Below are 57671 nucleotides of genomic sequence, written 5' to 3'. Positions count from 1 at the left end.
CCGCTCCTGCTCCCCGCGGTCGTGGGCGGCGCGGTGATGGCCTTCGCCATCTCCCTCGACGACTTCGTCATCAGCTTCTTCGTCGCGGGGCCCGAATCCACGACCCTGCCCGTGCAGATCTACTCGATGCTCAAGTTCTCCATCAGCCCGGAGGTCGGCGCGCTCTCGGCCCTCCTCTTCCTCGCGTCGATGCTGCTCGTCGCGCTCGCCTGGCTGCTTCAAGACAAGGAGGCCACCTATGCGTAGGTCCGTCCTGCTGTCCTGCGTCCTCGCCGCCGCCTGCTCCGCGAGGGGCCCCCGCGTGCACCTGCTGACCTGGGACAACTACGACGACCCCAGGGTCTTCGAGGAATTCCAGAAGCAGACCGGCATCCGCGTCGTCGTCGACCGCTTCGCCTCCAACGAGGAGCTGCTCGCCAAGCTCATGGGCGGAGGGGGCGGCTACGACCTCGTCGTGCCCTCCGACTACATGGTCCCGGTCATGGCGCGCCAGGACCTGCTGCGCCCGCTCGAGCGCGGGTCGGTGCCGAACCTCGCGCAGATCGACCGGCGCTTCCTCGATCTCTACTACGACCGCGGCAACCGCCACTGCGTTCCCTACCTCTGGGGCGTGACCGGCATCGCCTACGACTCCTCGCGCCTGAAGACCCCGCCGACCGGCTGGGCCGACTTCTGGAAGCCGGAGAACGCCGGGCTCGTGAGCCTTCTCAACGACCAGCGCGAGGTCTTCGCGATGGGACTGCAGTCGCTGGGCTATAAGGCGGACTCTCCTGCGGCGCGGGACCCGGCGGCGCTGCGGAAGGTCCAGGCGCGTCTGGTCGAGGGCAAGCCGCTGGTGAAGACCTATGTCAGCGAGAACGTCGAGTCCGTGCTCCTCTCGGGGGAAGTCGCGCTCTCGCACGTCTGGAGCGGCGACCTCAACCGCGCGGCGCTCGAGAACACCGCGCTCAAGTTCGTCTTCCCGAAGGAGGGCGGCTTCATCTTCCAGGACAACCTCTGCATCCCTCGGAGCGCGCCTTCCCCCGAGGCCGCGCTGAAGCTCATGGACTTCATGCTCTCGGCGCGCAACATCTCGCGGGTCGTCGAGAAGACCCGCTTCGGCTGCCCCAATCGCGAGGCCTGGAAGCTCCTGCCCGAGGAGCTGCGTCGGGACCCCACCATCGTCCCGCAGGACGCCTACCTCCGGCGCCTGGAGTGGATCCCGGACGCCGGCGAGGCCGGTCCGCTCTATGACCGTATGTGGACCGAATTGAAGGCGTTATAACCTTAACCTGGAATCTTCAGTTGGACGCGGGATTCGACGGAGGATGCCGGGACATTCCTAGCCGGAATTCCGCGACCATACCTACAGGTATGCTCGCGGAATTCCACCGTCGGACTGCCCTCGGCCTCCTCCATCTCGGTCCTCCGCGCCAACTGAAGATTCCAGGTTAACTCCCCTTTCCGCGGGAGGGGGTGCAGGGGGAGGGGGAACTTGATATGCCTTTCAGGTGTCCTCATTCCTCTGCGGACCTCAACATCCTAGGCCTCAGGACCCGTTTTTAAGTGGGTACTAGGCCCATCGCCCTCTAATAAGGAAGACCCTACACTCCGGGAAGGAGGTGGTGTCATCCGCTCATTCCTCATTGCCGTATTCCTGCTCCTGCCCCTGTCCGGCGCCTCCCTGCGCGCCGTCGAGAAGACCGCCTACCTCCAGCTCCTCGAATCCGCCGGTGCGACGCCGTCCGCCCCTCCCGCTTCAGCCGCCGCCCCTCTCTCGTTGTACGGGAGAGGGGGCGGGGGTGAGGGGGGGCGGGCGGCCTCCGCCCCCGACGGCTTCGTCATGCTGCAGGGCTTCCACTGGGAGTCGCATCAGACCTACCCCTGGTGGGGCGTCATCGCCTCGAAGGCGGGCGAGATCGCCGACGCGGGCATCGACCTGGTCTGGCTGCCGCCCTCCTCGGAGGCGCAGAGCGACGAGGGGTATCTGCCCAGCCGCCTCTATGTGCAGTCCTCGAGCTACGGGACCCAGGACCAGCTCAAGAGGGCGGTCTCCGCTCTTCATTCGCGGGGCGTGAAGGTCCTGGCGGACATCGTCATCAATCATCGGGTCGGGACCAGGAGCTGGGCCGATTTCGAGGAGCCGGCCTGGGGGCCGGAGGCGGTCTGTCGCGACGACGAGTGGTCCGGCGCTCTCGGCGGGGCGGACTCCGGCAAGGGCTTCCACGCGGGACGCGACATCGACCACTCCAACGGCGCCGTGCGCAAGAGCCTCACCGACTGGCTGCTCTGGCTGCGCCGCGACATCGGCTACGACGGGTGGCGCTACGACTTCGTGCGCGGCTTCGGACCGCAGGTCCTCTCCGGCTACCACGACGCGACCGCCCCGACCTTCGCCGTGGCCGAGGTCTGGGACGACTTCGACCCCGGGAACCCCGACGCCCACCGCCAGAAGCTCTGCGACTGGGTGGACTCGGTGGGGGGGCGCAGCGCCGTCTTCGATTTCACGACCAAGGCCCTGCTCCAGCAGGCCGTCTCGAGCGGGGAGTACTGGCGGCTCAAGGACCGCGCCGGTCGGCCCGCCGGGCTCATCGGCTGGTGGCCCCGGAAGGCCGTCACCTTCCTCGACAATCACGATACCGGCCCCAGCACCGGCGGGGCCGGGCAGAACCTCTGGCCCTTCCCGGGGAGCAAGGTGATGCAGGGATACGCCTATCTCCTCACCCATCCCGGCGTTCCCTGCGTGTACTGGCCCCATCTCTTCGATTGGGGCCTGCGGGAGCAGATCAAGACCCTCATCGCCCTGCGCAAGGCGGCCGGCATCGGCGCCGGCAGCTCCGTGGAGATCCGCGCGGCCGATGGCGGCCGCTACGCCGCGGTCGTGGACGGCCGCCTGGCCGTCAAGATCGGCCCGGGCGACTGGGCGCCGGGAGACGGCTGGCGCCTGGCCGCCTACGGCGACCAGTACGCCGTCTGGGTACGGCCGTAGGTCCACGCAGGTACCGATAAGCCCACGCAAGACCTAGGCACACGGCGCTCCTTCGCGCCGGGTGCGCCCTTTCCCGCCCTCCAGACGCCGTCCTTCCTCGACGGGAACGGGGAGCGGAGGAGTTGACCATGGTCAATGGCGATGGTCAACGCCGCAGATCAATTTTCGGGCTTGACCAGGGTCCTAAAGGACCTAGACGCATCCGGGCTACCATAGGTTCAGAGATTTGGAGGTAACCAGACAATGATCGAACTTCTGATGCTCCTCAGCCTGAGCCCCGTCGCGACGCAGACCACGGTCGCCGCCATCCAGCCCTGCGTCTGGCCCAACACCTGCGCGCAGGAACAGGTCCTCGCCGCGAAGCCCTATCAGGCCTGCGTCTGGCCCAACAAGTGCGCGAAGCCGACCTTCCAGGTCGCGCAGGGCTTCGAGATCTGCTCCTGGCCCCATAAGTGCGCGAAGCCGACCCTCCAGGTCGCCCAGTTCCGGCCCTGCGTTTGGCCCAACACCTGCAAGGCCGAAGGCGTCATCTAACTCAGGCGCCCAGGCAGGAAACAGAAAAGCCCCCGCGAGGGGGCTTTCTGTTTCCTGGGCTCTTAGAACTGCGTCCAGTTCCGTTCTTTCATGTCCGTGTGGGTGCAGTCGACCCAGACGGTCCCGAAATCCTTGCTTGCCGGCTCGTTGACGTACCCCCATCGACCGGTGTCGCTCGAACGGACGTCCGAGTAATACGCGGTCTCATCCGTGGGCGCGTGCGGCGTCCCCCGGAGCTCGGGGAGCGCGGAGAGATAGCGCCCGCCGGCCGTGAGTTCGGAGAGTTCGGCAGGGTACTTCCCTTCGTGGTCGCCGTAATAGACGCTCAGGGCCGAGCGGATGCTTCCCAGGGAGGTGATGTTCCCTCCCTCGGTCGGGACCTTGTTCCCTCCGGAGTCCTGACGGCATCCCGCCAGCACGAGGAGGCCCGGCAGCAGGAGCCCGAACGCGGTCGTCGGAAGGGTCTTCATTCCTGGATGCTAACAAATGACTCGACGATGGGGAACTTATCGGGGGCCTCGCCCGTATCCCGGGTGGGCCCGCGAGGCCCGGGAGGCCGGTATGCGACTGTATTTCAACGATGCGCTCCTCAGCGGCGAGGCTCGCCCGGAGGATCTGCCCGCCGCCGTCGAGCGCCTGCGCGCGGGGAAGGAGGACGACCGCCTCGAGCTGCGCCGCGACGAGCGCGTGAAGCTCGCGGTGCGCAAGGCCGACGGGGTCGGAGGCGCCGGCTACTATCTGGAGTTGTGGTGGGGGGACATGCTCGAGGGCTACTGCCTGCCGGGTTCCGCCCGTGCCGCGATCTCCGCCGCCCTGCGCGACTATCTGGCCGGCCGGACGGCTCGCCCGGAGAGCGGGACGCTCCTGGAGCCGGACTGCCCCCTCTGCGCCATGCTCGCGGAGCAGATGAAGCGCTGAGAGGCGGGAAAGAGCGAGGGCCGCGCTCGCGCGCGGCCCTCGTGGACGGTGCGGCGGGACGCTCAATAGCGGCCGGCGCTCCCGAGCACCTTCTCGTTCTTGTCCATGTACATCTTGATGAGCTCCTCGCGCGCCGGGCCGAGGTACTTGCGGGGGTCGAACTCGCCGGGCTTCTCGGAGAAGACCTTGCGGATGGTCGCCGTCATGACGAGGCGCCCGTCGGAGTCGATGTTGATCTTGCAGACGGCGCTCTTCGCGGCCCGGCGCAGCTGCTCGACCGGGATGCCGGCGGTGTTCTCCATCTTCCCGCCGTACTTGTTGATCATCGTGATGTACTCCTGCAGGACGCTCGAGGCGCCGTGCAGGACGATGGGGAAGCCGGGGATGCGCTTCTCGCACTCCTCGAGGATGTCGAAGCGCAGCGGCGGCGCGCTCTCGCCGGGCTTGAGTTTGAACTTGAAGGCGCCGTGGCTGGTGCCGATGGAGATGGCCAGGGAGTCGACGCCGGTCTTTTTGACGAAGTCCTCGACGTCGGCCGGGTTCGTGTAGTGCGACTTCTCGTGGGAGACCTCGTCCTCGATGCCGGCGAGCACGCCCAGCTCGCCTTCGACGGTCACGTCGCGCGGGTGCGCGTACTCGACGACCTTCTTCGTGAGGGCGACGTTCTCAGCGTAGGGCAGGTGCGAGGCGTCGATCATGACGGAGGAGAAGCCGTTGTCGATGCAGGACTTGCAGATCTCGAAGGTGTCTCCGTGATCGAGGTGCAGGGCCACGGGGACCGGGGTCCCGAGCTCCTTGATCATCTCCATCGCGCCGCGGCCCATCCAGCGCAGAAGCGTCGCGTTCGCGTAGTCGCGCGCGCCCTTGGAGATCTGGAGGATGACCGGTGAGCGGCTCTTCATGCAGGCGCTGAGGATGGCCTGCAGCTGCTCCATGTTGTTGAAATTATAGGCGGGGACGGCGTAGCCGTCCTTCATCGCCTTCTTGAACATCTCCCGCGTGTTGACGAAGCCGAGCTCCTTGTAGGAGACGGTCTTGCTCTCGGTCGAGGTGGTCATTTCTTCCTCCGTGGGGCGTCTGGGGGCATACTACAAAATCGGGGAACGCCCCTGGCGATGAAGAAGAGGAGACGCGCCTCCTCGCGCGTGAGGCCGCGGCGGCGCATCATGCCTTCGAGCTTGCGCCGTCGGCCCTCGGGACCGAGCTCGGGTCTCCAGCGCAGAAGGGCCAGCGGAGGTTCGGCCGCGTCGAGAAGATGGGCCGCGTCCGCCCAGGGAAGGAGCTCCTCCTCGCGCGGGGTCCCGCGGGCGGGCGGGGCCTCCTCGCCCGCGCAAAGCGCGCAGCAGACGACGGCGACGGCCTGCGCGAGGTTCATCGAGGGGCAGGCGGGGACGGTCGGCACGCGCAGGAGGCCGTCGCAGTGCCGCAGGTCCTCGGCGCCGAGCCCGGTCTTCTCGGGCCCGAAGACCACGGCGCCCTCCGGGCCGAGCGCGAAGCCGGGCAGCGTGCGCACGGGCTGCGCGGGCCGCCGGGCCTTCAGGCAGCTCGTGGCCCAGACCCCGCGGCGGTCGGCGAGGGCCTCGGGCAGGGAGCCGTAGACCTTGGCCGCGCGCAGCAGCTCCTGCGCGCCGACGGCCGATTTCGCGTCGCGCCAGACCGGCGGGTGCGGGGCGACGACGCGCAGGTCGTCGAAGCCGAAGTTGGCCAGGGCGCGGGGGGCGGCTCCGATGTGGTTGGGGTCCCGGGGACGCACGAGGACGACGGCCGGTCGCGGCATGCGGCGATTATAGCGGTATTCGGAGGCGTCAGTCCGCGAGCAGGGGGTTCGCCCGCGCGGCTTCGCAGTGTTTGGGGAGGATGAGGTCGGTCCGGGTGCGCCAGATGTTGAGGAGGTGCTGCTGGGGGTCGTTGAAGTGCCCGCCCTCGCGGGTGAGCACGTGCAGCAGCTCGTGGGCGAGGAGGGTGTAGGGCTGCGCGGCGCGCTCCCTCTGATAGCCCTCGCCGAGCGCGTAGTCGCTGAGGAAGACGGTGTCGTAGAGCGGCGGCTTGAGGCCCTGGCCGTTGGTCCACTCGGCGAACGAGAAGCCGGAGACGTCGGGGGCGTCGGAGAAGGGGGGGACCAGGATCACCGCGGCTCCGCGCAGGGGCGCGGCGGTCCGCAGGACGGCGAGCGTGTCCTCGCCGGCGTCCTTGTACTTCGCCCAGGCGCTCCGTCCGCCGGGCCCGCGGGCGGCGACGACCTCGACGGGGCCCAGCGCGATCCCGCACTGCGCGTAGACCTTCGCCGTCGCGCGCAGTTCCCGCAGGACGGCCTCGGCGGTCCAGCCGCTCGGGCGCAGCGTCAGAACCTCGAGACGGAGCTTCCGGGCGCCCGGGACGGGGGCGCCGAGCTCTTCGGCGGAATAGACGCGGATGTCGGGTTCCCCGAAGCCGGAGCGGGCCCAGTCGTCGACGGAGGCGGCTCGGGCGGAGGCGGCCAGGAGCAGCGCGGGCAGGGTCCGCAGGAGCGTCTTCAGCATGGCTATCATGATACCGGGAGGGGGGCTGGCGCGCGAGGGCCCGAGGGGCTATATATCGTATAGGTCTCCCGTCCCCGTCCGTGGCGCATGAAGGGCCCATGTCGGGTTTCCGGGTTCGGGGCATACTGAGAGCATGAGAACGAAAAAGACCCTCGCCGCGTTCCTCGCCATCCTCCAGCTCGCCTGGTCGTTCTCATTCGGCGCCTGGGACGCGCTCGCGCAGGCGGTCCAGACCCAGCAGGTCTCCGGCCAGAGCGTCCAGAGCGTCCCCGTCGGAGTCGCGCCGGTCCCCGGGCTCGGCGCAGCCGCCATCATCCCCGGCACCTCGCTCGCGCCCCTTTCGGCCGTCCAGACCCTGCCGGTCCTCTCGAACGCGCCCGTCCTCGTCCTGCCGCAGGCCGGGAGCCGCGCCCTCGTCCCGTCGGCGGCCCGGATGCCGACGCTTACGCGCGCCGCGCTTCCCGCCGTCCAGCCCGCCGCCCTTCCTTCCGCCGTCGTCCCCGGGGCCGTGCTCGCCGCGCCGACGGCCGTCGAGACGCTTCCCGGAGCGGCTCCGACCGTCGCCGAGACGGTCAAGAGCGTGGGTCAGGCGCTCGAATCCTCCGGGCTCGCGAAGGAGGCCCCCGCCGAATCCTCCAAGGGCGCCGCCGACAAGGTCTTCGCCGCTCTGCGCGGCGAGCGGCTCATCGAAGGGGTCGGAGAGGTCTCCTCCCCCGAGACCGTCCAGGCCGGAACGCTTTCGGGCCGCCTGCGCGCAGCGCTCGGAGCGCGGCTCGCCGTCTCCGAGACCGCGAGCCCCGCGCCCATCGAGACCGCCGCGCTCCCTTCGCCGGCGCCCGCGCAGGCCCCTTTCTGGCGGAGCCGGACCTTCAAGGCCGTCGCCGGTCTCGCCGCGACCGCCGCGGTCTCCGCCGTCCTGCCCCTGCTCTCCCCGTACGTCGGCGTCGTCGCCGCGGTCGGCAGTCTCACGCTGAGCTCGATCGGCATCCCGTGGATCATCCAGAACTTCAAGTCCAAACCGGAGGACGTGAAGGACGTCGTCATGGCCGGCCCGCTCATGTGGTTCGCCGCGGCCTCGCTGCTCACGCTGGTCTCCATGGGCCAGGGCTCGAGCTGGCTCTGGAACAGCGCGAACATCGCCGGCATCGTCGAGAGTCTCACGGTCATCGCCCAGCTCAACTACTTCAAGAAGGACCCCGGGACGGTCAAGGCCACGCTGGCGACGGTCGTCGGCGTCTCCGCCGTCGTCGCGCTCATCGCCTCGCAGGTCCTCATGCCGCTCTCCGTCGGCCTCACGGCCGCGTTCAGCGCCGCGATGGCCGTCCTCTGGGTGCTCGACGCCCCGCAGATCCGGCAGAACTACCATATCTTCAAGAACGAGGGCCGCGCGCCGCAGGGCATCTCGACGCTCAACAAGGTCCTGCTCGTCTTCGGCAGCCTCCTGCACCTCTACGCGGCGCTGATGGGCGGCGACCTGCGCTGGGCCATCAACGCCTCGGTCGCGATCGTGATGAGCAGCATCGTCCTCTCCCAGATGTACCTGCCGCGCGCCGCCAACGCGGTGCTCGGCCCCGTCGTGTGGGCCGCGGAGAAGGTCCTGGGGCTCTTCTCGCGCCGGACCGCCGCCGCTCCGATCGACCGGGCGCGCGCCCTCGTCGCCTCCGAGTTCCAGGGGACCGACTACCTGCGCTTCAAAGGCGCGGACGTCGACGCGAAGATCGCGGGCATCCTTGCGAAGGCCCGCGCGCTCCCCGGCCGCAGCGTGATCTTCCTCGAGGCCCCGACCGCGGCGGGAAAATCCACGCTCGCCCGGGAGCTCGCCAAGAGCCTTGCGGGCCGCCTCGTCGTCTTCCCCGTGGACAACTACTACCGGCCGGGCCCGGAGGTCCCCAAGGACCTCGAAGGGCGGCCGGACTTCGACCAGCCGCAGTCGCTCTATCTCGAGCGCGCGGCCTCCGACGTGAAGACTCTGCTCGCGGGCGGACGCATCGAGCTCCCCTATCACGACACCGCGGCCGAGACCACGCGCTTCGACACGGGGAAGTACCTGCAGCTCGACGCCGACGACGTGCTCGTCGTCGACTCCATCTATGCGTCGCACGAGGCCTTCCTCAAGGCCGCCGAGGGGCGCCGCTCCCTCAACGTCTATCTGACCGCCCCGACGGCCGTGCGCCTCGCCCGCCGCCTCAAGCGCGACCGCGTCGAGCGGGGGATCTCCGTCGAGCGCAACCTCAACGGCTGGGCGAACATCCTCTTCAACGAGCGCACGCACATCCTCCCGCTGCAGGCGAAGGCCGACGTCGTCCTGAACATGATGAGCGAGGAGGAGCTCCGGAACCTGCCCGACTCCTTCGCCGAGATCCTCGCGCAGGAGTGGGCGGCCGGCGGGAGCGAGGCGAAGCTCACCGAGCTCTACCTGCGGATGCTGCGGGCGTCGATCAAGGCCGACACCGGCCGCTGAGCCGGGGAGGCGCCCGTCAGATCGTCTTTTCGAGGGACGCCCGCGGGAAGACGAGCTTGAGCCCGACGGGCGTGATGAGCGTCGTGAGCAGGACCATCAGGACCATCTCGGCGAAGATCGTCCCGTCGATGATGCCGCGCGAGAGTCCGTAGCTCGCGATGATGAGGCCGACCTCTCCGCGGCTGATCATCCCCACCCCGACGCGCAGCGACTCGGGCGGCGTGAAGCCGAGCGCGAGCGCCCCGAGCCCGCAGCCGGCGATCTTCCCGACCACGGCGATGAGCAGCAGCGCGGCCGTGAATCCCATCGCGCCGCCGAGCGACTCGAGGCGCGTCTGAAGCCCCACGTGGGCGAGGAAGAGGGGGACGAAGAAGGAGTAGGCGAACACTTCCGTGCGTCGGGCGAGGTCCTCGCGGAAGGAGGTTCGGCCGAAGAGCGTTCCCGCGATGTAGGCGCCGGTGATGGCGGCGACCTGCCCTACGACCTCGGCCGACCAGGAGTAGAAGAGGCAGACGACGAGGGCGGCGGCGAGGGCGGCCTGGGTCGTCCGGAGTCCCGAGGCCCAGCGCAGCAGCGGCTCGAAGAAGCGGCGCCCGAGGGCGATCGAGACGACGAAGTAGGCGGTCATGAGGCCGAGGGTCGTGAGGAGGGAGCCCAGCGCGCCCGACCCTCCGTCGGAGGGCAGGGCCGTGGCGACGACCAGCGAGAGCACGATCACGCCGAGCACGTCGTCGATGACCGCCGCGCCGAGGATGCAGGAGCCTTCCTTGGAGGTCAGCGCCTTGAGCTCCATGAGCGTCTGCGCGCTGATGCTCACGCTGGTGGCGGTCAGCAGCGTGCCGATGAAGAGCGCGACGGGCCAGGAGTAGCCCGTCCAGCGCCCGAGCAGCGCGCCGCCGAGGAAGGGGAGGAGCACCCCGCCCATCGCCGACCAGAAGGCCGCGGCGCCGACCTTGCGCATCTTCTCGAGGTCGGTCTCGAGCCCCGCGATGAACATCAGGAAGAGGACGCCGAGCTCCGCGAGCCCGGAGAGGATCTTCTCCATCTGCCCGGCCGTCAGGGTCCCGGGGCCGTGCGGGAGCGGCCAGCCGAGGAGGTTCAGCGCCGAGGAGCTCAGCAGGACGCCGGCGAGGATCTCCCCGATCACGGAGGGCAGGCCGAGGCGGACGCTCAGGTTCCCGAGCAGCTTTGCCGCGCAGAGCAGGACCGCCACGACCAGGAAGAGGGAGGCCATGCCGCCATTCTATACGTCTTCCACGCGCGCGCGCAACGCGCGTCCGTTGATAGACCGACGGGAAACAGGTAGAATCCCGGCGTGGAGTGGATCATCCAACTGCCGGTGCTCCTGTTCTCGGTCGTCGTCCATGAGTTCGGCCACGGCTGGGCCGCGTGGCGCCGCGGCGACAAGACCGCCCTGCGCTCCGGCCGGCTCACGCTGAACCCGCTGGCGCACATCGACCCGTTCGGCACCGTCTTCCTGCCGCTGCTCTGCTTCCTCGTGCATGCGCCGATGTTCGGCTGGGCGAAGCCCGTGCCGGTGAACCCGGCGCGCCTGCGCGACCCCCGGCGCGACCTCGTGAAGGTCGCCCTCGCCGGACCGACCGCGAACCTCGTCCTGGCGCTCGGCGCGGCGCTGCTCGTCCGGGGCGTGAAGGCCGCGGGCGCCGTCGACGCGCTCCCCGCCGACCTCCTCGCGACGGCCCGCGAGTTCCTCCTCTTCGCCGTCTCGGTGAACCTCCTGCTCGCCTTCTTCAACCTCGTGCCCGTGCATCCGCTCGACGGCTCGAAGGTCCTCGGCGGGCTCCTGCCGGAGTCCTGGCGCAAGACCTACCTGCGTCACGTCCCCTACGGCGCGCTCATCCTCCTCGCGCTCATCTCGACGCGGGCCTTCGGCTCCTTCGTGCTGGCGCCCGCGCGGCTCGTGCTCGCCGCCTTCACGAAGGTGGGGCTGCTCGGATGACCCGCAAGGTCCTGATGTCCGGCATGCGTCCGACCGGCCCTCTGCACGTGGGCCACTACTGGGGCGCTCTGCGCAACTGGGTCCGCCTGCAGGACGAGTATGAGTGCTGGTTCGGCGTCATGGATTGGCACATGCTGACCACCGGCTACGAGGAGACGGGGAACCTCCAGACGGACGTGCGCGAGATGGTCCGCGACTGGCTCACCGTCGGACTCGACCCGGCGCGCTGCACCTTCTTCCTGCAGTCCGCGGTCCCCCAGCATGCGGAACTCACGCTGCTGCTCTCGATGGTCACCCCCATCTCCTGGCTCGAGAACAACCCGACCTACAAGGAGCAGCTCAAGGAGCTCGGGCGCACGAAGCACGCGCAGGCGCTCGAGGAGTCCGGCGTGCTCGGCCCGAAGACGCGCGAGAAGCTCCAGGGCGAGAAGCTCGAGGTCGTGGAGCCCGAGGAGCACGCCCGCGTCGAGCTGCGCACCCACGGCTTCCTCGGCTATCCCGTGCTCCAGGCGGCCGACATCCTCGCCTACGGCGCCGAGGCCGTGCCCGTGGGCCAGGACCAGCTGCCCCATATCGAACTCTCGCGCGAGATCGCGCGGCGCTTCAACTCCATCTACGGGCCCGTGCTCAAGGAGCCGCAGGCGCTCACGACCCCGACGCCGAAGGTCCCGGGCGTGGACGGACGGAAGATGTCGAAGTCCTACGGCAACTCCGTGGACCTCGTCGAGACGCCCGAGACCCTGCGGCCCAAGGTGATGTCGATGTATACGGACCCGCTGAAGGTCCGCGCCAACGACCCCGGCCATCCGACGCCCTGCGAGCAGAACCCGACCGGCTGCGTCGTCTTCTCGCTGCACCGTCTCTACAGCGACTTCGCCGACCGGCGCGAGGGCGAGTGCCGCGCGGGGACGATCGGCTGCGTGGCCTGCAAGAAGGACCTCCTCAAGAGCATGGAGAAGCCCTTCGCGGATTTCGGCGCCAACCGCGCGAAGCGGCTCGGCGGGGATTCCGACGCGGCCCTCGCGCGCATCCTCGCGGAGGGGAGCGCCAAGGCCCGCGCCGCGGCCGAGGCCACGCTCGCGCGCGTGCGCGCGGCGATGCACCTGCGCTGATGGGACAGCTCGCCTACGAAGTCCATCTCGAGATGTTCGAGGGTCCGCTCGACCTCCTGATGTACCTCATCAAGAAGGACGACCTCGACATCAAGAACATCCCCATCTCCCAGATCACCCGGGAGTACCTGGGCTACCTCGAGCTCATGAAGGAGCTCAACCTCGAGGTCGCCGGCGACTTCCTCGTGATGGCCTCGACGCTCATCCAGATCAAAGCCCGCACCCTCCTGCCCGCCCCGCCGAGTCTCGCGGAGGGAGAGGAGGGGCCCGACCCGCGCAACGAGCTCGTCGAGAAGCTTCTCGAGTACCAGCGCTTCAAGGAGGCCGCGAAGTTCCTCGACACGCGGGCCGCCGAGTGGGACGGCGTCTTCTACCGGGGCGCTCCCCGCTTCGCCGAGAAGGAGAAGAGTCTCAACATCCGCATCTTCGACCTCCTGGGGACCCTGCGCGAGATCCTCGACCGCGCCGAGGATTCCGGCCGGGTGGTGGAGCCCGAGGAGTTCCGCATCGAGGAGAAGACGCTGCGCATCCTCTCGATGCTCGAGGACCAGCCCTACGTCCTCTTCCGCGACATCTTCAAGGGCGAGCGCCGCAAGCTCGGCATCATGACCTGCTTCATGGCGCTGCTCGAGCTCATCAAGACGCAGAAGGTCTTCGCGCGGCAGGAGGCCTCGTTCGCCGAGATCCTCATCTACCTCAAGCGCGAGCCGCCGGAGGTCGTCGGTCCGATCTGGCCCGGTTCCGAAGAACCGGTCCCGAGCCCGGCCGAGGGGCCCGAGGCCTCCGCGCCCGCCCCGGACGCCGCTGCGGCCGAGCCCGCCGTCGGACGGGTCGAGGAGCCCGCGCCGGAGGGCTTCGCCCCCGCGCCGGCGACGACGCCCGCCGTCGAGCAGGATTTCGAGAGGACCCCGAGCGCCCTCCAGGACGAACCGAAGGGCTCCGGCGAGGGGGCCGCTCCCGAGGACGCGACCCCGCCGCCGACCCCGGCGCCGGACGCATCCGGGGACGCCTCCGACGGGGAGGACTCCCTCCAGGGATAGAGCCATGGAAGAAGCCGAACTGAAGCAAGCCGTCGAGACGCTCCTCTTCATCACCGACCAGCCGATCAAGCTCGAGCGCCTGGCCGCCGCCGTGGGCGTCAAGGACGTCGAGCCCGTCTGCGCCGCGGTGGCCGAGCTGCAGCGCGAGTACGACGAGCGCGGCTCCGGCGTGCAGATCATCGAGATCGCCGAGGGCTGGCAGATGGCGACTCGTTCGGACCTCGCCAAGCACGTGCGCCGCCTCTACGCGGAGCGCATGACGATGCGCCTTTCCACCGCGGCGCTCGAGACCCTCTCCATCATCGCCTACAAGCAGCCTCTCACCCGCGCCGAGGTCGAGATGATCCGCGGCGTCGAGGTCATCGCCGCGCTCGAGACGCTCCTCGAGAAGGACCTCATCCAGGTCGTGGGGCGCAAGGAGAGCGTCGGCCGGCCGCTCCTTTACGGGACGACCTCCGAGTTCCTGCGCCACTTCGGCCTGCGCAGCACGGCGGATCTCCCGCCCATCGACAGCTACACGCCTCCGCCGGACGCGAACGCCGTCGTGCCGGAGGGCGGAGCCCTCGGGCGCGTCGAGGGGGAGCCCGCGTCCGCTTCGACCGAGGGCGGCGCCGCGCCCGCCGCGGTCGAACCGGCTTCCCCTTCCGCCGAAGAGACCCCCGTGCCGCCGGAGGGCTCGGAGCAGCGCGAGCCCGAAGCGGACCCTACCTGAGAACGGGATGAGGATCGTCTTCGCCGCCAGCGAAGCGGTCCCCTTCTGCAAGACCGGCGGTCTCGCCGACGTCGCCGGGGCCCTCCCGCGCGTGCTCGCGCGCAAGGGGCATCGCGTCGCGCTCTTCCTTCCCTACTACCGCGCCGTCGCGAAGGCCGGCTTCCGTCCCGAGCCCGCCGCCGAGCTGCGCTTCCTCTTCGACGGGGCGGCCGCCCGCGCGCGGCTGCTGCGGCTCGTGCAGGGAGAGCTCGAGGTCTTCTTCGTGCAGCAGCCGGCCCTCTACGACCGGGAGGGCCTTTACGGCGCCGACGGGCGGGACTATCTCGACAACGGCACGCGCTTCGCCTTCTTCTCGCGGGCCGTCCTCGAGGGCGCGAAGGCCGTCGGCCTCGAGCCCGACGTCTTCCACTGCCACGACTGGCAGACCGGGCTCGTGCCGCCCTGCCTGCGCCTGCTGCACGGCGGGGACCCCGCGCTCGCTCGCGCGGCCTCGGTGTTCACGATCCACAACGCCGCCTATCAAGGCGTGTTCCCCAAGGAACTGCTCGCCTCCGCGGGCCTGCCCCAGGCGGAGTTCACTCCGGAGGGGCTCGAATACTACGGGCAGGCCAACTACCTCAAGAGCGGCGCGGTCTATTCAGAACTCCTGAGTACGGTCAGCCCCACATACGCCGGCGAGATCCGCTCCTCCGCGGAGTTCGGCCGCGGGCTCGAAGGCGTCTACCTCGGGCGCGGGGCCGACCTGCGCGGGATCCTCAACGGGCTCGACCTCGAGCTCTGGAACCCGCTCTCCGACGGGGCGCTGCCGCGCCGTTTCGGCCCCGGCGGCTGGAGGGAAGGGAAGCGGGAGGCGAAGGCGCTGCTGCGGCGCAAATGCGGCTTCGTCCCGGCGGAAGGGCCGCTCATCGGCGCGGTCACGCGCCTGGACCGCCAGAAGGGGCTCGACCTCGTGCTCGAGGCCGTCCCCGGCGCGGTCGCGAAGGGCGCGCAGTTCGCCATGGTGGCGCTGGGGGACCCCGAGCTCGACAAGGGCTTCCGCGCGCTCGCCGCCGCGCACCCGCGCCGCGTGCACTTCCATCCGGCCTTCGACGACCCCTTCGCGCGGCTCCTCTACGCGGCGAGCGACCTCTTCCTGATGCCCTCGCGCTTCGAGCCCTGCGGGCTCGGACAGATGATCGCCATGCGCTACGGCTCCGTTCCGGTGGCCGTGCGCACCGGCGGGCTGGCGGACACGGTGCGCGAGCGGGCGGAGGGCGGCCGCCCGGCCAACGGCTTCCTCGCCGCCCGGCCGGACGCCGACGAGCTCTCGGCGGCGCTGGACCGGGCCCTCGCGGCGTTCCGCGTCCCGGAGTGGGCCGCGCGCGTGGACGCCTGCCTCGCCGAGGATTTCTCCTGGGAGCGCTCGGCCGAGCGCTACGCCGCGCTCTACGAGGAAGCGCGCGCGCGCCGGGCATGAACCGCTTCTTCCGCCTCCTCCTCCTCCTCGCGGCCGCCTGCGGCCTCTGGACGCTCTCGTCGTCCGCGCCGCGTCCGCGCCCGGCCGCTCTCGTCGTCGAGGAATCCGACGCCGCGGCGCTGTGCGCCGTCTCCGGCTATCCTCTGGAGGACTTCCGCGAACGCGCGCGTGCGGCCGGGGCCTGGGGACTCGCCCTGCGCTCCCGCACGCTGGAGGAGGCGACGCGCTCGAACGGGCTCCTCCATTTCTCCCGCGCCGACGTCGAGAAGATGCGCCGCCTCGGGCTCATCGCGGCGCGCTCTCCTCTGCAGGGCGGCTCCGTGTGGTCGAAGGACGCGGCGGAGCTCGCGCTCGTCGACCGCGTGCTCGAGCGCCGGGGTTTCTCCTCGCGCAAGGCCGTCATGGGCGGGCAGAGGGGGCTCCTCTTTGCCGAGGACCTTCCCGCGTCCCTGCGCGTCGGCTACGACCGCGCAGCGGCCGCCGGGGCGCGCTCCGCGGGGCTCGTCCCCGTCTTCGTGGCCGAGGACGACGCGGATGCGGAGGCCGTCGCCGCCGCGGCCGGCGAGGGTCCGGCCGCGCTGCTCGTCGCGTCGTCCTATCGCGGCCCGGTCCCGGCGGTCGTGCGCGGGGGAGCCTGGGCGGCTCTGCCTCCGCGCTCCGCGCGCGGGCTCGGCCGCGCCGACCGTCTGTCCTGGGCCCGTTCCGCCGGCGCCGCGGGCGCGCAGGCCCTGACTTTCGCGGAGATGGACGCGGGACTCGGTCCGGCCGCTCTGCGCCGACGGCTCTCCCTCGACGGGGCCGACCTCGTGCTCCTGCGGCTGGATCCGGAGCTCGGCCTCGAGCGCTCCTTCGAGCGCCTGCGCTCCCTGGCGGCGGTCCTGCGCGGACTCGAGACCTCCGAGCCGGGGCCCGGGGGGGGCCTCGAGCGCACGGCGACCGCGCTCGAGCGCCTGCTGCTCTGGGGGCTCCTTCTCCTTCTCGCGGCGGTCGGCCCGATGTTCGCCCTGCGCCGCGGCCTCGACGCCGCCCGCGCTCTCTCCCGCGTCGCTCCGGCCCCCGCGTCGCCCCTTCTGGAGACGGCGGGGGGGGCGTTCGCCGCCGCCGCCTGCATGCTCCCTTTCGGCGCGGGGATGCGGGTCCTGTCGGCGTCCCGGAGTTGGCGCCTCGGCCTGTGTCCTCCCGGACTCGAGGCGGCGGCGCTCCTGTGCGTGCTCCTGCTGGGCGCGGCCGCGCTCTACCCGGCGGATCCGCGGCGCTGGCTCCCCCGCGGGGGCAGGTTCGCGCGCTGGGGACTCTTCTCCGTCGGCTTAGCCGCGGCGGCGCTTCTGCTCTGGAAGGGGCGCTCCGCCGAGCCGCCCTTCGCTCGGCTCGGCCTCCTGCGGCCCGGCTGGGACTGGCTCGTCCTGCGCTGGCCGGAGCTTCTGCTCGGGCAGTCGGCCCTCTTTGCGGGCTGCTGGTTCTTCCTCTCCCAGGACCGGGACGGCGCGGGCGGGGAGGAAGACCCTTTCCGCGGGACCCTCCTGCTCGGGCTCCTCGCGCTGACGCTCCTGGGGCTCTCCTTCCTCCAGCGCGAAGGCTTCGCGCTGCTCTGCACGCGCGCGGTCCTCGCGGCCGCCCTCGGCATCCCGCTGGGGCTTTTCTACGTCGGCCTGCGGCGCGAATAACCTCCCGGTTCCGAATACCGCGATTCTCTTGACTCCCTGGTTGACAATTTGCAGGCGCATGGTAGAATCTTTCAATGAAGGCCTGGCCCCGGGCTTTGAGCGTTTCCCTCGTCACTCTCGCCGCATGGGGCCTCCTGCAGTCCGCGTCCGCGGTTTCCGCCGCCGATAAGAAGGAATCCCCGGCTTTCAACGCGAAGTTCTTCGGAGAGGGGGGGCAGACCCCTCCGAACACCCCCGACCAGACGGATTACCAGAACACGTCGTCGATGGGCTCGCCCTCCGCGGGGCCCGGACCGACGGCCCTCCCTTCCGTCGACGCCGCCGCTCCCGCGGTCCGGCCGCCGGCGCAGGCCGCGGCCGCTCAGGCGCGCGGCGCGGCTGCGGACGCCCCCGCTTATGGGGTCGTGATGCCCGCGCAGGGACGCTCGGAGACGCGTCCCTGGCCCGGACGCAAGCGCTCCGCCGAGACCCCCGCGGCCGAGCCCGCCGCGGCGGCTTCGGCCGACGGCTCCGTCTCCGCCGCGCCCGCCGACGGCGAGACGCTGCGCGACGCGCCGAACGCGATGCGCTATTCCCTCTGGAACGGCCTCAGCGCCCCGATGCTCCTGCCGGCCGCGCGCGCCGCGCAGGTCACCCCCGACCAGGCCAAGAACCTCGGCCGGATGGACTACGAGAGCCACATCCTGGGCGCCGGCGCGGCCGCGGGCGCGGGGACCGTGGACGGTCCCTCCGTCGGTTCTTTCGAGCCGCGGGCCTCCGAGCCGGCCTCCGAAGGACTTTTCGTCTCCGTGGACCTCGACGTCTCGGCGCATCCCGGAGATTACCGCGATGCGGTCGCCGAGATCGGCGTCCGCTCGGGGCTGCGGCTCGACGGGCGCTTCCCTCCCGCGTTCGTCGACGCGGCGAAGACGAAGGTGACCGTGCGGGGCTGGGTCCCCGCGGAGCGCCTCGGCGAGGTCTTCGGCCCGGACGTCCAGCGCCTGCGCGTCGAGCGCTCTCCGTTCGTGCGGACCCTCCCCGATGCTCCGACCACCGATCTCCTCGTCGGCATCCGCATCCCGCCCGGGATCTCCCCGAGCGCGGCGCTCCCGCCGGTCATCGAGCGCCTTTCCCGCTACGCGGGCTTCCGCCTGCGCCGGGTCATCGGCTACCAGGCGATCCCCGGGACGAGCCAGATGGTCGCCGTCGTCTCGGCGCGGGTGCCCGTCCCCGACATCGTCCGGGTCCTCAAGGACCCCGCCGTCATCAAGATCGTCCCCTCCCCGGACGCGGCGCCCGTCGTCGAAGAGGCGCCCGCGCCGCTCATGCGGGGCTTCATCGACTACGCCGCGTCGCGGCGGCCGCTGTTCCTCATCGGGACCCTCGTCCTGACGGTCCTCGTCTTCGGGACCCTCTTCCTCCACCGCCGCAGTCGCTGAAAAATCCGGCCCACCGACGGACGGGGGCCGGATCTTTCAGCGCGCTACGATGATGCCGAACGCCTGTGATGGCTTGTTTTAGCCAAGCCGGGAATCCCCCGGGGGGATTCCCGGCTCTATACACGCGCGGGCGCGCGTTCATTGACGCTATGCTCGGGGCTATGCTGTAATCCGTCCATGCGTCGCCTCGTCGGGACGGCTCCGCGCCGCTCCCGGACCCTGCTTCTGCTCGGACTCACCCTCGGAGCCCTCTCCGAGGGTCTGCTCCTCCTGCGCGCGGAAGCCGGCGCCGCCGAGGCGCGGCTGCACGAGGATTTCCGCATCGTGGTCTTCTTCCGTGAGGGCCTCGACGCGGCGCGCCGGACGGTCGTCGAGGAGAAGCTCCGCGCGCTCGCGGGCGTCGCCGAGCTCCGGTCCGTGCCTCCCGCCGCCAGCCTGCGGACCTACGCCGCCGAGGACCCCGAGCTCGCGCAGGCGGTGGCCTTTCTGGGCGAGAACCCTCTGCCCGACGCCGCCGAGCTCAGGCTCAGCGACGAAGGGCTCCGGCGCCTGCCGGAGCTCGTGAGCGCGGCGCAGGCCATGCCCGAGACCGGCGAGGCCGTCTTCAAGCCCCTGCAGGCGCAGGCCCTGCTCCGCCTCCAGTTCCATCGCCGCCTCCTGACTCTTCTGCTCGCCCTGCTCGCCGGCCTCTGGGCGCTCGCGGCGGCGCGCCGGCTGTGGCCGGTCGCGCTGGGCCGCGCGCCGCTCCCCGGCTCCGGTTCCGCGGCCCCCGTGGCCGCGGGCGCCGCCGTCGGGATGGCGCTCGTGCTGCTGGCGGCGTGGCCGGCGCGGGGCGCCGGCGGCCTCGAGGGCTGGCCGGGGGCGCTCATGCAGGCCGCGCTGCTCGGCGCGTGCGCCGCGGCCGGGTGGGTCCTCGGCGAGGGAAGCCGCGGCTCGGAACGCCCGCACGCCGCGCGCCCGGTCGTGGTCGTCTCCTTCCTCGCCGCGCTCCTGCTCCTGCCCTCGGCGGCCGGGGCCGCGGACGCGCGTCGACGCCAGAAGGAGCTTCAGCGCATCCAGGAGCAGCTCAGCCGCAAGCGGGAGGAGGCGCGCGAGTACCAGCGGCGCCAGGCGGAGGCGCAGAAGCAGCTCTCGACCATCCTCGACGACAAGCAGCGCGCACAGCGCTCGCTGCTCGACCTCAGCGGCCGCCGCCGCGAGGCCGCCGCGCGCGCCGAGGAGTTCTCGGAGCGCCTCGGCGCGATCCGCAACGCGAAAGGCATCGATCGCCGCCTCCTCGTCGAGCAGGTCCGCGCCTACGCCCGGGTCCTCGCGCGCACCGAGCCGGCGTACGGCCGCTCCGGGCTTTGGAAGGAGTCTTTCGAGCGCGCCGCGCTCGTCGGCCGGCTGCGCCGACTCGGCGGCCTGCGCCGCGCCGAAGGCGGCGCCGCCCATCAGCAGGAGCGCGCGCGCTCCGAAGAGCGGGTCTTCGGCGCGAAGGCCGCGCAGGCGCAGGGCGACGTCGAGCACCAGGAGCAGCTCTATCAGTCCCGCCAGCAGGACGCGCGCGAGGCGGGGCGCAAGGCCTCCGAAGCCCTCGCCGCGGCCCGCGAGCTCGAGGAATCCGCCCGGGCGCTGGCGAACCTCCTCGGCGACCTCGAGCGCAAGCGCCGAGCCGCGGGGGGGAGGGCTCCCGCGCCGGTCCCGCTGCATTCGCTGCCCTGGCCCTCGGAGGGGCAGGTCCTTTCGCGCTTCGGGAAGACCCAGGTCGCCGGGCTCAAGACCTGGAGCATCCAGAACGGGATCCGCATCGCCGCCCCCGCCGGGAGCCGCGTGCGCGCGGTCTCGGCCGGGCGCGTCATCTTCGACGGTCCGTTCCGTTCATACGGCAACGTGCTCATCGTCGAGCACGACGAAGGCTTCTTCGGGATCTACGGAGGGCTGGACCAGGCGCTCGTCCATAAGGGCGCTCGCGTGCCGGCGCGCGGCGAGATCGCCGTGGCGTCCGGCGACGGAGGGGGCCTCTACTTCGAGGTCCGCCGGGGGCAGGCTCCGCTGGACCCGCTGACGCTGCTCGAGCGGCGCTGAGGCGCGAAGGACTACGGAAGGGGGAATGATGAAGAGTGTCACCACGGGCCGCAGGATGCGGGGGATCGTCCTCGCCGCCGTCGTCGCCGCGACGGGCTTCTTCGCGCTGCCGAAGGCCCACGCCGCCGTCGACCGGACCTACGAGCAGCTCAAGATCATCGTCGACATCCTCGAGTACATCAAGGAGAACTACGTCGAGGAGATCGAGACGAAGAAGCTCATCTACGGCGCCGCGACCGGCATGGTCAAGGTCCTCGACCCCTTCTCGCAGTTCATGGACCCGGACCTGCACAAGGACATCAAGACCGAGACCGAGGGGCAGTTCGGCGGCCTCGGCATCCGCATCGGCATGCGGGAGGACTGGCTGACGGTCATCACGCCCCTTCCCGGCACGCCCGCCTACAAGGCCGGGGTCCTGCCGCAGGACCGCATCATCAAGATCGACGCCGAGAGCACCAAGGGCCTCTCGCTCGTCGAGGCGGTCAAGAAGCTGCGCGGGGCGCCGGGCTCGAAGGTCGCCTTCACCGTCGCGCGCGCGCCCGAGGGGGACCCCAAGGAGGCCGCGAAGAAGGACTGGACGACCCAGGATTTCACCATCGTCCGCGAGGTCATCAAGATCGAGAGCGTGCAGACCCGCGCCCTCAACGACAAGGTGGGCTACCTCCGCATCATCGAGTTCAGCGCCCACACCTCCGAGGACGTCTACAAGGGGCTGACGAAACTCAAGGAGGGCGGAGCGACCTCGCTGGTCCTCGACCTGCGGAACAACCCCGGCGGCCTGCTGACCGCGGCCGTCGACGTCGCCTCCGACTTCCTCGGAGAGAGCAAGCTCATCGTCTACACCCAGGGCCGCCGCGCGGAGAGCCGCCAGGACTTCCGGGGCGGGCCCAAGGCGCCCTTCGGCGGCATGCCGCTGGTCGTCCTCGTCAACGAGGGTTCGGCCTCCGGCAGCGAGATCGTGGCCGGGGCGCTCCAGGACCACCGCCGCGCGGTCATCGTCGGAGACCGCACCTTCGGCAAGGCGAGCGTGCAGTCGGTGATCCCTCTGGCCGACGGCTCCGGGCTGCGCTTGACCGTCGCGAAGTACTACACGCCCGCCGGACGCTCGATCCAGCGCGACGAGAAGGCGAACACCGGCGGCATCACCCCCGACATCCTCGTGCCGGTGGACCGCGAGACGGAGATCAAGCTGCAGGTCCAGTCCGAGGAGGTCTTCGCTCCCGGGAAGGACTCCAAGTCGGTGGTCAAGGAGACCGAGCAGGTCAAGGACGTCGCCCTCGACCGCGCCGTCGAACTGCTGCGCGCCCGCGAGGTGCTCGGCAGCCTGAAATCCAACGAGGGCTGAGAGAAAAACTGAAGATCCTAGGGATCGAGACTTCCTGCGACGAGACCTCGGCGGCCGTCCTCGACGGCGGCCGCATCCTCTCCAACGTCGTCTCGTCGCAGGCCGCCCTGCATGAGGAGTACCTCGGGGTCGTCCCCGAGCTGGCGAGCCGCGCGCACATGGAGCGGGTCTGCGCGGTGGTCGCGCGCGCGCTGAAGGACGCCTTCGGAGTCCGCACGACGCCCGAGGGCCTCGCGCGGCTCGATGCGGTGGCCTACACGCAGGGCCCCGGGCTCGCCGGGGCGCTGCTCGTCGGCAAAGTCGCCGCGCGCACGCTCGCCTGGTCGGCGGGGCTCCCGGTCGTCGGCGTCAACCATCTCGAGGGGCACGCGCTCGCCGCCGGACTCTCGTCGCGCGCACCCTGGCCCTGTCTCGCCCTCATCGTCTCCGGGGGACACACCGAGCTCATCGCCGTGCGTTCCCCCGGCCGCTACCGCGTGCTCGGGCGCACGCGCGACGACGCCGCCGGAGAGGTCTTCGACAAGGTCGCGAAGCTGCTCCGTCTGGGCTATCCGGGAGGGCCGCTCGTCGACCGGCTCGCGCGCGAGGGGGACCCGCGCGCGGTACGCTTCCCCCGGCCGACCCTCCCCGGGACCTGGGACTTCTCCTTCTCGGGCCTGAAGACCGCCGTGCTCTACCACGTCCGGGATTCGGGCATGAAGCGCCCGTTCCCGCGCCGCTTCCAGGCCGACGTCTGCGCCTCCTTCCAGGAGGCGGTCGTGGACACGCTCGTGGAGAAGGCGCTCGCCGCGGCGCGCCGCATCGGCGCCCGCCGCCTCGTCGTGGGCGGGGGCGTGGCCGCCAACGGCCGCCTGCGCGCGGCTTTCGCGGAGCGCGCCCCGCGCGGACTGCGGGTCCTGTTCCCGCCGATGACCCTGTGCACCGACAACGCGGCGATGATCGCCTTCGTCGGCGCCGAGCGCCTGCGCCGCGGGCGCGTGCCGCGTTCCCAGACCGTCGAACCCTCCCTCGCCGTGCGGAGCTGGGCGTGAAAGTCCTCCGCTTCTGGCTGCTCCCCGACTCCGGCTACGAGACGCCCGCCGCGCTCGAACCGCGGCTGGCGGCCTTCGCGCGCGTCTGCCCCGGCGCCCGCGTGGAGTTCGCGGTGCGCACCGCCGCGTCGATGTGGAGCCACCTGCTGCGCCTCGTCAAGAACCCGGACCTGCAGCCGCGTCCCGACGTCGTCGCGCTCCCCTCGCAGTGGACCGCCGAACTCGCCCGCTTCGGCCTGCTCTCCGACCTCTCCAAGGAGGTCCCCTCTCTCGACGAGTTCCACCCTCCGCTGCGCGAGCACTCCTCGCCTCCGGGGAGCGGCGGCGTCTTCTCGCTGCCCTGGTGGATGGAGACCTCGGTGCTCTACCATCGCGAGGACCTCCTCGCGCGCGCGGGCGTGCGCCCGGAGAGCTTCGGCGGCGCCGAGGGCCTGCGCGAGGCCTGCCGGCGGCTGGCGAAGCCGGGCCGGCCCCATCCGCTCGCCAATCCCGGCTCCCGCGGGGTCGCGCGCTGGCGGCACGTGGCGCCCTTCGTCTGGTCGCGCGGCGGCGAGTTCTTCTCGCCCGACGGCAAGCGCACGTCCTTCGGGAGCGACGAGGCCTTCCGGGGCATGCTCGATTACTTCGAGCTCTTCGCGGAGCGCTGGATCCCGCTGCACGGGCCCGCGGGGCTCCCGACCGCGGGGCTGCGCGAGGGGACCTGCGCGCTCGAGCTCTCCTCCCGCCTCTTCGCCTGCCGGTCCCTGCGGCGCGGAGCGCCGCCGGTGGGGGCCAGCGCCTTCCCCGCCGCCACGCTGCTCGCCGCCCGCCACCTGGCGGTGCTCGACGGCTGCGCGCACCCCGAGGAGGCCGTGCGTCTGCTCCGCTTCCTCTGCGGCGAGGCGGCCGCGGACTACGCGCGCGACATCGCCGCGCTGCCGGCGCGGAGCGCGGACCTCGCGGCGGCCCTCGAGGGCGCCGGTCCCTGCGCGGAGGCCTTCCGGACCTCGCTGGCCGCGGCGCGCACGATGCCGAACCTCCCGCTCTCGGGGACGCTCGGGCGCATGCTGGAGCGCTCGCTCGGACGCATGCTGCGCACCGTCGCCGCCGGCGGCTTCTCGCACGACGGTCTGAAGAACATGCTCGCGCACGCCGCTTCGGAGATGGACACGGTCCTTTCGCTCTATGCGTGAACGGCTCCCGCAGGTGAACCAGGCGCTCTACCTCTTCCACAAGGCCCTCAACCGGCCGTTCTCCGGTTCCGAGGACCTCATGGTCCACGCGCTCGGCCTGATCATCCGCCAGCTGCCCGTCGACCGCCTCTGCGCGTTCAGCTGCTCAGGGGGGGAGCGCACCCTGCGGCTCGAGTTCTGCCTCGACCGCGGACGCTGGATCGAGGTCGACGAGGAGATCCACCTCGACGACGCCGCGCCGCTCTGGCGGCTGGCCGAGGGGGAGCGGCGCCACCTGGCCTTCGCCTCCCCGCACCCCGTCCTCTACGTCCCGCTGCGCTGGGAGGGCTCCCGGCCCGGCGCGGGCGCGGTGCTGCGCCTCGAGCGGCTCTCCGGCCATCCGTTCACCCCGCGCGAGCGCGAGTTCGCCTCGCTGCTCGCCGAGGAGCTCGCCCAGAACCTCCACCAGGCCCTCACCGACGAGCAGTCCGCGGAGCGCCTCGCGCGTCTGAAGGCGATGAACGAGGTCTCGGCGGTCTTCGCGGGCTCGATGCGGGTGGAGGACGGCCTGCGCGTCATCCTCCAGGGCGTCGCGCGCCTCTTCGGCTTCGACCGCGTGCGACTCTACCTCGTGGACCGGCAGGCGCGCGTTTTGCGCGGCGAGCTGAGCGTGGACGTGCGGGGCCGCGTGCTCACCCTGCGCGAGGAGGAGGTCCCGCTCGCCTCCGAGCACCGGCTCGTGCGCGCCCTCAACGGCGACGGGGGCGACGCGCTCATGGAGCAGCACGAGGACCGCATCCTCGGCCTGCCGCTCGTCGTCCAGGGGCAGAAGACGGGGCTCCTCATCGCCGACAACCTCCTTTCCCAGCAGCCGATCGGCGCCGTCGACGCGGCGCTGCTCGGCTCCTTCGCCGGGCAGATCGCCCTCGCCGTGGACAACGCGCGCCTCTTCGAGGAGGTGCAGGCGCTCTCCCTGCACGACTCGCTCACCGGGCTGCCCGTGCGGCGCTTCTTCGATCAGCGCCTCCAGGAAGAGCTCTACCGCGCCGAGCGTTTCGGTCACGGGCTCGCGCTGGCCATCATGGACGTGGACCATTTCAAGCCCGTCAACGACACCTACGGTCACCAGATCGGCGACGCCGTCCTGCAGGCCGTGGGAGGGGTCATCCTGCGCAACCTGCGCAAGCTCGACTTCCCGGCGCGCTACGGCGGCGACGAGATCCTCGTGCTCCTCCCCCAGACCAAGGAGGAGGACGCGCTGGCCATCATGTCGCGCCTGCTCGAACAGATCCGCCGCCTGCGCATCCCCGTCGAGTTCTCGAAGACGGGCGCGCTCGCGGTCACGGCGAGCATCGGCATCGCCTGCTACCCCGACGACGGGCGCACCCCGGAGGAGCTCCTGAGGCGGGCCGACGAGGCGCTCTACTGGGTCAAATCCAAGGGGCGCGACGGGCTCACCAGCCGCCGCCGCGTCGAAGCCGCGAAGGGAGCACAACCATGAGGAATCTCGCCGCGACCGCCGCGCTCATCCTGTTCGCGCTCCCGGCCCGGGCCGCCTATGAGGACATCGGCTTCGGGGCCCGCACGATGGGCATGGGCGACGCCTCGGCCGCCCTCGCCGACGACCTGCAGGGGGCCGCGGCCAACCCCGCGACGCTCGGACGCCTCGAGCGCTCCGAGGTCGAGCTCGGTTCCCGCCGTCTCTACAACGCGGCCGCCGCTCCCGCCGACATCGACGGCATGGCCTTCGGCTTCGGCATCCCGCTGAGGCCCTCGGCCGACGGGGCGCTCGGCGTCTTCTGGACCCACGACGCGGTGGGCCGCAGGGCGCTCGACCGCTCGGCCTCGATCGCTTACGGCACGCGCAACTGGCGCGAGATCGGCGCGGCGACGCTCGACGCGGGCTTCGCGCTCAAGGGCCTCGGTCATGCCGGGCGCGAGCCGGGCGGCGCGATCATGCGCGCGGCCTTCGACCTCGGAACCTACCTCAAGCTGAGCGACGACAAGGCGCTCGGCCTTTCGATGCTCAACGTCAACGGGCCCCGCATGGACCTTCCCGGGGTCCCGGACCGCGCGCCCTTCATCACGAAGTTCGGCTTCGCCCAGCAGATGCGCCGCTACAAGGTCCTGCTCGACCTGACGGCCCGCGAGCCCTCCTACGAACGGCGCACCTCCTACTCCTCGTCGCTCGGCACGGAGTGCGGCTGGAGCACGGCCGGCTACGGCTCCTTCGCCGCGCGCTCGGGCCTGACGATCGGCGGGCTGGCGCGCTCCTGGAGCCTCGGCGCCGGCTGGCGGCGCCTGGGCGCACGCGTGGACTACGCGCTGCGCATCCCGCTCTCCAACGGCTCGCGCTGGAGCCACGCGGTGAGCCTCAGCTACCGCTTCGGGACCTGGAACCCCGAGAACGAGTATGAGGCCCTGCTCAAGTCCGAGATCGGCTACCGCCGCGACCTCGCCAAGGCCCTGGAGTCCGCCGAGGTCAAGCAGTGGAAGCTCGCCGAGGAGCTGCGCTCCCTGCGCGACGAGATGGACCTCGTGCGCAAGCAGCTCTCCTCGGAGACCGCCGGCCGCGGCGAGGCGGAGAACAAGGCGCGGACCCTCGAGCGCGAGATCAGGCTCCGCGAACTCGAGGAGCGCCGCCGCGAGGCCCAGCGCAACTTCGAGAAGATGCAGGCCGACCAGGAGCGCATGCGCCGCGCCAACCACCAGCTGCGCTTCACCGACGACTGGCACGCCTACCAGGACCTCAAGCTCCAGGGCGCCTCGGAGCTCGTGCTGAGCGAGCGCCTCAAGCGCATCCTCAACGAGTTCAAGGGCACCGGGGTGGACCTCGGCGAGGCCAACCAGGAGCTCCAGAGACTTCAGCGGCGATAGGCCCGGGATTCCCCGGAGTCCCTGCTTCCCCAAGCCCGACCGGGACCGGCGCTTAAACAAATCCGTAATAGAAAACCGCGGCAGTCCCGGTATAATCGCACAGGATGAATCCGGACGAGCTGCAGAAAGAGCTGGACGGACTCTGGTCGCGCGTGACTTCGGGCATGCCCGGCGCGCCGGCGTCCCCTGTTTTCGGTCCTCCCATCCCCAGCGACGCGCCCTCCATCACGAGCGAGGCGACGGCCGAGACGATGGCCTGGATGAAGCGCCAGCACCGCGCCCAGCTCGAGGAGTTCCGCCGGCTGCTGGAGACCAAGGACGCCACGCTCTCGGACCTGCGCGCCCGTCACGCGGCCGCCGAGCAGGAGCTCGCCGGCCTGCGCCGCAAGTCCCAGCGCGAGGACGCGGTCGTCTACCAGCAGACCCTGGAGATGGCCGCCCGCCTCGAGCAGGCGCAGAAGGGGCTCAAGGCCCAGGACGAGCGCTTCCGCCTCGAGGAGAGCTCCCTGCGCGCGCTCGCCGAACAGGCCAACGCCCGGCTCGCCGCCGAGGCCGGCCGCTGGCGCGAGCTCGAACGGCAGTGGTCCGAGCGCGAGCAGCAGTACCTGCTCGACCTCCAGGAGCTGCGCTCCGCGGCCGAGCGCGCCTCGCGGTGCGCGGGCACGGAGTCGGCCGCCGGGCGCAAGGCGGTCGAGGACCTCAAGGCCGCGAAGGGCGCCGTCGAGAAGACCCTCGCCCAGCTGCTCCAGGAGCGCCACGACCGCGAGACGGCCGAGAAGGAGCGCGAGGCCGCGATCGCGAAGGTGCGCGAGGCCGAGGACCGGCTCAATCAGATGCAGAACCTCTGGCAGGAGGAGCGCAAGCAGTGGCAGGAGCTCTGGGACCGCGAGCGTTCGACTTGGGAAGCGCAGCGCCAGGAGTTCTCCTCCTGGGAGGAGAAGCTGCGCAAGGAGCGCGAGACCTGGCACGCGCAGATGCAGGACGCCGAGGGCCGCGAGACGCAGTACGCCACGCAGATGGCCGAGGCCCTGCGCAAGTCCTCCGAGGCCGGCGAGCGCGTCGCCGGGCTGCTGCGCTCCGCCGCCGAGCGGCCCGCCGCCGCCCCGCCCGCGCCGCCCCCGCCGGCGGCCTCCGCCGTCACCCGCGTCGCCCCTTCCCGTCCCTGGCGTCCGGTCCTCGCGGGGCTCGCCGCGGTGCTGCTCGGCGCCGCGCTCGTGCCCGCCGTCCGCTGGTGGGGGCGCCTCGTCGTGACTCCGATCTCGTCGGTCGCGCTCCCCGTCGCCTCTCCGACCGGGATGTCCTACGACGGCTCGCTGCTGTGGGTCTGCGACTGGGCCGGGGAGTTCACCCTCCTCGACCCCGCCGACCCCGCGCGCGGCCTCGAGCGCATGCGGGCCGCTCCCGCCGGGACCTATCACCCCGTCGCGCTCGCGCTCTCGGGGGACGGCCTCTACTCGATCGACTCCGCGCAGAGCCGCGTCGTCCGCCACGCGATCGGGCGTCCCTCCGACGTCCGCGTCGTCTGGCCCACGCCCGGGCCGGCGCCGACCGCCGTCGCGCACGACGGGAAGAACCTCTGGTCCTACGACGCCGTCACCCGCGTCTTCTACCGTCACCTCGGCGAGGGCGGCGATGCGGCCGCCGAACAGTACCGCGCGGACCCCGAACTCGTGCCGGGCGCGATGGCCTGGCAGGGCGGAGAGCTCTGGGTCTACGACGCCAAGGGCCGCCGCCTCGTCGTGCTGAAGACGGAGGGACACGAGCTCAAGCTCGTGAAGTCCGCGCCGCTCGCCGCGCCCCTGCAGGGCCTCTCGCTGATGCTCTCCTCCGGGGAGGGGGGGCGCCGGCAGCTCGAGCTCTGGGGCCTCTCGCCCGCGGCGCCCGGTCAGGCCGCCGCGACGCTGCGCCGCTTCGTCATCCGTCGGTGAACGAGGGGGGGCTATGGGCCCATCCCATGGCTCCGTCGAAAGGCCCGCGACCAGACCCCCCGTCCTTGCTAACCTCTAGGGGCCGAGCCGGACGCCCGCGGAAACGGGCGGGCCCACCTCGCGTAACAATTTCTTAACCGCCCATTAACAAATCAGCAAAGCCGGAGCGTTAAACTCTCCACGTACGGCCATGACACCTGCATGAAGAACGCACTCGCGCGCGCTACGCTCCTTTCCGGCCTTGCGGCCGCCCTGCTCGTCGTGCGGGCGGCGCCGGCGTCGGCGCAGCAGGTCTTCATCAACCGCCTCTACGTCTGCAACCCCGCCAACGTCAGCATCGACGGCCAGGGCCGCTTCACCTGCAGCGCGCCGCCGGCGAACATGGCCCCGGGCAACGGCAACATCTCGAATGAGCCGCACATCGAGTTCGACCAGACGCCCACCGCGACCTGCAACGGCGCGGCCAAGCCCGCGGGCGTCACGACGGCGAACATCTGCAACTCCGAGGTATTCCTCTGCGCCTCCATCGGCTGGGCCAACGACCAGTCGGGGTCGGCCGACATCGCGCTCGACTACATCAACTTCGAGATCTTCAAGTTCGGCAGCGCGACGAACCCGCTCGACACCCAGTCGGCGCCGCCCCTGCGCACCTTCTTCGTGGACAACCCCGGCATCATCCCGGCCGGCTCGAACTCGGACACCTCTCCCGCCCTGCTCCCGCCGACCTGCGTGATGTGGGAGGGCTCCTACAACATCCTCGGCGAGTTCGGCAAGACCAACGGGCAGTTCGGCTTCCGCGCGACGGTGGCGACGAACCAGACGAGCCCGACCGCCGGCAACATCAACATCACCATGACCCGCGCCTACCCCTCGGGCGCGACCCAGGACGGCGACGGGACCTACGTCGACCAGCGGCCCATCACCGTGGACGTCGTCAACCTCCACGTGGTCCGCACGACCCCGACCGTGGTCGGCGACCTCACCGGCGTCGCCGCGGAGCCCTACAACATCACCTACCGGCTCTCCAAGGACGCCACGATGTACCTCACTATCCATAATACGGCCGGCACCGTCAGCCCGGTCGTCCGCTCGGTCGTGCCCGCCATCCCGCGCGTGGGAGAGGGGACGCCCTCCGGGACCCTGCAGAACGGGGACTCCTGGAACGGGCGCTGGGACAACGGGGACCTCGCGCCCCCCGGCGTCTATCTGGCGACCCTGCAGGCCTGGTCGTGGGACCAGTACGGCTGGGACCTGAGCATTCCGGTGACCCGCCAGGTCGCGCTGGACACCCTGCAGGTGACCGATCTGCGCGTGCAGCCGCTCACCGACCAGTCCACCTCCCTGGCCGTGCTCAGCTACCAGATCACCGAGCCGGCGGTCGTCTACGTGGACATCTTCCCTCCGGGGACCCAGTTCTCCGCCATCGCGGGCTGCAACGACTCCCCGCTCAACGGCATCAACGCCACCTGCCAGGATCAGGGCGGGAACTCGCCGAAGAACTTCAACGCGCGGCTCAACGCCGTCGCCGCCCCGGTGCTGCGGCACATGGAGGAGCAGAAGGACTACCGGCGCTCCGTGCTCACGATCTGGGACGGCCGCGACCAGGCGGGGAACATCCTGCCCGACGGCGACTACGTCTTCGTCGTCTACGCCGCGATGCCTTCGCAGAACGGCTTCGCTTTCCTCGGCAACAACAACGACAAGCGCATCTGGTCGACCAACGCGAAGAGCGGCTTCCTCGCCATCACCCGCGGCCTGGTGACGATCAGCCAGGTCGGACCCGCCACGACCGTCATCGGCTCCTCTCCGTCGGTGGCGGGGCTCGACCCCTTCACCTTCAGCTACACCCTCTCGCGCGACGCCGTCGTCTCGCTGAAGATCTTCGACGCCACCGGGGTCAACCTGATCAAGACCCTCGTCAGCAACGAGCAGCGTCCCGCGAACTTCCTCAACCGCGAGCGCTGGATCATCCCCATCAACGACGCGGGGATGTGGATCACCTCCGGCACCTACCTCGCCCAGCTGACGGCCGCCGACCCCTTCTTCCCGTCGAAAGTGTCGACGACGACGGCGCTCTTCCCGGTGAACCTCTTCCGCATCGCGGACGTCTTCAACACCCCTCTCCTCACCGGCGCGACCGACGTCGTCACGCTGAGCTACCAGCTCTCGCAGCCGATGCTGACGGCGTGGAGCCTCTATCCGCCCGGCACCATCGTCACCGGCTCCACGACGCTCTGGCCGCCCTGCGGCGTCATCGAGCCCGGAGGCGCCTGCGGGCAGGTCACCAACGGAGGCGTGCCGGTGTCCCCGATCATCACGATCAAGGGCATGCGGCCGGGACGCCTGAAGATCACCGAGTTCTGGGACGGCCGCGACCGCAACGGACTCTTCGTGCCCGACGGGAACTACGTCTTCATCCTCGCGGCGCAGTCGACGACGACCCCGCGCTACTTCGCGACCGACCAGATCCTCGGCAACGTGACCGTGGCGCGCGGCTCGATCGTGTTCCCGATCTTCAACGTCACGCCGACCATCCCCACCCTCTTCAACTCGAGCCAGACCATCGCCCTGCCGCCGTATCAGGTCGAATACTCGCTGACGCGCCAGTCGTCGGTGACCATCCAGATCCTCACGACCTCGGCCGCGCCCATGATCATCCGCACCCTCATCTCGGGGCAGGTGCGCGACGCGAACATCCTCAACCGCGAGTTCTGGGACGCCCGCGACGACGCCGGCAACTTCGTCACGCCGGGCTTCTACACCGTCCAGGCCATCGCCGAGGACCTCGCCTCGGTCCTCTCCTCGGGCTCGACCTCGCAGCAGACGATCTCCGTCAACCCGCTGCGCGTCTACGACGTCGCCGTCAGCCCCCTGCGGCCCGACGCCGGCTCGGCCCTCATCGCCTACCAGGTCTCCGAGACGATGAAGGCGGTCATCAAGATCTACAAGCCGGGGACCTCCTTCGACCGCAACGGCAACCCCTTCCCGCCCGAGAGCCAGAGCCTCGTCAAGCGCATCGTCGGCGTCCGTCCGGCGCGCACCGAGATCTCGGACATCTGGGACGGGACCGACGAGAAGCTCACCATCGTCCCCGACGGGAACTATCTCTTCAAGATCGTCGCCTCGACCGACCTCGCCGCCATCGACGGCATCAGCGGGAACGTCCGGGTGGGCGCCTCGCTCGCCGAGGACCTCATCATCGCCGAGGTCCCGGTCGTGCGCAGCGGCTCGGCCGACCCCGCGGGGGATTTCGAGAACAACAGCATCGTCTACCCGAACCCCGTGCGCGGCTCGGCCGCCAACCTCCATATCTACGTGCCGGTCGAGGCGAAGGTCTCCATCCGCATCTACAACCTCGCCGGAGAGTACGTCTTCAACCGCGAGTTCGGCGCGCAGGCCTCCGACACCTACGTCGATTTCGCCTGGACGAAGACCAATAACGCGGGGAGGACGGTCGCCCCCGGCGTCTATTTCCTGCTCATCCGCGAGGATCCGACCCGCGGCGAGCGCACGCCTCTGCAGAGCGTGCGCAAGGTGCTGATCCCGTGAGCACGCGAGCGACGACTCGACTCTTCGCCTGGACCCTGGGCTGCGCGCTCCTGTGCGCGGCGCCGGCGCGCGCCATCGACCCGGCCGCGGGCACGGGCGGGGCTTCCTTCATGAAGCTCGGCCTCGGCAGCGCGCGCGCGCTGGCCCTGGGGCGCGCCTACGTGTCCCTCGCCGAGGGGGCGGACGCCCTGACCTGGAACCCGGCGGGTCTCGCGCTCGCGCAGCAGCGCGAGTTCGCCTACTCCTACTACCGCTACATCCAGAACATCGATTCTCCCATGTACATGGGCTACGCCCACCCGCTGGGCCGCACGGTGCTCGGAGCGAACTTCGCCTACCTCTCCATCGACGGCTTCGACGCCCGCGACGAGCTCGGCCGAAGGACCGACGAGACGGACGTGCGGGTGCAGGACGGCTTCGCGACCTTCAGCGCCGCGCGCTCCTTCTGGTACGAGAAGGTCTTCCTCGGCGCCAGCCTCAAGGGCGTGCACGAGGACAACGCCGGGACGACGCGCAGCTCGCTGGTCGGCGACCTGGGCGCCCTGTTCCGGCCCAACTCCTCGGTGACCTTCGGCTTCGCCGCTCAGAACCTCGGGGCGGGGAGCAGCAAGGTCGCCCAGATCTCCCGCTTCGGGGCCTCCGGACGGCTCATGGAGATGCTCACCCTCTCGGCCGAGTTCAGCAAGGCCAGCGACAACGCCACCCGCGCCGGCATCGGGGCGGAGTTCACGCTGCCCGAGGACTTCCTCCAGGTGGGCCAGGTCCAGCTGCGTGCCGGCTTCCAGAACTCGGACGACATGGGTCAGGTGATGCAGAACGACCGCAGCTTCCTCTATCCGCTGGTCGGCTCCCCGCGCTGGAGCTTCGGCATCGGGCTTTACACCGCGCAGGCGTTCGGCTACGGCGTCGCGTTCGATTATTCGCTGATTTCCATGGGCGCGCTGGGGACGGCGGACATGATGTCTTTGAAGGTGAAATTCTGATAGACTCGGAGGAACATGCGTTTCGGACGCAGAGGGCAGGCCCTGGTGGAGTATCTGCTGATGACGCTGATGCTGTTGTTCATCTTCACCACGCTGTACCGCCTGCTCTCGTCGCAGACGAAGCGCCTGTTCACCAACGCCGGCGTAGCGATTCTGACCGCGTACTACTAGCGGTCGACCGATCGGGACGCTGACGGTATAAGGAGGGAAGGAACGCCATGACGAACGTGCGGAAGCTGCAGCAGTGGATCCGGAGCGAACGCGGTCAGAACACGGTGGAGTACCTGATGATGCTGGCCGTCATCGTGGGCGTCATCCTCGTGATCGGCAAGATGTTCAAGCCGCAGATCAGCCAGGTCTTCAACCAGATCATGGCCATGATCTCGGGCGCCGCGTCCACGGTCGGTTCCGGACAGTAAGCCGGCGGACGCCGTTCGGTGGCGCCGCCGTCCCCTTGGGGGACGGCGGCAGGGGGGAGGGGTGGTCAGGAGCGAGGTGCGCAGGGGCGGTCGAGCGCGCGGACAGGTGCTCATCGAGGTCCTGCTGATCCTGCCGGTGTTCCTGTTCCTCGTTTTCACGATCATGGAGATCGGACTGCTGGCCTTCCACACGATCCTTCTCCACCACGCCGCCTACGAGGCGGCGCGCATGGCGTCGCTGACGGCTCGGACGGTCCCGAGCGCCAGCTGCGCCGCGCCGCAGCTGACCAACGACTATAAGAAAGTCACGCAGGCGATGTTCAAATCTCCGAACGCCGCCACCGCCGTGATGTACGGGCCGATCCCGACTTTGCTGGACAAGCAGGAAGGCTGCATGAACTACGACGTGGCCATCGAGGTGCGGCGCGCCGTCCCGATGGTCTTCCCCCTGACGGGGGTCGTGCTGGGGAACACGCAGGGACGCAAGGCGCGCCTGCTCAAGGCGACGGTGCGCATGCCGATCGAACGGCCGCTTTTCAAGTAGGAGCTCGAGGAAAGGAGACGGCATATGGAAAAGAAAGGAATGATGATCCCGCTGGTGCTGGCCGTCGCCGCCGCGGCGCTCTATCTGCTCGTGCTCACGAGCCGCGAGAAGCAGCTCTCGAAGTCCTTCGAGAACGCGACGGTGCTCGTCGCCCGCGTCGACCTCCCCGAGCGCACGCTGCTCAAGGAGGACCTCGTGCAGACGCAGGCGGTCCCGCGCAAGTTCGTCTCCCAGGACGCCTTCGAGATCAAGACCCAGTCGGACATCAAGCTCATCACGAACCTCGTGACCCGCGTGCGCATCCCCAAGGGCAATCAGATCGCGCAGTCGCTGGTGACTTCCCTCTCCCCGACCGCCGGCCTGAGCGTGAAGATCCCCCCGGGCTACCGCGGCGCGGTCATCCCGGTCGAGAACGAGATGCTGAAGCTCATCAAGCCGGGGGACCGCATCGACGTGCTCGTCACCTTCGACGCGCTCATGCAGGACAGCCGCAAGGAGAAGGTCACGGCGACCATCCTCCAGAACGTGCTCGTCCTCGGCGTGGGCAGCAACCTCGGCCAGGGCATGGCGTCCAAGGATTTCGCCGACAAGGAGCAGAAGGAGCAGCAGAACGCGGCCTTCGCCGAGAAGGGCATCCTCAGCGTCGCCCTCAACCCCAACGAGGCGCAGTACCTCTCGCTGGCGATGAAGCAGGGCGAGATCACGCCGCTGCTGCGCGGCCTGGGCGACGTCGAGATGCACCCGATGGAGATGGCGAGCTTCCGAAAGCTTTTCCGGTGATCGCGACGCTCTAAACTCGCACGACAACGGTACGGCAACCATGGAACGGCAACAGAGGAGTGCGTGGAGGGAGGCGCGGAAAAGCGCCGGGCGGCTCGTCCTCGCGTTCGTCCTGCTCCTCACCCTTCCCCGGGCCTACGCCCAGGAAGAGGGCGGAGGGGGGGGCGGCGGAGAGGGCGGAGGCGAGGCCCAGGACGTGATGATCGCCGTCAGCGCCGACGTCGTGGAGATCAGCGGCTCGATCTCCAAGGACGTGGGCTTCAGCTGGGGGCCCTTCCAGACCGGCATCAACTTCGCCGAGAAGGCGCCCATCCCCGGGATCATCAAGATCGGCGACTTCGAGCGCCTCACGCAGCTGCAGACCTCGCTGAAGCTTCTCGAGACCGAGGGCAAGGCGCAGCTCCTCTCCAACCCCAAGGTCATCACGAAGTCGGCGACCCAGGCGAACTTCGTCGTCGGCGGCGACCAGCCCTATCCCGTCACCAACAACCAGGGCGTCGGCGTGGAGTTCAAGAAGTTCGGCGTCATCCTCAACATCCTTCCGGTGGCGAACCCGAACAAGAAGGATTACATCGACGCGCAGATGCAGCTGGAGGTCTCCAATCCCGACTTCTCGAAGCCGGTGACCGTCGGCAACACCGCGGTCCCCTCGATCGTCACGCGGCAGATCCAGACCGAGGTCGAGATCAAGAGCGGAGAGACCATCGTCATCGGCGGCCTGAAGTCGAGCAACAAGAACGTGACGCAGACGCGCATCCCCGTCATCGGCCGCCTGCCGATCATCGGACGCCTCTTCACCACGACCAGCATCATCGAGGAGCAGAAGTCGCTCTTCCTGTTCGTCACTTTCGAGATCGTCAAGTAGGAAGAACGCATGGCGAACGACCTCCCTCCGATGACCGGACCGGGCCCCCAGGGGGGGGCTCCGGGCTCCATGCCCCCCGTCCCGGCGGGCGGTTCGCCTCCGGTCCCGGCCGGGATGCCGCGGCCCGCGACGGCCACGCAGCCCCGCGTCAGCGGGCGCGTCGTCGTCTTCTCCGGACCCAAGGAGGGCGTCGGCAAGTCCACGATCGCCCTGAACCTCGCGCTCGCCTGGGCCGGTACGCAGAGCCGCAACGTCCTCATCGTCCACCTCGACCCGCTCTGCCGCAACGACCTCGCTTTTCAGCTCGGCCTGCAGCCGCCGACGCTCGCGAGCCTCACCCAGCTCGTCGGCAAGGACGTCGCGGTGCTCGGGAAGCTCCTCAAGGGCCGCATCCCCATCTCGCAGTGGGGCGTGGGCGTGCTGCCGCTCGCGGCCAAGCGCGCCGAGGTCCTCCAGGTCTCCCCGCACGTCGTCATCCCGATCCTCGAGAGCCTCTCGCAGTCCTACGACCTCTTCCTCGACGTCGACCCCTATTTCCCGATGCAGGTCTTCTCCTTCGACCTCGCGGACCTCGTGTTCTGGACCTGCCTGCCCCAGCGCAGCCACTTCGAGGCGACCTACTCGCTCTTCCAGGAATTCAAGGCCCTGCACTTCCCGCTCGAGCGCTTCGAGATCGTCCTCAACGAGGCGAACCTCCCCGGAGCGCTGGCGCCCAAAGAGGTCGACCGCTTCTTCGCGACGATGAACCGGCGGGTGCTCTCCTACATGCCCTGGGAGGACCTCCTCCCCGAGTTCGCGAACACCGGGCGCATCCTCGTCGTCGAGCAGCCCCATTCGGACTGGGTGAAGGCGCTGCGCCCGATGCTCGGCAAGGTGCTCGAGACGCGGCCCTCGCCGAAGGCCTGGAGCTACTCCTCGGTCGAGGACCACGAGTTCGCGGCGGGCTCCAACATGCTCTGGAAGGCCTCGGAGACCGCCGTCGGCGGACGCTCCGCCGGAGACGTCGAGGCGGCGAAGGGCAAGGCCGTCGCGAAGGCGGGCGACGTCCCGGCCTTCTGGGACGAGCTCAAGATGCGCATGCACGGCAGCGTCGTCACGGCGATGGAGACCGAGCGCATCCGCATCACCGAGTCGGAGGAGCGCAACGCCGAGATCCGCACGAAGATCGCCTCGATCATCGAGTCCCTGCTCCAGAAGGAGAGCAACCTCCCGCTCTCGCGCGACCAGCGCCAGCGCTTCGTCATGGAGCTGCTCGACGAGATCCTCGGCCTCGGACCCCTGGAAGAGCTCATGCGCGACACCAGCGTCAACGAGATCATGGTGAACGCGGCGGACAAGGTCTACATCGAGCAGAAGGGCAAGCTCGTGCTCACGCCCCTGCGCTTCCGCGACGAGGAGCAGATCATCCAGGTCATCAAGCGCATCGTGGCGCCCATCGGCCGCCGCATCGACGAGTCGGTGCCGCTCGTCGACGCGCGCCTGAAGGACGGTTCCCGCGTCAACGCCATCATCCCGCCGCTGGCCGTCAGCGGGCCGACGCTCACCATCCGGCGCTTCTCCAAGAAGCCCTTCTCCGGCGCGGACCTCATCCGTTTCGGCTCCCTCACGCCGGAGCTGCTCGAGTTCCTGCAGAACTGCGTGAAGATCCGCAAGAGCGTCATCATCTCGGGCGGTACCGGCACCGGGAAGACCACCTTCCTCAACATGCTCTCCTCGGCCATCCCCGAGGACGAGCGCATCATCACCGTCGAGGACACCGCCGAGCTCAAGCTGATCCAGGAGCACTGGGTGCGGCTGGAGAGCCGCCCGCCGAACATCGAGGGCAAGGGCGAGGTCACCATCCGCGACCTCGTGAAGAACTGCCTTCGTATGCGTCCCGACCGCATCGTCGTCGGCGAGTGCCGCGGCTCCGAGGCGCTGGACATGCTCCAGGCCATGAACACCGGCCATGAAGGCTCTCTCGCCACGATCCACGCGAACAGCCCGCGCGACGCGCTGACCCGCCTGGAGGCCATGTGCATGATGGCCTCGGCCGAGCTCCCCATCTGGGCCCTGCGCGAGATGATCGCCTCGGCCGTGCACCTCGTCGTGCAGATCACCCGCTTCCCGGACGGCGTGCGCCGCTGCACCTGGGTCACCGAGGTCACCGGCCGCGACCAGAACACGATCCTCGCGCAGGACCTCTTCAAGTACATCCAGACCGGCGTCGACGAGCAGGGCAAGTCGCTGGGCTTCTTCTCCGGCTGCGGCAAGCCGCCGCACTTCTATGAGGAGTTCAAGCTCGCCGGCGTCAACGTCCCCGTCGAGCTCTTCAAGAAGAACCCCGAGATGGCGCGCTTCGAGGCCCGCAATGCGGTCTAGCGCGCTGGCCGCGTTCCTGCTGCTCGCGCCGGCGCTCGCCGCGCCCGCCGCCGCGCAGTTCACGCGCCAGCAGATCAGCTACCTCGTCGACCCCAACGAGGGCGCCGAGGCGCGCGCGCAGTACATCTACCACTACTTCAAGAAGGACCGCGACCCGAACCTCAAGCCGCCGGCCTGGGTCGACGAGATCCTCGACGCGATGCTCAGCCGTCCGGTCTGGCAGGACCCCGAGGAGGGCATCCTCAACGAGGCGCAGCTCTGGCAGGCGCCGGTCTCCGTCCTCTATGAGTACTTCGAGCACACCCGCAAGACCTTCCCTCCGGAGTTCAACGGGACGCTCACCGCTCCCGGCGCCCTGATCAAGGACTACGAGGACAGCCGCGTGCGCTTCCAGATGGCGCTCGACCGCCTCTACCGAGCGCGCCTCGGAGACTCCCTCGGCGGCCGCGGCCGCGCGCTGCTCGCCTGCTACGACCTCATCCTGCGCGAGATGGAGTCCACGCTCGACGCGCTCACGAGCCAGGACCCCAAGCGCTACCAGGAATCGGTGATGGCCGTCGGAACCCTCACCCATCAGGTCTTTCAAATCCTGCACCGCGCTCCGCGCGGGTACGAGCCGCCCATGAAGCCCTCCGCGGCGGGACAGCTCGGGCCCCTCTTCCTCAAGCTCCTCGGGCTCACGTTCATCTTCCTCGCCGGCTGGCTCTACGGGCAGTCCAAGTCCGACCAGTTCTACGGGGAGATCGACCGCCAGATCGAGCGCGGCAAGCACTGGGCCAACGAGTTCAACCGGCAGTTCGTCACGGTCAAGGTGCAGTACATGATCCTGACGCCGATGGCCGTGGGCCTGCTGCTGGGCATCATCACCCTGAACATCTTCGGGCTCGTCATCTTCACGGCCGCCGGGATCTACCTCGGCATCCGCACCCCGGAGTGGGTGCTCACGGGCATCCGCCTGCGCCGCGGCAAGCGCGTCGAGGCCCAGCTCATGGACGCGATGATCCTGATGTCGAACGCGCTGAAGTCGGGCCTCGACATCGTCCAGGGCTTCGAGCTCGTTCAGCGCGACCTCGTGCCGCCGATCTCCGAGGAGTTCGGGCTCGTCATCAAGAACTACCAGCTCGGCACGCCCTTCGAGAAGGCCCTGCTCGGCATGGAGGAGCGCATCGCCAGCCGCCTGGTCTCCTACCTCATCAAGGCCGTCATCATCCAGCGCAGCGTCGGCGGAAACCTCACGAAGATCTTCGACCGCATCGTCGAGAACATCCGCGACGAGGGCAAGCTCGAAGAGAAGGCCCAGTCGCTGACCGCCCAGCAGCGCATCCAGGCGATCGTCGTCGGCATCATGCCCTGGGGCATGATGGGGCTGATGTGGATCTTCCAGCCCGAGGTCATGAACGCCTATTACTTCAGCGTCATCGGGCTCCTGACCATCGGCTTCTGCGTGCTGTGGATGTCGATCGGGATGGGGATCGTCCGCAAGCTGGCGGACATCCAGGTATAGGGCATGGACCTGAACCAGATCGCGCTCCTCGTCATCGGCTTCCTCGGCTCCATGGCCGTGTTCACGCTCGTGCAGCGGATCTTCGCGCCGCCCGTCGAGGAGCCGAGCTCGCTGGCGCGCATCGCCGGCAAGCAGCAGGGCGAGGTCTCTCCCTTCGAGAACCTCAACCCGCACGGCAGCCTCCTGGAGCGCATCGACTTCTTCCTCGTCCATCAGGCCCGCTTCGGGCCGCGTCTGGAGACGATGCACATGCTCATGGGCAAGCCCGAGAAGCCCAACCCGCTCCAGATCCTCCACTACAAGGAGCTTTGCGCGGTGGTGACGACGGGCTTCATCTACTTCATGACCGAGAGCGTCGTCCTCGCGGTCATCGTCGGACCGGCCGCCTTCTTCCTGCCCGAGATGTTCTTCAAGGGCCAGATCCAGGAGCGCCAGCGCCAGATCATCCGCAGCTTCCCCGCGCTCGTCGACCTCGCGGCTCTCACCATCGAGTCGGGCCTCGACTACATGAGCGCCTTCGACCGCATCATCGCCGCGGCGACGAGGAAGACCGAACTGGAACAGGAGATCGAGAAGACCATCAACGAGGTCTCGCTGGGCTACTCGCGGCGCGACGCGCTGCGGCGTCTGGCCATGCGCACCGGCCTGCAGGACGTGCGCAGCTTCGTCGGCCTCATCATCCAGTCCGACGAGCTCGGCACCAGTCTCGTCGACCTGCTGCGCAACTTCTCCGCGGACATGCGCTTCCGGCGCCTCAACGCCGCCGAGAAGGCCGCGGCGCAGGCGTCGACGAAGATGCTCATCCCGATCTTCCTCTTCATCTTCCCGACGGTGTTCATCCTCATGCTCGCCCCGATGGCGATGAGCATCTTCCAGAAGGGAGGGCTCGGCTTCTAGCGAGAGAAGACATGGCGCCCGAAACGAGGAGGCTCTCGAGGACGTTCGCCGCGGCCGCGCTCTGCGCGCTGGTCCTCGCCGCGCCGACCCAGGCCAAGAAGGACGAGGCCGCCGCGCCCACCGTCGAGGGGCTCTTCCTCGACTTCTCCAAGACCCAGCTCGGGACGCTCAGCACCAACGAGGCGAAGAAGAAGTACCTCTACACGATCCAGCTCGAGAAGTCGCGGATGATGCACCGGCTGCTGCGCACCGTCTACGAGAACGCCTACGAGCTCTACCGGCAGGGCGATTTCGACGGCTCGCGCGAGCTCACCGCGAAGATCCTCGCGATGGACCCGGCCTTCCAGGACGCGGCCATACTCCACCGGGCCTCCATCGAGCTCGACGGAGCTCCCAAAGCCCGGCTCTCCGAGCGGCGCCTCGTCGAGGACCGCTTCGAGGAGGGCATGGCCCTCTACCGGCAGGGCCGGCTCGTCGAGGCCTCCCAGCGCTGGGAGGAGGCCGTGAAGCTCGCCCCCGGCAACCTCAAGGCCCGCTATTGGCTGCGCAAGACGCGCAGCGAGCTGGCCGACGAGCACTTCCGGCGGGGGCAGAAGGCCTATCAGCTCCACCGCATGCGCGAGGCCCTCGACCAGTGGTACTCGGCGCTCGTCCTCAATCCCAAGTACCCGCGCCTCGTGGCCACCATCTCCCGCGTCGAGTCGGAGCTGCGGCGGCAGGAAGCCAACGACAAGCTCCAGCAGGCGCTCGGCCTCTACGGGCAGGGGCAGAGCGAGGGCGCGCTCAAGCTCCTCGACGAGGTGCTCCAGATCGAGCCCGGCGAGGCCAAGGCCCAGAAGCTCATCGGCGAGATCAAGCTCGAGATCGCCAACCAGCACGTGGCCGAGGGCCGCGAGAGCTACAAGGACAAGCAGTACAAGAAGGCCGTGGAGTCCTGGAACAAGGCCGTCGACTACGGCTACGACCCGCGCCGCGCCAACCTCCTCATCGCCCGGGCCAAGGAGCAGATGCAGAAGGACGCCGACCTCCGCAAACGCAAGGCCGAGGACGCCAAGCGCGCCGCCGCCGACGAGGAGCGCCGCCGCAAGGAGGAGGAGGAGGACGCCAAGCGCCGCGAGGAGGAGGAGGCCTCGAAGAAGAAGCTCAGCGCCGAACCCTCCGCCGACGAGGCCGCCAAGACCGCGGCGCCCGCGCCGAGCAACGAGGAGAACAAGAAGACCGCCATCAAGCACTGGAACCAGGGGCTCGTCTCCTACCAGAAGGGCGACTACACGAAGGCGCGCGACGAATGGCGCCTCTGCACCCAGTTCGATCCCTCCAACTCCGACTGCTCGGCGGGCCTGCAGCGCATCGACCAGACCTACGGAGGCGGACCGTGAGCGGGGAGGGGAGCCTGCCCAGGGGGATCTGGTACGCCACCGCCGGCTTCGCCGTCCTCACGGCGGTCGCCCTCGTCGTCGGCCTGCGCGTCGGCTCGCGCGTCATCCACGACGGCTCGCTCGACGGCCCGCCCGCGGCGGAGAAGCCGGCGGCCGCCGCTCCGGCCTTCACGCCCGCGCCTGCGCCGGCCCCGGCCGACGACCGGACCGCGGCGCAGCACTGGAACGACGGGCTCCTCGCCTACCAGCGCGGCGACTACGCCAAGGCCCGCGACGAGTGGAAGGCCTGCGTCGACGCCGCGCCGGAGAACGCGGACTGCGCCGCGGGCCTGAGCCGCATCGACGGGCTCTATCCGTCGGGGCAAGGGAAATGAAGCTCGCGACCAAGTGGTTCCTCTGGTACCTCTCCATCGGCATCTACGTCATGTGCCTCGGCGGCATCTTCTACTACAACCTGTTCAAGTGGACTTTCGACGAGAAGCTCAAGCAGGAGGCCATCGACCTGGTCAAAGCGCAGGCCTATCAGCTCATCCGCGGCTTGAGCGAGCGCCAGAGCTCGATCAAGATGGAGGAGTACCAGATCGTCAGCGAGGGCATCGCCAAGGACGAGCGCGTCGCGGCGCTCGTCTACTTCAACCGCTACGGCGAGGTGCGCTGGTTCAAGGACCCCAACTACATCGGCAAGCCTTTCGACGAGTTCACCAAGGCCATCCCGCTGCCCACCGATTCCGTCGAGCAGGCCTACCTCTCGAAGACCCCGAAGGTCCGGGCCGTCCCGGGCCAGCCGCTCTACGAGATCGCGATCCCCCTGGCCGTGCGCGGGGAGGTCGTGGGCATCGTGGACATGCAGGTCTCGCGCGAGAGCGTGCAGGAGGTCATCGGGCAGGCGATGCGCAAGTACGTGCTCGGCGCCATCGGCGTGCTGTTCCTGCTCGGCATCCCGCTCTATTTCTTCCTCCACCATTTCGTGATCAACCCCCTGCTCCACCTGCGCGACGCCGTCGAGGCCATCTCCTTCAAGAACCTCGACCTCAAGTTCCCGCCCCGGAAGGACGAGGTGGGAGACGTCGCCGGAGTGGTCGCGGTCTTCCTGCAGAAGGTGAAGGCCGACCGGGCGAACACGATGGTGCGCGAGAAGCAGCGCGGCGTGGCCGAGCAGCGCTGGTGGCAGTCCATCCTCACGACGATCGTCGCCAAGGCGCACCGGGCCATCGTCGTCGACGAGGACAACACCGTCCTCTACACCAACTTCCCGGTCGCCGCGACGAGCGACCCCAACGCGCGCCTGCACCTCCTCGACGTCATCGACAGCCAGCAGCAGGACGTCCTGCGCCTGGTCGGCGTCGCCCTCGACCGTCCCAACCAGGTCGTCGAGACCGACACGATGTTCCGCCAGGAGGCCTGCCACGTCCGCGCCGTCCACCTCGAGGAGGAGGGGGAGCTGCGCCGGACGCTCATCCTCTTCGAGCCCAAGAAGGCCGGTTCCCCCGGCATGCCCATGGTTTAGGCGTTTCCGGGGGCTGGGGGCGCCTATATACATCCTTATAGCCCTCTTGCGGAACGGGCGATTAACTGCTAAAAACAGGCGCAGGCAGAACATCCTCGTTCCGGGGGAATATGAGCTATAACATCCGCCGCATCGATCCGTTCTGGAAGGCCAGCCCCGTCGTCCTCGCGGTCGCCATCATCGGCGCCGTCATCGCCATGTTCGGCTACACCAAGGGCAACATGCTCATCGCGGGCGTGGGCGCTCTGGCGATGGCCGTGGGCGTCCTTCTCGCCGCCAAGCCGGCCCTCTCCCTCGTGCTGGGCTGCCTCGGCCTCTTCGGCGGGCTGGTCACCTTCGTCCTGATGCCCAACATGCAGACCGCCGACATGTCGCTGCCCATGAAGCTGCTCTCGACGCTCCTGTTCACCGTGCTCTACATGGTGCTCATGGACGCGCTCGTGCTCGTGGTCGCGGCCCTCTACAACTTCTTCGGCGGCACCCTCGGCGGGATCACGGTGGAGTTCGAAGGCGGGCAAGCGGAAGGGGAATGAGAGTCAACATCGTCTGCGCCGCGCGCGACCCGAACCGGGCCGGCGTGCTGCTGGAGACGCTCAGCCGCAACGGCTACGTCCTCACCGTCGTGCAGCGGGCCAAGGAGGTGCACGGCCTGCTCGCGCAGCGCGGCTGCGACCTGCTGCTCGTCGGACAGACCCTCACCGACGAGGACGGGCTCGCGCTCGTCAAGACGCTGCGCTCCCGCGGACCGACGCGGCAGCTCCCCATCGTGGCCCTCGTGGACCCCGTGGCGGCGCCTTCCTCGGGCAACGACCCCGTGCTGCTGCGGCGCCTGCCCGCGTACGGCTCGCCGGGCCAGCCCGCGCGCGCCACGGCTCCGGCCTTCGCCGGCGCGGCGGCCGGGGGCTCGAAGACCTCGCTGCGCCTGGCCTTCTTCCAGGCCGGCGCCGACGAGTGCCTCTCCCTCGACCAGGACGTGGCCGAGTGCCTGGCCCGCGTCAAGGCCGTGCTCAGCCGCGTCCTGACCAAGCCCCAGGAAGAGGTCGTCCGCATGGGGCCCATCGAGCTCAACCTCACGAGCTACACCCTCAAGGTCAGCGGCAAGAACGTGCCGCTCACCTCCAAGGAGCTCGATCTGCTCTACGTCTTCCTGAGCTCCCCCAACCGGGTGCTCAGCCGGCCCTACCTCATCGAACGCGTCTGGGGCTACAACTACTTCGGCTCGCCGCGCACCGTGGACGTCCACGTGCGGCGCCTGCGCGAGAAGCTCGGCAAGGCCGCGAAGCTCATCACGACCGTGCCGTGCGTCGGCTATAAGCTCATCCCGCCGGGGTCGGAGGTCTGACATGAACGCCGCCACGAAGCTCCTGATCATCGACGACGACGCCCATCTCAGTGAGAGCCTCGCCGAGGTCCTCGACATGGAGGGCTTCGAGTGCGTCCAGGCGGCCACGGCGAAGGACGGCATCGACGCCGCCCGCAAGCACAAGCCGAAGGTCGTCATCATGGACATCCAGCTGCCCGATTCCAGCGGCTTCCAGATCCTCCAGACTCTGCGCAAGGACTCCCGGGAGACCATCCTCATCATGATGACCGGGCGCTTCCTCTCCGCGGAGGAGAAGACACAGGGCTTCCAGCTCGGCGCGGACGAATACATCACCAAGCCCTTCGACCTGCAGGAGCTGACGGTCCGCATCCGCCAGCTGCTCTCCCGGGGGCGCGCCTAGCCGCTGAAGGACGTCGGTCCGACATCGTAGGAGAGGGCCATGGCGTCGACGGCCGTCCGGCGGGGAAGACTCGCCTATAAGTTCATCTTCTGGTTCCTCATGATCTCCATCGCGCCCATCGCGGTGGTGGGGTGGCAGCTCGTCACCATCTCCCAGAACGTCCTCAAGGAAGAATCGATCCGGAACCAGGAGTCCCAGGCCGTCGGCTTCTCCGAGACCGTCTACAACTACATCACGACCTTCAAGAACGTGCTCGCGGTCGCCTCGCGCCTGGAAGGGTTCTCGACGATGGACCCGGTCCAGCAGCAGCGGCACCTCAACCGCGTCATGCAGCAGCATGCCGCCTTCCTCGAGCTCTCGGTCTTCGACCTCAACGGCAAGGAGACGCTGCGCATGGGGCGCTTCCTCGGACCCGAGCCCGAGATGCGCGACTTCTCCGAGCAGACCTCCTTCCAGATCGCCCAGCAGGCCGGCGAGTACGTCGGCGCGCTCGAGCGCTTCCAGGGCCTCTACCCGACGCTGACCATCGCCGTCCTCATCCGCGAGACCAACCCCGCGCTCGCGGGCGCGCTCCAGCGCAAGGGCGTGCTCGTCGGAAAGATCTCGCTCAACGGCCTCTCCCAGATGCTCCACCAGCAGTTCCCCGAGAAGAGCCGCATGGAGGCCAGCGTCGTCGCCGTCGACGGCTTCCTCGTCGCGCACTCCAACCCCAGCGAGGCCTGGCGCCAGAACGCCCGCATGCCCAAGGAGATCCTCGACGTCATCACGACGCAGGTCTCCGAGAAGGGCGGGGGGCGCATCGAGCTCAAGGACGGCACCGCCGTGCTCGGCTCCTACGCCATCGTCAAGGACCTGGGCTGGGCCGTCTACATCCAGCAGCCGCTCGAGACCGCCTACCTCGCCGCCCACGAGATGCGCCGGCAGATCTACCGCGTCATCTTCTGGGTCATCGGGGTGACCATCCTGCTCTCGCTGGCCGTCGCCAGCCACATCACCCAGCCCATCCGCGCGCTCAAGCAGGCCGCCGACCGCCTCAAGGCCGGGCAGTTCGAGGACCTGCCGGAGATGATCACCACCAACGACGAGATCGGCGACCTCGCCCAGTCCTTCGTGCAGATGAGCGATTCCCTCAAGGAGAAGACGGGGGAGCTCGTGCACGCGAAGGAGGAGCTCGAGAAGTTCACGAAGTTCCTCGAGAAGCGCGTCGAAGCGCGCACCCGCGAGCTCAAGGCCGCCCAGGACGAGCTCATCAAGAAGGAGCGGCTCGCCGCGATCGGACAGATGGCCTCGGTCGTCGGCCATGAGATCCGCAACCCTCTGGCCGTCATCAACAATTCGACCTTCTTCATCAAGACCAAGCTGGCGAAGTCCGGCGTCCCCACGGACCCCAAGGTCGAGAAGCACATCTCGATCATCGAGAGCGAGATCAAGCAGGCCAACAGCATCATCAGCGAGATCCTCACCTACTCGCGCAGCCGCGAGATGAAGTGCGAGGTCATGTCGCTCAATCATTTCCTCGACGAGCTGCTCTCGATCTACCCCTTCCCCTCGCACATCGAGATCGTCAAGAACCTCGACGCGCGCGACCCCATCGTCGACATCGACCAGGACGAGATGCGTCAGGCGCTGCGCAACCTCATCGGCAACGGCGTCGAGGTCATGCCCAACGGCGGCCGGGTGACGCTGACCAGCGAGGTCGTCGACCGCGAGTGGGTGCGCGTCGACGTCTCCGACACCGGCAGCGGCATCCCGCCCGACATCCTCGAGAAGGTGTTCGCCCCGTTCTTCACGACCAAGGCCCGCGGCACGGGCCTCGGGCTCGCCGTCGTGCGCAAGGTCATCGATCGTCATCAAGGCAAGGTCGACGTCGAAAGCACGGTCGGGAAGGGCACGACCTTCAAGATCTTCCTGCCGCTGGCCAACAAGGGCGCGAACCCCGCGCCCTCCCAGGGCTCCGCCGGCGCTCCCGCGGCGCCGCCCCCCGCGCCCGCTCCTTCTCCCGCGCCCGCTCCGGAGAGCGCGCGCGTCATCCCGCAGACCCAGACGAGACCCACTTCATGAACGCCAAGATCCTTTGTGTCGACGACGACGCGCACCTGCGCGAGAGCATCCGCGACAACCTCGAGCTCGAGGGCTACACCGTCGCGGAGGCCGGTTCCGGCGGGGAGGCGATGAAGGCGGTCGTCACCGACTTCTTCGACGTCATCCTCATGGACTACAACCTCCCCGATTCGACGGGTATCGAGGTCATCCGCCAGATCCGCAAGGTCAACACCGACAGCCAGATCCTGATGCTGACGGCGCACGCCTCGCTGGACACGGCGCTCAAGGCCATCCAGGAGTCGGTCTACGACTTCCACGTGAAGCCCGTGGACTTCGACCACCTCAAGCGCGTCATCTCCAAGGCCATCGAGAACCTCCGCCTCCAGCAGGACAAGAAGCGGCTCGTCGAGGACCTTCGCCGCGCCAACGAGCAGCTCCTCTACCTCTCGAACATGAAGTCGAAGTTCCTCTCGATGTCGTCGCACGACCTCTCCAACTCGCTGATGACGCTCCAGGTCTCCTTCGAGATGCTCCAGCAGAGCCTCAAGCCGACCGAGGAGCAGAAGAAGCGGATCAACTACATCTCGAGCGGGATCTCGCAGCTCTCGCGTCTCATCGAGGACCTCGTGGACTGGGCCTCGATCGAGCAGGGCAAGTTCCGCCTCGAGAAGACCCCGCTCGCGCCCGCGAAGCTCGTCGAGGAGCTCCTCGGCGGACCGCAGGCGAAGGCGCAGCAGCGCGGCATCACGCTCAAAGCGGAGATCTCCCCGTCGCTGCCGACCATCGAGGCCGACCGACGGCGCCTGAGCCAGGTGGTCAACAACCTGCTCGAGAACGCGCTGCGCCACACTTCGAAGGGGGGGGCCGTCACCCTCCTCGTCGAGTCCAAGGGCACGGAGGTCCAGTTCGCGGTCCGCGACACCGGCGAGGGCATCGCACCGGCGGACCTGCAGAAGATCTTCGAGAGCTTCTATCAGACGAGCGGCGGGAACCAGGGCCGCCTCGGCCTCGGGCTCTCCATCTCCAAGGAGATCCTCCAGAGCCACGGCGGCCGCATCTGGGTGGAGTCGCCGGGCCTGGGGCAGGGAGCGACGTTCTACTTCACCGTCCCGGCGCAGAAGGAGAAGCGCGAGAAGGAGAAAAAGTAGAAGAAGGCGGCGCTTTTTTGATATCGTAGCGCCAGCCGTCCAACGGAGGGAGAATGGCAGGCAAGAAGAGACTCACGGTCCTCATCGCCGACGATCAGACGCTTTTCCGCGAGGGCATCAAGGACCTGCTCGAGAACGAGAAGTCCATCGAGGTCGTCGGGGAGGCCGGCGACGGCAACGAGGCCGTCCGCATGGCCAAGAAGCTCAAGCCCAACGTCATCCTCATGGACATCAAGCTCCCGCACATGGACGGCGTCAGCGCGACGCGGCAGATCCGCAAGGAGTGCCCCGACACCAACGTGCTGATCCTCTCCTCCTACGAGGACGAGGCGCACGTCATGGAGTCCATCCAGGCCGGCGCCAACGGCTACCTCTCCAAGATGCTCCCGGCCTCCGAGCTCGTCAACGCGCTCAAGACCTTCGCCAACGAGGGCGTGATGATCCCCCAGCCGGTCATGGGGAAGCTCATCCAGGGGCTGCGCCAGATGTCGAGCGCGACCGCCGAAGCCACGCTCGTGGCTCTGACCAAGACCGAGATCCGCGTCCTCGCGCTGCTCGGCCGCGGCCAGTCGAACAAGGAGATCGCCGCGACGCTCGGCTGCAGCGTCAAGACGGTCAAGAACCACCTCAACAGCATCTTCCAGAAGCTGGACGTCAGCAACCGGACCGAGGCGGTGGTCAAGGGCATCGAGATGGGCATCATCTCTGCCGAGGAGAGCGCCGCCCGCTAGGCGGAAGACTCCCCCGGGCACGGGACCCGACGCCGCAAGGCGTCGGGTCCCGTGTTTTATGGAGTTTGCAGGTCTCTTCCGGACGAATAACGCTTTCTCTTTTGACCATTCCCGGTTTTGGGCCTATAGGGGCCGGGGGGGGTAGGCCCTTTACCCGCTCCTCCTTGGGACCCCCGGCACAGGCGGCCGGGGGGGGCTCCCGGTACAATAGGGGGGAACGGGGGTGGTCTGTCCCCCGGATGGAGAAGAGATGAGAAAGCACGGAAGAGCCGGGCAGCGGGCGGATGGGCTCCCGCGTTGGGCCGTTCCCGTTTCCCTGGAGCGGCCGAAGGTCCATCTTCAATCCAGCGACGACGGACAGGCGTTCCTCTGGCGCATCGGACGGGCCCCCGCGGCCGGGACGGCGCGCTAAGTGAGATCCCATCGGGCGGGACCCCGCGTCCTGCGGTCCGCCCGAGCCGCGGCATTGCTTCTCGCCCTCTGCCCCGCGGCGGCCGCTTTCGGAGCCAACCCCACGATGTCCGACGACTTCACGGGCATCATGACCTGGCTGACGAAGCAGACGGCCGAAGGACTGGCCTTCAACGCCGGCTCCACCTTCGATCCTCCCAACGAGATGAAGGTCTGGCGCATGCAGCCGGACATCAGCTTCGGCATCGGCGTGCTCCCCTACGACAAGACGGTGTTCCCGGCGATGCACGTGCAGGCCCTCGCCGACAAGAACCCCGGCGCGATGCTGCCCGACAAGGTCGCCTTCCCGAACCTGACCACTCACCTGCGCCTCGGGCTGCCCGGCCGCATGGACCTCGGACTGCGCCTCGTGAACGTCACCATCCCCAAGGGCTACCGCCTCAGCGAATCCACGAAGGGCGACGGGCAGATCAACACCGTCGGCGTATCCGTGCGCAAACACTTCTTCGGCGGCGGCCGGCCGACCCTGAGCCTCACGGGCGCCTTCAACCGCGTCTACGGGCTCTTCAACTTCCGCAACGAGTTCAAGGACGTCGAGCTCACTCCGGGCTTCATCGCGAGCAGCGTCAACACCGGCCGCCTCGAATGGGACGTCCGCAGCTACGGCATGAACGCGACGCTCAGCCAGACCTACGGGCACTGGACGCCGTTCTTCGGCATGGGCCTCAACCACATGGTCGGCTCCGTCTACGGGCACCTGCGCGCCGACTGGCAGACGCCGCTCATCTCGCCCTCCTATGGCGAGGCCAGCGGCAAGCCCGAACCCTATCAGGGGCGCCTGATCTTCGGCGCCCAGCACGACGGCGCCTTCCCGAGCTACTTCGTCAACTGCGAGGTCAAGGCGATGGGGACGCAGGCCTTCCGGGGCTTCGTCCTGATGGCGGGCGTCGCGGCCCCCTTCCGCATCGGCGCCGGCAGCGCGAAGCTCTCCAAGCACAACCCCCATGCCCTGGAGTTCGAGCGCCACGAGCTGGCGCTCAAGAGCTCCGAGGACCGGGAGCCGGCGGGGAAAGCGGTCCAGCGGTCGCTGCGCTCCGGCTGGGTGCCGGAGAAGGAGAGCCGCTCCCTGCGCCTTCCGCGCGTGAGTCCGGAAAGCGGCCGCCGCTACCGCGCCGCCGAGACGCCGACCGAGGAGCCGAGCGTCCCCGGCCAGAGCGCGCCCGATTTCTTCTTCGTCCGATGATGAAACGAGCCCTCGCCGTCCTGCTCGCCGCTCTGATGACCGCCCTGGCCCCGGGGTTCGGTCCTTACGAGCTGCTCGCCCAGCAGGTCGTCGCGGCGCCGGCCGCCCAGGGCGTCCAGGTCCCGGTCGTCCCGGTCCTGCCGGTCGGGGTCGGGGCCGTCCAGGGCGCCCTGACGGGGAACTCCTCCCTGAACGCTTCCGCGGTCCTTCCCGCGCTCTCGCCTCTCCCGGTCGTCTCCGCCGCGCCCTCCGTGCGGACCTCCGCGGCCGCCTCGGAGGCTTCCCTTCCGGCCGTTCGGGTCCCGGCCGCCGCGGCCTCCGTTCCCGGCGCCGTGGTCCCCGTCGCCGCGGCCGTCGTCCCCGCGCGCGCCGTCGCGGTCGTCCCGGGGAAGGTCCTCCCGGCGGAGTTCAAGGACGCCGTCGGGAACTCCGCGGCGACCGCGGCCGCCGCGCAGGAGCCCGTCCGCCGCTCCCTGCTCTCCAGTCTGAGGCTGCCTTCCCTCCTGGGCTTCCTGCGGTCCGGCGCGGGCGTCGAGGAGTCCCGCCGCCTGGCCGAGACCGAGTTCGTCCGCCGCGCCGGCGGCGCGGACGCCGCGGACGCCGGCGCACTCGCGGGCGCCGTCGAGGGCTCCGCCGCGTCCGTTCCCTCCGCCGTTTCTCTGCGTCCCGGCCTCTCCGGGAAGGAAGCCCCCGCCGCTTCGACCCCGGCGCCGCAGACGCATCCAGTCCTACGCGCCGCGGATCCCGAGGCGAAGGCCCGCTACCGCTGGGCTTTCTTCCCGATCGTCATGGCCGCGCTCACAGCGGCGCTCTGCGCGGCCTCCGTCGGCGTCCCGCTGTTCTCCGGCTGGGCCGCGGTGCACGTGCTCTCGACCGCCTCGCTGCAGAGCTTCTGGGCCGCGCTCGTCGGAGAGCTCGTCGTCGACGCCTCCGCGGTCATCGCGACGCTCTCCGGCCTCGCGACCGCCGCGCTGGCCGCCTGGGGCGTCTACGACCTCGCGACCTTCGCCTGGACCGTGACGCGCGGCGGCCAGGTGAGCGACGAGCAGTTCTGGATCTTTGCGAAGGAGCATCTGCAGTCGATGGGCCTGCACCCGAGCGTCATCTCGGGCCTCCTGGGCTACGCTCCGGGGCGCGGCATCCTCAAGGTCTATCGTCCGGCGGGCGGGCGCTTCAGCGGCTTCGCCTTCGGCCTCACCCAGGGCGGCTCCATCTACATGCGTCCCGAGCTCGCGTGCTTCCCCTGGCTCTTCCGGGCCGCCCTCAAGCACGAGCTCAGCCACTTCCTCGGCCGCGGCTCGCGCGCTCCGCCCGCGCCGCGCTCGGGCCTCGGCGGCTTCTTCCATTACATGGTGGACGAGGCCCACGCGCGCATCAGCGAGCTCGCTTCGAGCCGCACGCTGCGCGAGATGCGCATGCCGGTGCTCGACCGCGTCCTGCGCGAGGCCCAGATCTCCCTGCGTCTGCGGTCCCCCTACGACGTGCTCCTCCTCTCCCCATCTTCCGACGAACTGCTCGATCCGTCCCTCTACCGCGAGCTCTCGGACGGGAAGGCCCGCGTACACGGGCTCTGGGAAGTCGAAGGGGAGAAGGGCGCCGAGCTCCGCTGGATGGACGGCCTCGCCGTCCCCACGGAGAAGAACGCCGTCCCCGCGGGCCCCTCGGCGCTCCGCCGCCTCCTCAACGATCGCCTCAAGCAGAGCGGCCGCTACCGCGTGGTCGTTCTTCCCGGGATGCACGCGACCCTCCCGCAGGCGGGCACCTACGACCAGATCAAGCTCGAGCAGGCCATCAAGCTCCTCGACGAGATCTACACCCTCTCCCTGAAGAACAAGACGGGAGAGGAGGAGGGCTTCCGGCCCGGCGGGCCCGAGGCCCGGCGCCTGCAGGCGCTGGCCGACAACGCCGGCGTGCGGGTCGACCGGAACCGGATGCAGTCCAGCGACGGGGTCGAAGAAGTCCTCTCCCAGCTCAAGTACGAATACGCCCAGACCCGCATCGAGGGGCTCCCCCTCGTCGACACGCTGAAGGCGGCCTACGACGCCCTCGAGGACCGCGGCGTCGTCCTCATGCCCTTCGCCGAAGGGGACCCGGGGGTGACGACGGTCGAGCGCATCCTGCGCGCCTGGGTCGGACGCCAGGAGGGTTCCTTCCAGGTCCGCCGCGTGGACCTCGCCGAGGGCGGGCACGTCCTCGTCGCGCGCAAGCTCGAGCCCCGCGTGAACCTCTGGCTGACCCTCCCGCAGGGCGCCTCCCGCATCCGGGTCTCCGAGACCAACCTCGACACGGACCCCGAGGCCATGTCCCAGGACGACGTGATGCGCCTGCTCGGCTTCTCCGATAAGGACATGAAGGTCTTCCAGCGGGCGGGGCTGCGCGTGCGCCACGTGTTCGGCGACGACGTCGGCCAGCAGCGCATCTACGTCAGCGTGCTCAAGCCCTTCTCCAAATTCCTCAAGCGCTACACGAGCTCCGACGGGGCGCGCCTCACCGCTTCCCAGGGCGGCTACCGCCTGCATCTCATCGAGAGCGGCACGCTCCAGAACGTGAACCCGGTCTGGAAGCTCCGCATCCGCGGCGAGGGCGGGCGCATCTACGACATCGACACCGGCCTCGACACGACGCACCCCGACTTCGCCGACCGCCTGCTCAAGTGCATCGATTTCGTCAACGAAGGCCCCGAGGACTGGATCGGCCACGGCACGCACAAGGCCGGCATCTCCTACGCCAACGGCACGATCTACAAGGGCATGGCCCCGGCGGCCGAGGGCCGCATGGGCAAGGTCTTCTCCCAGTCCGGCTTCGGCGCCTCCGACGGCGACATCATGGCCGCCGCGGTCGACGCGATGAAGTGGGGCGCGGACGTCATCAGCCTCAGTCTCGGCAGCCCCGGCTCCTCCGACTCCCCGCTCGCCGAGTTCTTCTCCAAGCTCATGGAGAAGAAGAACGAGGCCGGCGAGTCCCCCATCGGGACCGGCTCGGCCGGGAACTCGGGGCCCTTCAACCGCACGCTGAGCCAGCCCTCGGTCGGCGCCAACATGATCGCCGTCGCCGCGGCCGCCAAGAGCCTCGACGACGGGGTCCCCGAGATCGCCTTCTACTCCTCCGTCGGGCCCGCGGCCGACAACCGCTACGGCGGACTGCGCCGCCTGCGCATGAAGCCCGAACTCACCGCGCTCGGCGGCGACGTCACGACTCCTCCCGGCGCCACGGACGTCTACGCCCACGGCATCGAATCGGTGAAGTCCAAGGACATGCCCGCCGGACCCTCCGACGCGAAGGACGGCCGTCACACCCGCATGTCGGGGACCTCGATGTCGAACCCGCAGGTCGCCGGCATCGCGCTCCTCGTCAAGCAGGCGGTGAAGGCCGGCCTCGACAAGGCCTCCGCGGCGTATGCCTGGTTCATGGAGCACCTCCCGTTCTCCATCAAGATGGTCCTCATGCGCTCGTCGGTCGATATGCGCGTCCCGGTCTTCTTCCAGGGCGCCGGCTTCGTCGACGCGATGGGGGCGGTGAAGCTCGCCGTCGAGACCTTCGGCGCGGCGCTCGGCCTGGCGCCCCTGCGGATGCTGCGCACGATGGCCGCCGCCGCGGGCCTCGCCGCGGCCCCCGCGCAGGCGCAGGAGGCCTCCTGGGCCTGGCTCGAGCGCGTCGCCGGGGTGCAGGCGCTCGAGGACAAGGCCTATCAGGAGGCCGAGACCGCTCGTCAGAACGTCATCGAGAAGGCGCGCCAGCAGGTCGCCGCCGCGGAGAATCCCGAGGATCCCGCCCCGCCCGAGAAGGATGAGGGCGAGACGAACTCCCCCGAGGCGCAGGCCGCGCTGCAGAAGCGCTTCAACGAGGTCCGCGCGGAGGTCGCCCCGGCGCTGCGCTCGGCCCTGACCGACCCCGTCTGGCTGGTGCGCTTCTACGCGGCGTTCGCGCTGCTCAACCTGAAGTCCCCGGAGGCCGCGCTCGACCTCGTCGACGCGGCGCTCAACGACGACGACGGGCGCGTCCGGCAGATGGCCTTCCTCGCGCTCGCCGAGACGCCGAGCTACGCGGCCGACGAGCTCCTGCGCAAGGCCGTCTCCGACGCCCGCGCCGACGTGGGAGTCTACGCGGCCTACGCGCTCGCGCGCCACGGCGACGCCTCCCACCTCGACCGCATCCACCTGGAGATGCAGAACGCGGACAAGAAGGTCCGCTTCACCGCGGCCTGGGTCGCCGGCCAGATCGGGAGCCGCGCCACGACCCTGACCTCCGACGCGCTGGCGAACCGGATCGGCAAGGAGGACGAGCGCGGGAACATCCGGCACCTCGCGGCCGCCTCGCTCACCGAGATCGTCAACATCAACTCCGCCGCGGTCTCCGACAACGCCGTCGTCGCGATGCTCGACGCCTCCGGGCCCCAGAACTTCGCGCTCACCCGCACGATCTCGAAGTTCTTCAAGACCGCGACCCGCCTCAACGTGTTCAAGGCGCGGCTCAAGGCCGACCCTCTGCACGGGCCGGTCGCCGCCTTCATACAGAAGCACAAGGCCGCCGCGGCCAAGCCCGGCGCGCTCGGAGAGATGGTCCAACTGCTCGCCCGCATCCTCAACGTCCCGCTCGACCTGCCGACCCCCGCCCCCGACAAGGGAGGAGCCGGCGTCGCCGGCGTGGACCCGAACCTCGGGCCCATCCACCTGCTCGTCGAGATGCCGAAGACGGCGGCGCTCAAGGGCGCGGCCGCGCCGCGCATCGAGCGCTACCGCGACTACCGCAGCGAGCCGCTGAAGGCCGAGAACGCCTCGACCGCCGACTTCGGCCTCGAGCCGCAGCTCCTCGGACGCTTCGAGGCCCGCCTCCAGGTCGCGATGCCCGTCTCCCAGACGGTCTGGGTCAACATCCCGGAGAGCAGGGTCGTCGCCTTCATCGCCGAGCTCGAATCGAAGGGCTTCCGCGTGCGGCGCGCCAAGCCGGTCTATGGCCTCGTCCACGAGACCGGCCCGATGTCGGGGATGCCGGAGATCCGGAAGCAGGGAGGCCCGACCGGCAAGGGCGTGCTCGTCGCCTACCTCGACGAGGGCGGCGACACCGCGCACCCGGCCCTCGGGGCCGACCGCATCAAGTTCAAGAGCAACTTCTCCGGCGAGGGCGGCGTCGCGGAGGTCGAGACCGAGAGCATCGGGCACGGCACGCACGGGATGGGCATCGTCGGCGCGCGCAGCGTCGACGGCTCCCCCTACGTCGGCATGGCCCCCGACGTCGACTTCGCCGTCGGCAAGGTGCTCGGCGCCAACGGCGGCACCGATGCGATGGTCATGGCCGGGATGGAGTGGGCCGCGAGCCTCGTGGAGGACCCGCTCAAGACCCCGGTGCTCGTCAACATGAGCCTCGGCGGGCCCGGCACTCCCGAGGACCCGCTGAGCCTGCTCGTCAACAAGCTGCGCCTTCGGAACATCACGGTGGTCGCGGCCGCCGGCAACGAGGGCCCCGGCGAGGACACCATCGGGGCGCCCGCCGCGGCCGCGCTCGCCATCCGCGTGGGCGCGGCCGACAAGAAGAAGAACCTGACCTTCTACTCCTCGCGCGGCGTGCCCGGCAAGCTCGACATCTCCTGGGTGGACTTCGGCGGCGGCGTCTCCTTCGGCCTCCCGAACCCCTACGAGATCGTCTCGACGCTCGCGACCCGGCTCGCCCAGAGTCTCGCGGACGCGCCGACCACCGAGCAGTGGAAAGGCCAGCCGCTTTACCAGTACATGTCGGGCACCTCCATGGCGGCGCCGCACAGCACAGGCAAGCTCGCGGCGCTCATCGAGCGCATGGCCGCCGTCATGAAGGAGAAGTTCGGCTCCCTGCCCGACGGCTACAGCTTCTTCCTCGAGGGCATCGTGCGCGACACCGCGGACCCGATGTTCGGCAAGTCCTACGAGGTCGGCGCCGGGCTCTACAACGAGACGAAGGCGCTGGCGGCGCTCGACGAGGCGCTCAAGGACCCCGCGAAGGTGAAGGCGGAGTCCGAGGCCCTGATGGCGCGGGCGCGCGCGCAGTACGGCGACCAGCCTTCGAAGCCGGCCGAGGGGAAGAAGGTCAACCCCTTCAAGGCCGCGGCGCTCGTCGTGCGCGACTGGATCCTGCCGTCGATGGCCTTCTTCGCCTTCCCTCTGCGCTGAAGGACCCGGCCCTCCCTGCGCGAAGCGCCGCGCTCGGAAGGCCTCACGCTCTCCGTCTTCTTCCGCTTCCCGGGGCTGGTCTCGGACGGCCGCCTGCTCGCGCTCGGCTCCGGCGGCTGGCTCGCGAAAGGGCTGCCGCTCGAGGCGATCGCCGACTAGGAGTCCGTCCGAGTAATAGCGTGCGTTTTGGGGGCCCAGCTTCGGATTGGATGCAAGGAGCGACGAGCGAGCATAGCTGAAGCTATGTGAGCGAGGAGCGACGCCGCAGACGGCCGAAGATGG

General features: G+C 69.6%; 46 protein-coding genes (1 of these 46 running past the window's edge). 41 read left to right on the top strand and 5 right to left on the bottom strand.

What is annotated here, in order from left to right:
- The 4 genes from WC969_12570 to WC969_12555 form a co-directional block, all read left to right on the top strand.
- On the top strand, positions 1-246 hold the 3' end of the coding sequence (locus tag WC969_12570; GenBank protein ID MFA6030683.1) for an ABC transporter permease. Its footprint begins 534 nt before the window's first position; only the last 246 of its 780 coding nucleotides appear in the window; the start codon falls outside the window, past its left edge; its stop codon occupies positions 244-246.
- Positions 239-1264, top strand: coding sequence for a spermidine/putrescine ABC transporter substrate-binding protein (locus WC969_12565; GenBank protein ID MFA6030682.1), 1026 nt, complete (start codon positions 239-241; stop codon positions 1262-1264). The genes WC969_12570 and WC969_12565 overlap by 8 nt, the downstream gene beginning before the upstream one ends.
- A 558-nt stretch (positions 1265-1822) precedes the next feature.
- Positions 1823-2968 (top strand): glucan 1,4-alpha-maltotetraohydrolase domain-containing protein, encoded by a 1146-nt coding sequence (locus WC969_12560; protein ID MFA6030681.1) that lies wholly within the window; start codon positions 1823-1825, stop codon positions 2966-2968.
- Between the two features lie 243 nt (positions 2969-3211).
- Positions 3212-3502, top strand: coding sequence for a hypothetical protein (locus tag WC969_12555; GenBank protein MFA6030680.1), 291 nt, complete (start codon positions 3212-3214; stop codon positions 3500-3502).
- Between the two features lie 62 nt (positions 3503-3564).
- On the opposite strand, the gene WC969_12550 is transcribed toward WC969_12555, so the two are convergent.
- Complete coding sequence (locus WC969_12550) at positions 3565-3972, bottom strand: hypothetical protein (protein ID MFA6030679.1); 408 nt, start codon at positions 3970-3972, stop codon at positions 3565-3567.
- A 91-nt stretch (positions 3973-4063) separates the two neighbouring features.
- Here WC969_12550 and WC969_12545 point away from each other — a divergent pair, with 91 nt between their 5' ends.
- Positions 4064-4420, top strand: coding sequence for a hypothetical protein (locus WC969_12545; protein ID MFA6030678.1), 357 nt, complete (start codon positions 4064-4066; stop codon positions 4418-4420).
- Positions 4421-4482: 62 nt separating this feature from the next.
- Here WC969_12545 and WC969_12540 read toward each other — a convergent pair whose 3' ends face one another.
- Genes WC969_12540 through WC969_12530 form a run of 3 tightly spaced genes read right to left on the bottom strand, consistent with a single transcriptional unit; the run spans position 4483 to position 6939 of the window.
- Positions 4483-5478: a class II fructose-bisphosphate aldolase gene (locus WC969_12540; GenBank protein MFA6030677.1), complete on the bottom strand. Its 996-nt coding sequence runs from the start codon at positions 5476-5478 to the stop codon at positions 4483-4485.
- Positions 5475-6197: an RNA methyltransferase gene (locus WC969_12535; GenBank protein ID MFA6030676.1), complete on the bottom strand. Its 723-nt coding sequence runs from the start codon at positions 6195-6197 to the stop codon at positions 5475-5477. The genes WC969_12540 and WC969_12535 overlap by 4 nt, the downstream gene beginning before the upstream one ends.
- Positions 6198-6225: 28 nt before the next feature.
- Positions 6226-6939, bottom strand: coding sequence for a hypothetical protein (locus WC969_12530; protein ID MFA6030675.1), 714 nt, complete (start codon positions 6937-6939; stop codon positions 6226-6228).
- 133 nt (positions 6940-7072) lie between these two features.
- On the opposite strand from WC969_12530, the gene WC969_12525 reads away from it, so the two are divergent.
- Complete coding sequence (locus tag WC969_12525) at positions 7073-9400, top strand: hypothetical protein (protein ID MFA6030674.1); 2328 nt, start codon at positions 7073-7075, stop codon at positions 9398-9400.
- A 16-nt stretch (positions 9401-9416) separates the two neighbouring features.
- Here the strand turns inward: WC969_12525 and WC969_12520 are convergent, their stop codons facing one another.
- Positions 9417-10634 (bottom strand): cation:proton antiporter, encoded by a 1218-nt coding sequence (locus tag WC969_12520; GenBank protein MFA6030673.1) that lies wholly within the window; start codon positions 10632-10634, stop codon positions 9417-9419.
- An 81-nt stretch (positions 10635-10715) separates the two neighbouring features.
- Here WC969_12520 and WC969_12515 point away from each other — a divergent pair, with 81 nt between their 5' ends.
- From WC969_12515 to WC969_12345, 35 genes are all read left to right on the top strand, one after another.
- Positions 10716-11360 (top strand): site-2 protease family protein, encoded by a 645-nt coding sequence (locus tag WC969_12515; GenBank protein ID MFA6030672.1) that lies wholly within the window; start codon positions 10716-10718, stop codon positions 11358-11360.
- On the top strand, positions 11357-12472 hold the full coding sequence (gene trpS, locus WC969_12510; protein MFA6030671.1) for a tryptophan--tRNA ligase: 1116 nt from the start codon (positions 11357-11359) through the stop codon (positions 12470-12472). Before WC969_12515 ends, trpS begins: the two co-directional genes overlap by 4 nt.
- Positions 12472-13512, top strand: coding sequence for a segregation/condensation protein A (locus tag WC969_12505; GenBank protein ID MFA6030670.1), 1041 nt, complete (start codon positions 12472-12474; stop codon positions 13510-13512). The genes trpS and WC969_12505 overlap by 1 nt, the downstream gene beginning before the upstream one ends.
- Positions 13513-13516: 4 nt before the next feature.
- Positions 13517-14224: an SMC-Scp complex subunit ScpB gene (scpB, locus tag WC969_12500; GenBank protein ID MFA6030669.1), complete on the top strand. Its 708-nt coding sequence runs from the start codon at positions 13517-13519 to the stop codon at positions 14222-14224.
- Positions 14225-14231: 7 nt separating this feature from the next.
- On the top strand, positions 14232-15680 hold the full coding sequence (locus tag WC969_12495; protein MFA6030668.1) for a glycogen synthase: 1449 nt from the start codon (positions 14232-14234) through the stop codon (positions 15678-15680).
- Entirely contained in the window at positions 15677-17344 is a 1668-nt protein-coding gene (locus WC969_12490; GenBank protein ID MFA6030667.1) for a hypothetical protein, read from the top strand. The genes WC969_12495 and WC969_12490 overlap by 4 nt, the downstream gene beginning before the upstream one ends.
- Before the next feature lie 74 nt (positions 17345-17418).
- Complete coding sequence (locus WC969_12485; GenBank protein MFA6030666.1) at positions 17419-18762, top strand: hypothetical protein; 1344 nt, start codon at positions 17419-17421, stop codon at positions 18760-18762.
- A gap of 177 nt (positions 18763-18939) precedes the next feature.
- Complete coding sequence (locus WC969_12480; protein ID MFA6030665.1) at positions 18940-20829, top strand: permease-like cell division protein FtsX; 1890 nt, start codon at positions 18940-18942, stop codon at positions 20827-20829.
- 25 nt (positions 20830-20854) lie between these two features.
- Positions 20855-22174, top strand: coding sequence for a S41 family peptidase (locus tag WC969_12475; GenBank protein MFA6030664.1), 1320 nt, complete (start codon positions 20855-20857; stop codon positions 22172-22174).
- A gap of 8 nt (positions 22175-22182) precedes the next feature.
- Complete coding sequence (gene tsaD, locus WC969_12470; GenBank protein MFA6030663.1) at positions 22183-23205, top strand: tRNA (adenosine(37)-N6)-threonylcarbamoyltransferase complex transferase subunit TsaD; 1023 nt, start codon at positions 22183-22185, stop codon at positions 23203-23205.
- Positions 23202-24377: an extracellular solute-binding protein gene (locus WC969_12465; protein ID MFA6030662.1), complete on the top strand. Its 1176-nt coding sequence runs from the start codon at positions 23202-23204 to the stop codon at positions 24375-24377. Before tsaD ends, WC969_12465 begins: the two co-directional genes overlap by 4 nt.
- Positions 24370-25857, top strand: a complete 1488-nt coding sequence (locus tag WC969_12460; GenBank protein MFA6030661.1) for a diguanylate cyclase — start codon at positions 24370-24372, stop codon at positions 25855-25857. The genes WC969_12465 and WC969_12460 overlap by 8 nt, the downstream gene beginning before the upstream one ends.
- Positions 25854-27233 carry a hypothetical protein gene (locus WC969_12455; protein MFA6030660.1) on the top strand — a complete coding sequence of 460 codons (1380 nt, stop codon included), beginning with the start codon at positions 25854-25856 and terminating at the stop codon, positions 27231-27233. Before WC969_12460 ends, WC969_12455 begins: the two co-directional genes overlap by 4 nt.
- A 104-nt stretch (positions 27234-27337) precedes the next feature.
- Positions 27338-29161 (top strand): hypothetical protein, encoded by a 1824-nt coding sequence (locus tag WC969_12450; protein MFA6030659.1) that lies wholly within the window; start codon positions 27338-27340, stop codon positions 29159-29161.
- 201 nt (positions 29162-29362) lie between these two features.
- Positions 29363-32710 (top strand): hypothetical protein, encoded by a 3348-nt coding sequence (locus WC969_12445; GenBank protein MFA6030658.1) that lies wholly within the window; start codon positions 29363-29365, stop codon positions 32708-32710.
- On the top strand, positions 32707-33693 hold the full coding sequence (locus tag WC969_12440; GenBank protein MFA6030657.1) for a hypothetical protein: 987 nt from the start codon (positions 32707-32709) through the stop codon (positions 33691-33693). Before WC969_12445 ends, WC969_12440 begins: the two co-directional genes overlap by 4 nt.
- Positions 33694-33708: 15 nt before the next feature.
- Positions 33709-33864, top strand: a complete 156-nt coding sequence (locus WC969_12435) for a hypothetical protein (protein MFA6030656.1) — start codon at positions 33709-33711, stop codon at positions 33862-33864.
- A 47-nt stretch (positions 33865-33911) separates the two neighbouring features.
- Positions 33912-34112: a hypothetical protein gene (locus WC969_12430; protein MFA6030655.1), complete on the top strand. Its 201-nt coding sequence runs from the start codon at positions 33912-33914 to the stop codon at positions 34110-34112.
- Between the two features lie 61 nt (positions 34113-34173).
- Complete coding sequence (locus WC969_12425; GenBank protein ID MFA6030654.1) at positions 34174-34656, top strand: TadE family protein; 483 nt, start codon at positions 34174-34176, stop codon at positions 34654-34656.
- A 24-nt stretch (positions 34657-34680) separates the two neighbouring features.
- Positions 34681-35436: a Flp pilus assembly protein CpaB gene (gene cpaB, locus WC969_12420; protein ID MFA6030653.1), complete on the top strand. Its 756-nt coding sequence runs from the start codon at positions 34681-34683 to the stop codon at positions 35434-35436.
- Positions 35437-35476: 40 nt separating this feature from the next.
- Positions 35477-36301, top strand: coding sequence for a type II and III secretion system protein (locus WC969_12415; protein MFA6030652.1), 825 nt, complete (start codon positions 35477-35479; stop codon positions 36299-36301).
- Between the two features lie 9 nt (positions 36302-36310).
- Positions 36311-38662, top strand: coding sequence for an ATPase, T2SS/T4P/T4SS family (locus WC969_12410; GenBank protein MFA6030651.1), 2352 nt, complete (start codon positions 36311-36313; stop codon positions 38660-38662).
- Positions 38652-40166, top strand: a complete 1515-nt coding sequence (locus WC969_12405; protein MFA6030650.1) for a type II secretion system F family protein — start codon at positions 38652-38654, stop codon at positions 40164-40166. Before WC969_12410 ends, WC969_12405 begins: the two co-directional genes overlap by 11 nt.
- Before the next feature lie 3 nt (positions 40167-40169).
- Entirely contained in the window at positions 40170-41063 is an 894-nt protein-coding gene (locus tag WC969_12400; GenBank protein MFA6030649.1) for a type II secretion system F family protein, read from the top strand.
- An 11-nt stretch (positions 41064-41074) separates the two neighbouring features.
- A complete protein-coding gene (locus WC969_12395; protein MFA6030648.1) occupies positions 41075-42442 on the top strand; it encodes a hypothetical protein in 1368 nt (455 codons plus the stop codon).
- Complete coding sequence (locus WC969_12390) at positions 42439-42816, top strand: hypothetical protein (GenBank protein MFA6030647.1); 378 nt, start codon at positions 42439-42441, stop codon at positions 42814-42816. Before WC969_12395 ends, WC969_12390 begins: the two co-directional genes overlap by 4 nt.
- Positions 42813-43949, top strand: coding sequence for a hypothetical protein (locus WC969_12385; GenBank protein MFA6030646.1), 1137 nt, complete (start codon positions 42813-42815; stop codon positions 43947-43949). Before WC969_12390 ends, WC969_12385 begins: the two co-directional genes overlap by 4 nt.
- A 110-nt stretch (positions 43950-44059) precedes the next feature.
- Positions 44060-44482 (top strand): hypothetical protein, encoded by a 423-nt coding sequence (locus tag WC969_12380; GenBank protein MFA6030645.1) that lies wholly within the window; start codon positions 44060-44062, stop codon positions 44480-44482.
- Positions 44479-45291 (top strand): response regulator transcription factor, encoded by an 813-nt coding sequence (locus tag WC969_12375; GenBank protein ID MFA6030644.1) that lies wholly within the window; start codon positions 44479-44481, stop codon positions 45289-45291. Before WC969_12380 ends, WC969_12375 begins: the two co-directional genes overlap by 4 nt.
- Before the next feature lies 1 nt (position 45292).
- Complete coding sequence (locus WC969_12370; GenBank protein MFA6030643.1) at positions 45293-45673, top strand: response regulator transcription factor; 381 nt, start codon at positions 45293-45295, stop codon at positions 45671-45673.
- Positions 45674-45712: 39 nt separating this feature from the next.
- Positions 45713-47734, top strand: coding sequence for an ATP-binding protein (locus WC969_12365; GenBank protein ID MFA6030642.1), 2022 nt, complete (start codon positions 45713-45715; stop codon positions 47732-47734).
- Complete coding sequence (locus WC969_12360) at positions 47731-48864, top strand: ATP-binding protein (protein MFA6030641.1); 1134 nt, start codon at positions 47731-47733, stop codon at positions 48862-48864. Before WC969_12365 ends, WC969_12360 begins: the two co-directional genes overlap by 4 nt.
- A 53-nt stretch (positions 48865-48917) precedes the next feature.
- Positions 48918-49595 (top strand): response regulator transcription factor, encoded by a 678-nt coding sequence (locus WC969_12355; protein MFA6030640.1) that lies wholly within the window; start codon positions 48918-48920, stop codon positions 49593-49595.
- 466 nt (positions 49596-50061) lie between these two features.
- Positions 50062-51249 carry a hypothetical protein gene (locus WC969_12350; protein MFA6030639.1) on the top strand — a complete coding sequence of 396 codons (1188 nt, stop codon included), beginning with the start codon at positions 50062-50064 and terminating at the stop codon, positions 51247-51249.
- Positions 51246-57389, top strand: coding sequence for a S8 family serine peptidase (locus WC969_12345; GenBank protein MFA6030638.1), 6144 nt, complete (start codon positions 51246-51248; stop codon positions 57387-57389). Before WC969_12350 ends, WC969_12345 begins: the two co-directional genes overlap by 4 nt.
- Positions 57390-57671: the final 282 nt, after the last annotated feature.

This window comes from Elusimicrobiota bacterium (assembly GCA_041660925.1).
Classification (GTDB): Bacteria; Elusimicrobiota; Elusimicrobia; order UBA1565; family UBA1565; genus JBAZUV01.
The sequence above is the reverse complement of the archived record's forward strand: the minus strand, read 5'-3'. Positions and strand labels throughout refer to the sequence as shown.

Bases quoted from the DNA above. Each gene is read 5' to 3' on its own strand.
- WC969_12565 (MFA6030682.1), top strand. From the start codon at position 239: ATGCGTAGGTCCGTCCTGCTGTCCTGCGTCCTCGCCGCCGCCTGCTCC.
- WC969_12560 (MFA6030681.1), top strand. From the start codon at position 1,823: ATGCTGCAGGGCTTCCACTGGGAGTCGCATCAGACCTACCCCTGGTGG.
- WC969_12555 (MFA6030680.1), top strand. From the start codon at position 3,212: ATGATCGAACTTCTGATGCTCCTCAGCCTGAGCCCCGTCGCGACGCAG.
- WC969_12550 (MFA6030679.1), bottom strand. From the start codon at position 3,972: ATGAAGACCCTTCCGACGACCGCGTTCGGGCTCCTGCTGCCGGGCCTC.
- WC969_12545 (MFA6030678.1), top strand. From the start codon at position 4,064: ATGCGACTGTATTTCAACGATGCGCTCCTCAGCGGCGAGGCTCGCCCG.
- WC969_12540 (MFA6030677.1), bottom strand. From the start codon at position 5,478: ATGACCACCTCGACCGAGAGCAAGACCGTCTCCTACAAGGAGCTCGGC.
- WC969_12535 (MFA6030676.1), bottom strand. From the start codon at position 6,197: ATGCCGCGACCGGCCGTCGTCCTCGTGCGTCCCCGGGACCCCAACCAC.
- WC969_12530 (MFA6030675.1), bottom strand. From the start codon at position 6,939: ATGCTGAAGACGCTCCTGCGGACCCTGCCCGCGCTGCTCCTGGCCGCC.
- WC969_12525 (MFA6030674.1), top strand. From the start codon at position 7,073: ATGAGAACGAAAAAGACCCTCGCCGCGTTCCTCGCCATCCTCCAGCTC.
- WC969_12520 (MFA6030673.1), bottom strand. From the start codon at position 10,634: ATGGCCTCCCTCTTCCTGGTCGTGGCGGTCCTGCTCTGCGCGGCAAAG.
- trpS (MFA6030671.1), top strand. From the start codon at position 11,357: ATGACCCGCAAGGTCCTGATGTCCGGCATGCGTCCGACCGGCCCTCTG.
- WC969_12505 (MFA6030670.1), top strand. From the start codon at position 12,472: ATGGGACAGCTCGCCTACGAAGTCCATCTCGAGATGTTCGAGGGTCCG.
- scpB (MFA6030669.1), top strand. From the start codon at position 13,517: ATGGAAGAAGCCGAACTGAAGCAAGCCGTCGAGACGCTCCTCTTCATC.
- WC969_12495 (MFA6030668.1), top strand. From the start codon at position 14,232: ATGAGGATCGTCTTCGCCGCCAGCGAAGCGGTCCCCTTCTGCAAGACC.
- WC969_12490 (MFA6030667.1), top strand. From the start codon at position 15,677: ATGAACCGCTTCTTCCGCCTCCTCCTCCTCCTCGCGGCCGCCTGCGGC.
- WC969_12485 (MFA6030666.1), top strand. From the start codon at position 17,419: ATGAAGGCCTGGCCCCGGGCTTTGAGCGTTTCCCTCGTCACTCTCGCC.
- WC969_12480 (MFA6030665.1), top strand. From the start codon at position 18,940: ATGCGTCGCCTCGTCGGGACGGCTCCGCGCCGCTCCCGGACCCTGCTT.
- WC969_12475 (MFA6030664.1), top strand. From the start codon at position 20,855: ATGATGAAGAGTGTCACCACGGGCCGCAGGATGCGGGGGATCGTCCTC.
- WC969_12460 (MFA6030661.1), top strand. From the start codon at position 24,370: ATGCGTGAACGGCTCCCGCAGGTGAACCAGGCGCTCTACCTCTTCCAC.
- WC969_12455 (MFA6030660.1), top strand. From the start codon at position 25,854: ATGAGGAATCTCGCCGCGACCGCCGCGCTCATCCTGTTCGCGCTCCCG.
- WC969_12450 (MFA6030659.1), top strand. From the start codon at position 27,338: ATGAATCCGGACGAGCTGCAGAAAGAGCTGGACGGACTCTGGTCGCGC.
- WC969_12445 (MFA6030658.1), top strand. From the start codon at position 29,363: ATGAAGAACGCACTCGCGCGCGCTACGCTCCTTTCCGGCCTTGCGGCC.
- WC969_12435 (MFA6030656.1), top strand. From the start codon at position 33,709: ATGCGTTTCGGACGCAGAGGGCAGGCCCTGGTGGAGTATCTGCTGATG.
- WC969_12430 (MFA6030655.1), top strand. From the start codon at position 33,912: ATGACGAACGTGCGGAAGCTGCAGCAGTGGATCCGGAGCGAACGCGGT.
- cpaB (MFA6030653.1), top strand. From the start codon at position 34,681: ATGGAAAAGAAAGGAATGATGATCCCGCTGGTGCTGGCCGTCGCCGCC.
- WC969_12415 (MFA6030652.1), top strand. From the start codon at position 35,477: ATGGAACGGCAACAGAGGAGTGCGTGGAGGGAGGCGCGGAAAAGCGCC.
- WC969_12410 (MFA6030651.1), top strand. From the start codon at position 36,311: ATGGCGAACGACCTCCCTCCGATGACCGGACCGGGCCCCCAGGGGGGG.
- WC969_12405 (MFA6030650.1), top strand. From the start codon at position 38,652: ATGCGGTCTAGCGCGCTGGCCGCGTTCCTGCTGCTCGCGCCGGCGCTC.
- WC969_12400 (MFA6030649.1), top strand. From the start codon at position 40,170: ATGGACCTGAACCAGATCGCGCTCCTCGTCATCGGCTTCCTCGGCTCC.
- WC969_12395 (MFA6030648.1), top strand. From the start codon at position 41,075: ATGGCGCCCGAAACGAGGAGGCTCTCGAGGACGTTCGCCGCGGCCGCG.
- WC969_12385 (MFA6030646.1), top strand. From the start codon at position 42,813: ATGAAGCTCGCGACCAAGTGGTTCCTCTGGTACCTCTCCATCGGCATC.
- WC969_12380 (MFA6030645.1), top strand. From the start codon at position 44,060: ATGAGCTATAACATCCGCCGCATCGATCCGTTCTGGAAGGCCAGCCCC.
- WC969_12375 (MFA6030644.1), top strand. From the start codon at position 44,479: ATGAGAGTCAACATCGTCTGCGCCGCGCGCGACCCGAACCGGGCCGGC.
- WC969_12370 (MFA6030643.1), top strand. From the start codon at position 45,293: ATGAACGCCGCCACGAAGCTCCTGATCATCGACGACGACGCCCATCTC.
- WC969_12365 (MFA6030642.1), top strand. From the start codon at position 45,713: ATGGCGTCGACGGCCGTCCGGCGGGGAAGACTCGCCTATAAGTTCATC.
- WC969_12360 (MFA6030641.1), top strand. From the start codon at position 47,731: ATGAACGCCAAGATCCTTTGTGTCGACGACGACGCGCACCTGCGCGAG.
- WC969_12355 (MFA6030640.1), top strand. From the start codon at position 48,918: ATGGCAGGCAAGAAGAGACTCACGGTCCTCATCGCCGACGATCAGACG.
- WC969_12345 (MFA6030638.1), top strand. From the start codon at position 51,246: ATGATGAAACGAGCCCTCGCCGTCCTGCTCGCCGCTCTGATGACCGCC.